Consider the following 57,671-nt stretch of genomic DNA (forward strand, 5'->3'; position numbering starts at 1 on the left):
TCCAGCAATTTGCTGATCAGGTGCGCCGACATGTCTTCGGCGCGGGTGTTGCGGTGCATGCCGCCCTTGGAGCGGCCCATCGGAGTACGACCGAAGTCGACAATCACGACGTCTCTAGGATTCAAGCTCATATATTCACTCTCACTCTAGTTGGGGGCGCTTAACCGAAGAACCGCTGGCCGTTTTTGGCCATTTCACGCAGTTTCGCGGTCGGGTGGTACAGCGCGCCCAAATCAGCGTATTGGTCAGCCAGCGCAACGAACTCTGCAACACCGAGCGAATCGATGTAGCGCAGCGCACCGCCACGGAATGGAGGGAAACCAATACCGTAGACCAGACCCATGTCGGCTTCGGCAGCGGTTTCGACAATGCCGTCTTCCAGGCAACGCACGGTTTCCAGGCACAGCGGGATCATCATCCAGTTGATGATGTCTTCGTCAGTGACTTCGCGCTGTTCGTAAACGATCGGCTTGAGCACTTCCAGCACCGACGGGTCGGCGACTTTCTTCTGCTTGCCTTTCTTGTCGGTCTCGTAGGCGTAGAAGCCCTTGCCGTTCTTCTGGCCCAGGCGCTTGGCTTCGTAAAGCACGTCGATGGCCGAACGACGGTCGTCCTTCATGCGGTCCGGGAAACCTTCAGCCATTACGTCACGACCGTGGTGGCCGGTGTCGATGCCGACCACGTCCATCAGGTACGCCGGGCCCATTGGCCAGCCGAATTTTTCCATGACCTTGTCGATACGGACGAAGTCCACACCGGCGCTGACCAGCTTGGCGAAACCACCGAAGTACGGGAACAGTACGCGGTTGACCAGGAAGCCCGGGCAGTCGTTGACGACGATCGGGTTCTTGCCCATTTTCTTGGCGTAGGCAACGGTGGTGGCAACTGCCAGCTCACTGGACTTCTCGCCACGAATCACTTCCACCAGCGGCATCATGTGCACCGGGTTGAAGAAGTGCATGCCGACGAAGTTTTCCGGACGCTTGAGGGCTTTGGCCAGCAAGGTGATGGAAATGGTCGAGGTGTTGGACGCGAGGATGGTGTCCTCTTTGACCTTGTCTTCGACTTCGGCCAGAACGGCTTGCTTGACCTTAGGGTTCTCGACGACCGCTTCGACGACCAGATCAACGTGACCAAAATCACCGTAGGACAGGGTCGGACGAATGCCGTTGAGCACTTCAGCCATTTTCGCCGGAGTCATGCGACCTTTATCAACGCGGCTCACCAGCAGCTTGGCGGCTTCAGCCAGACCTTGCTCGATACCGTGCTCGTTGATGTCTTTCATCAGGATCGGCGTGCCTTTGGAGGCCGACTGATAAGCGATACCGCCACCCATGATGCCGGCGCCCAATACGGCTGCCTGCTTCACGTCCTTGGCGATTTCGTCGTAGGCCTTGGCCTTTTTCTTCAGCTCCTGATCGTTCAGGAACAGACCGATCAAGCTCTGCGCGGCAGAGGTCTTGGCCAGTTTGACGAACCCGTTGGCTTCGACTTCCAGCGCCTTGTCGCGACCGAAGTTCGCGGCTTTCTGGATGGTCTTGATCGCTTCGACCGGCGCCGGGTAGTTCGGGCCAGCTTGACCGGCCACGAAACCTTTGGCGGTTTCGAAAGCCATCATTTGTTCGATGGCGTTCAACTTCAGCTTCTCAAGCTTCGGCTGACGCTTGGCCTTGTAATCGAACTCGCCGCAGATGGCGCGCTTGATCAGCTCCAGGGCGGCTTCCTGCAGTTTCTCAGGGGCAACCACTGCATCGACTGCGCCGACTTTCAGCGCGTCTTCAGGACGGTTTTCCTTACCGGCGGCAATCCATTCGATGGCGTTGTCGGCACCGATAATGCGCGGCAGGCGCACGGTACCGCCGAAGCCCGGGTAGATGCCCAGCTTGACTTCCGGCAGGCCGATCTTGGCCTTGGTGGACATGACGCGGTAGTCCGCCGCCAGGCACATTTCCAGACCACCACCCAGAGCGATGCCGTTGATCGCGGCGACAGTCGGGACGTTGAGGTCTTCGAAATCGCTGAAAATCTTGTTGGCTTCCAGGTTGCCTGCAACAAGCTCTGCATCAGGCAGCTTGAAGTTCTCGACAAATTCGGTGATGTCGGCGCCGACAATGAACACGTCCTTGCCACTGCTGACGATCACACCCTTGATCGAAGCATCTGCCTTGATGGTGTCTACGGCCTGACGCAGTTCGTTCAGGGTTAGACGGTTGAACTTGTTGACGGACTCACCCTTGAGGTCGAATTTTAATTCGACGATGCCACTTTCAAGAGCCTTAACCGTGATGGCTTTACCTTCGTAAATCATCAACTGATCTCCACGATATGGAAGCTGAACAGTACACGTCGGACCCAGGCGAATGGCTTGGCAGGGACGTTAATCGTCAATGCTACGCCAATCCACCCGGCACACCCGCCAACGCGATAGTCGGGATTCTGTAGGAGCGATCTGTAATACAAACGCTCAATTCATACGCCCGTTTGATTTGGGTGCGTCACCTTCACGGAATTCCCGGCAATTGTCAATCGCCCAAAATGCTGGTTGAAACGCGACTTTCCGGTCATTTCCGTACCGCGAAGATCTTCAACATGCAGATGCATGTGCGGTCATTCATAAGATCAATAGTTAGAAAAGTCGCCCTAACTTACTGCGAACCGCGTTGAAGCGGCTACGCTGGCGAGGACCTTAGAAAAAAATATGAACGCTTTTGGCGAACGCCCAGCGTAAGATCAGCCCACACCGAATTACCGGCCTGCCTGGCCAACCCCAGCCCGATGATGATGTCGGGCTTTTTATTGCCTGTCTGTCAGGCATTTCGCGCCATTGCAGCGCGAAATTTCAGCGTGTCATGCCAGCGCTTTCAGCAGCGCATCAATATCCTGTAGAACAGTCGCGTCGCCCTTCTCGCCCCAGTACAACGTGATCATCTGCTTGTCCGCTTCGATCTTGTAAACGTTGGCCGGCAATTTTTCGAAATGATTGAGCAGCGCTCGATCCTCGCAGATCTCTTGCCATCGATTCACCCACACACCCGGCGCTTTTTGCCAGTAACTCCAGCATGCCGGCTGATTGCCGCGCCGTGGTCGATGGTACTGGGCACACGGGCTCGGCGGCTCCGGATTCAGCCAGTGCGGCCACTCCTGAGGCGCCAGCTGCATGGCCAGCCCGATGCGTCGCGCCTCCATGCGCAAAGCCATGCGCCCGCTCTGCCCACGAGACGGTCGCAACCATGCCAGCGGACTCAGTACCACCAGCAGGATTGACACCACTATCCAGACCGTCATATCTGTACTCCCGATTCTTGATGAGCGCTTTGAGTCACTTTGGAACCAATGCGCTTGAAACCAGCCATACTTACCAATATTGCAATCCTCAGGAGGAGCACCTCATGCCCTACAACCACATTCTGGTCGCTGTAGATCTAACCGAAGAGTGCGATCCTGTAATCCACCGCGCTCGCGAGCTGTCGATGAGCAACGGCGCGAAGTTGTCCCTGGTGCACATTGTCGAGCCGATGGCCATGGCATTTGGCGGTGACGTGCCGATGGACCTGTCGCAGTTGCAGCAACAGCAGTTCGATCAGGCCCGAGAGCGCCTGGACCGACTGATCGTGAAGTACCCGGAACTCTCCAAGGAATACAGCCACCTGACCTACGGCCAGCCACGCCAGGAGATTCATCATCTGGCCAAGGAGCAAGGGTGCGACATGATCGTGGTGGGCAGTCATGGGCGGCATGGCCTGGCGCTCCTGCTGGGTTCCACCGCCAATGACGTACTGCACGGAGCGCCTTGCGATGTGCTCGCGGTGCGTCTGCAAAACAAAAGCTGATAATACGGAACCTCTGTGGGAGTGAGCCTGCTCGCTCCCACAGAGGTTGTGCATCAATCTGTAGATCACTTTCCATACCAAAAACCCGGCGCTCATCACTGAACGCCGGGCTTTTTTATTGCAGGATCAGTCAGGCATCCAGCTCGGCCCAACGCTCGACCATGATGTCGAGCTCCGCCTGCAATTGCTCCAGCTGAGCGATCACCGCAGCCGTCTCGGCAGCAGGACGCTGATAGAAGCTCGCATCAGCCATTTGGGCCTCAACGGTAGCGATCTGCTGCTCCATGGCTTCGATCTGACCCGGCAACATTTCCAGCTCACGCTGCAACTTGTAGCTGAGCTTCTTCTTCGCCACTGGCGCGTCTACCGCAGCGCCCGGCGCAGGTTCGGCCGTCACGACCGCAGAGGTCAGGTCGGCTTTGCCGGATTTGCTCTCGGTCACGCCCAGCAGGCGCGGCGAGCCGCCCTGGCGCAGCCAGTCCTGATAGCCACCCACATATTCGCGAACCTTGCCTTCACCTTCGAAGACCAGGGTGCTGGTGACCACGTTGTCGAGGAATGCCCGGTCGTGGCTGACCATCAGCACGGTGCCGTTGAAGGTCAGCAAGACCTCTTCCAGCAACTCGAGGGTTTCGACGTCGAGGTCGTTGGTCGGTTCGTCGAGGACCAGCAGGTTCGCTGGTTTGCTGAACAGTTTCGCCAGCAACAAGCGCGCACGCTCACCACCGGACAGCGCCTTGACCGGCGTGCGGGCACGCTGCGGGCTGAACAGGAAGTCGCCGAGGTAGCTCAGCACGTGACGGCTCTGACCATCGATATCGATGAAGTCGCGACCTTCTGCAACGTTGTCGATCACAGTCTTTTCCAGGTCCAGCTGATGGCGCAACTGGTCGAAGTAGGCCACGTCGATCCGCGTCCCCTCTTCCACTGTGCCGCTGGTTGGTTGCAGACCGTTGAGCATCAGTTTCAGCAAGGTGGTCTTGCCGGTACCGTTTGCGCCCAGCAGACCGATACGGTCGCCGCGCGTCAGGACCATCGAGAAATCCTTGATCAGGAACGGGCCGCCTGGGTGAGCAAAGCTCACGTTGTCGAGGACCATCACCTGCTTGCCGGACTTGTCGGCGGTATCCAGTTGAATATTGGCCTTGCCGGTGCGCTCACGACGCTCGCTACGCTCATTGCGCAGGGCTTTGAGGGCGCGGACGCGGCCTTCGTTACGGGTGCGGCGAGCCTTGATGCCCTGGCGGATCCAGACTTCTTCCTGGGCCAGTTTTTTGTCGAACAGCGCGTTGGCGGTGTCTTCAGCGGCCAAGGAGGCCTCTTTGTGCACGAGGAAGCTGGCGTAGTCGCCGTTCCAGTCGATCAGGCCACCGCGATCCAGTTCGAGAATACGGGTTGCGAGGTTCTGCAGGAATGAACGGTCGTGCGTGATAAACAGCACGGCGCCCTGGAAATCCTTCAACGCTTCTTCGAGCCAGGCGATCGCACCGATGTCCAGGTGGTTGGTCGGTTCGTCGAGCAGCAGCAGATCGGGCTCGGAAACCAGGGCCTGGGCCAGCAGGACGCGGCGACGCCAGCCACCGGACAACTCGGCGAGGGTCTTGTCGGCCGGCAACTGCAGACGGCTCAAGGTGCTGTCGACCAGCTGCTGTAAACGCCAGCCATCGCGGGCTTCGAGGTCGTGCTGGACGTGCATCAGTTTGTCCAGATCGGCGTCGGTGACGATGTTCTGGCTCAGGTGGTGATACTGCGCGAGCAGCTCGCCGACACCGTCCAGGCCTTCGGCCACCACGTCGAACACGGTCCGCTCGTCGGCTACCGGCAATTCTTGCGGCAATTCGCCAATCTTGAGGCCGGGCGCGCGCCAAACGGAGCCTTCGTCAGGCTTCTGGTCGCCCTTGACGAGCTTCATCATGCTGGACTTGCCAGTGCCGTTGCGGCCGATGATGCACACCCGCTCACCACGGGCGATCTGCCAGGACACCTTGTCCAACAACGGCATAGCGCCGAAAGCAAGGGACACATCGCTGAATTTGAGCAGGGTCATGAGCTTCTCCAAAAACCGGGCGCGCATTCTACCTGACTTGAGGCTTCAGAAGGCCGGCAATTTCACCTTCGTGGCACTCTGCATGACAATTGTTGCGAACTTATGCCGACAGGCCGGCAAAGCTTTCGCCCGCTGCTGGCAAAAGGCTAAGCTACAGATAATTCAGCGCGGGCATTGCCCGCGCTTGTCATGATTTCTCTGCCCGGACGTCTCATGCGCAGTCGCCTTTTCAGTCTTTTATCCTGTTTTCTTCTTTCTGCCACTGCCGTTCAAACCGCCCAGGCGGTGGACCTGCCCACCCAACGCCAGTATTACGATGAAGCCAAGCGTGCCCTCGCCAAGGGTGACACCGGCCCTTATTTCCGATACAGCCAAGCCCTCAGCGATTATCCGCTGGAGCCGTACCTGGCGTATGACGAACTGACCGCTCGCCTTAAAACCGCGAGCAATGCCGAAATCGAGAAATTCCTCGCCGAACACGGTGACCTGCCCCAGGCCAACTGGATGAAACTTCGCTGGTTGCGCTGGCTGGCCGAGCGCGGCGACTGGGCGACCTTCGTCAAGTATTACGACCCAAAGCTCAACTTCACCGAACTGGACTGCCTGAACGCGCAGTATCAGATCGGGCATAACCAGAAAGCCGAAGGTTACGCCAACGCCAATAAACTCTGGCTGACGGGCAAATCCCAACCCGCCGCCTGTGATGCGCTGTTCGGACAATGGGCCGCGGAAGGCCAACTGACCGAACAAAAACGCTGGGAGCGCGCCAAGCTTGCCGCTCACGCGCGCAACTATCCGCTGGCCAACAGCCTGGTCAATGGCCTGACCACTCTCGCCCCTCGCGGTCGTTTGTTGATTGACGTGGCGCAGAAGCCTGAACTGCTCAACCAGCCGTCGCGCTTTACCCCGGCCGATGAGCCTATGTCCGATGTGGTCAGCCTTGGCCTGCGCCGCCTGGCGCGCCAGGACCCGGACAAGGCGATGAACCTGCTCGACGGTTATGCCAGCAGCATGCACTTCTCCCGTGACGAAAAAGTGGCGATCGCCCGGGAAATCGGCCTGTCCCTGGCTAAACGGTTCGACAGCCGCGCGCTGGACATGATGACTAAATACGACCCGGAACTGCGCGACAACACCGTGTCCGAATGGCGCTTGCGTCTGCTGCTACGCCTGGCCCGCTGGGACGATGCCTATCAGTTGACTCGCCGCCTGCCGCCGGACTTGGCGACCACCAACCGCTGGCGTTATTGGCAGGCCCGCAGCCTGGAACTGGCGCAGCCGCAGAACCCGGAAGCGCAGACGCTGTATAAGGGCCTCGCCCGCGAACGTGATTTTTATGGGTTCCTCGCGGCGGATCGCTCGCAGCAGCCCTACTCGCTGAACAACAAACCGCTGGTGCTCAGTCAGGCGCTGATCAACAAGGTGCGCAATACCCCCGGCATACGACGCGCCCTGGAATTCCATGCTCGCGGGCAGATCGTCGACGGACGTCGCGAGTGGTACTACGTCAGCCGCCACTTCAACCGCGACGAAATGGTCGCCCAAGCGAAACTGGCCTACGACCTGAAATGGTATTTCCCGGCAATTCGCACCATTAGTCAGGCGAAATACTGGGACGATCTGGACATCCGCTTCCCGATGGCCCACCGCGAAACCCTGGTGCGAGAAGCCAAGGTCCGTGGCCTGCATTCAAGCTGGGTGTTCGCAATCACTCGCCAGGAAAGTGCCTTCATGGACGACGCCCGTTCCGGCGTCGGCGCCAGCGGCCTGATGCAACTCATGCCCGGCACCGCCAAGGAGACCTCGCGCAAGTTCAGCATCCCGCTGGCCTCGCCGAAGCAAGTGTTCGACCCGGACAAAAACATCCAGCTCGGCGCCGCTTACCTGAGCCAGGTCCACAGTCAGTTCAACGGCAACCGCGTCCTCGCGTCCGCCGCCTACAACGCCGGCCCCGGCCGCGTGCGCCAGTGGCTGCGCGGTGCGGACCACCTGAGCTTCGACGTCTGGGTGGAAAGCATCCCGTTCGACGAAACCCGTCAGTACGTGCAAAACGTGCTGTCGTACTCGGTGATCTACGGCCAGAAGCTCAACTCACCACAGCCGTTGGTGGATTGGCATGAGCGCTACTTTGACGATCAATGAGCCTGCCTTGAAGCGCTGACAAAAATGCCCGCATCGGTTGATGCGGGCATTTTTTTTGGTGCTCTACTGGCTCGGTTTCTTAGTCGGTTACCGGGTCTGTGATCACGTCATGCCCATCACTAAACTGCAACGCCGCCAACCGCGCATACAGTGCGTTGCTGGCGATCAACTCCTGATGCGTCCCCACCGCCACCAGTTTCCCTTGGTCCATCACTGCGATCCGGTCGGCATTTTTCACCGTGGCCAAGCGATGAGCGATGACCAGCGTGGTGCGGTTTCTCATCAGACTTGGCAGGGCTTGCTGGATCAGGTGTTCGCTCTGGGCATCGAGGGCGCTGGTGGCTTCGTCCAGCAGCAGGATCGGCGCGTCCACCAGCAGCGCCCGGGCGATGGCCAAGCGTTGGCGCTGGCCGCCAGACAAACCGAGGCCACCGTCGCCCAGATGAGTCTGGTAGCCGTTGGGCATCGCCTCGATAAAGTCATGGGCGTAAGCGACTTTCGCCGCTTCCTGAACCTGGGCCAGGGTTGCCGCCGGGTTGCCGTAACGGATGTTCTCTTCGATGCTGCCGAAGAACAGCGCCGGGTTTTGCGAAACCAGGGCGAAGCAACGGCGCAGATCCAGCGGGTCGAGTTGAGTCAGCGGCACGCCATCGAGCAAGATGCGCCCTTGGGCAGGATCGTAAAAACGCAGCAGCAGGTCATACACCGTCGACTTGCCGGCACCGGATGGCCCAACCAACGCGAGGGTTTCGCCGGCATTGATGGTCAGACTCAAGCCATCGACAGCAAAGCTTTCGGGACGTGACGGGTAGGAAAAACGCAGATCTTGCAGCACCAGATCGCCCTTCACCCGCTCGGGCAAAGTCACCAGATCTGTGGTCGGTGGCTGGATGATGTTTTCCGAACGGAGCAACTCGGCAATCCGTTCGGCCGCGCCTGCCGCTCGCTGCAGTTCGCCGATCACTTCGCTCAACGTGCCGAAGGCGCTACCGACGATCAAGCTGTAAAAAACAAACGCTGCCAGTTCACCGGCAGAAATTCGCCCGGCGATCACATCCATTCCGCCGACCCAGAGCATCACGCCAACCGCGCCCAGCACCAGCACGATCACCAGGGTAATCAGCCAGGCCCGCTGGAAGATACGTTTGCGGGCGATGTCGAAGGCTTCTTCCACGGTCACGGCAAAGCGTTGCTCGTCCTGAACCTGATGGTTGTAGGCCTGCACGGTTTTGATCTGGCCGAGGGTTTCGGAGACATAACTGCCGATATCGGCAATTCGATCCTGGCTCAAGCGTGACAGGCTGCGTACTCGGCGGCCGAAGATCAGGATCGGCGCGATCACCAATGGCAACGCGACCACCACAATGCTGGTGAGCTTTGGGTTGGTGATAAACAGCAAGACGATCCCGCCGATCACCATCAGCAAATTGCGCAAGAACAGCGACAACGAAGAGCCGATCACCGATTGCAGCAACGTGGTGTCGGCGGTCAGCCGCGACTGGATCTCGGAGCTGCGGTTGTCTTCGTAGAAACCCGGATGTAGATAAATAAGATGGTTGAACACCTGACGGCGGATGTCCGCGACAACGCGCTCGCCGATCCATGACACCAGGTAATAACGCGCAAAGGTGCCGATTGCCAGGCCGACCACCAGCACCATAAACAGGCCGATGGACTGGTTGAGCAAGTGCGGCGATTGGGTCATGAAGCCCTGGTCCACCAACAATCGAATGCCCTGCCCCATGGATAAGGTGATGCCCGCGGTGACAATCAATGCGAGCAAGGCACCGAGGGCCGGCCAGCGATAAGGTGCGATGAAACGCAGAGCCAGGCGCACGGCGCGCCGCTGACGGGAAGAAAACATGAAGATCATCCGAAGGCACAACCAGTAGGGATTAACCCGTCCAAGCCTACACTGGTCGATGGGCATGAACTCTGTAAATCACAATGAGTCAGTTTAATTATGTCCGCCAATACTAGCGTCTAGACGCTATTGGTCTAAAGTCCGGGTGGCACCGTTTAACAATTTCTGGTGGACTGGTGTTGCCGCTCAGGAAAGATCGCAGGGAGTTGTCACAACCCGGTCACCCGGCGGTTTTACAGTAAGCACACAACCTGATGAGGAGACAGGCAATGTCCTTGCAAAACAGCAGCGAAGACAAGATTGAAGTGATCCGCACACAGCCAGACCAGTCTCTGGGTTGCTCAATTATTGATAAGGATGGGCGCGAAGTACCGATCACTGAAGGCATGATCCAGGACGCTTGCCGCGAACTGGAAAAGCGATTGGTCAAACCTGCCGAACAAGATTGATATAGCCACCGTCTTCTTGACCCGGCCTCTGATGGCCGGGTTTTTTATGGGTGCCTTTTGAGGGGGCTGCGCACCCTATCGCGGGCAAGCCCGCTCCTACAGGTCATGCGTCAATTTTGAAATCGCATTAATCCTGTGGGAGCGGGCTTGCCCGCGAGAGGGCCAGCACCATTTACGAAATTATTTGCGCACCCAATGCCGCCACAATCTTCTGCAACCCAGGCGAATCCCCGTCAATCCGCACCTTCAACCCATCAATCTCACGCCGCTGCGGATAATGCTTGCGCAGCGCATCGAACGCCGCACGCTGCTCGCTCACGTTGCCTACAAGGCTACGGCGGAAATCTGCATCATCACGGCGCGGGTCGTACACACCTCGGCACAACATCGCCAGCGTCCAGGCCGGATCGCTGTCAGCGTTCAAAGACACTTGCGACAACCATGGCGCGGGCAGCAAATCGCTCAAACTGACCAGAGCCGGTTGCCCGAGGAACTCGCAATACGCCTGATAAATCTGCGCCGTCCCACGCTGTTTGCCATCCAGGCTGTAACCGGCAATGTGCGGCGTGGCCAGCACGCAGAGTTCGGCCAGTGCCACATCAACTTCGGGCTCGCCTTCCCAAACGTCCAGCACGGCTTGCAGGTCTTCGCGTTGCAGCAGCACCTGGCGCAGGGCGGCATTGTCCACCACCGGGCCACGACTGGCGTTGATCAGCCAGGTGCCGGATTTAAGTTGGTTCAAGCGGTTTTTATCGAACAGATGCCAGGTCGACTGCGCGCCGTGTTTTTTCAACGGCGTGTGCAGACTGATGACATCGCACTGTTCGATGATCTGCTCGAGGCTGACGTATTCGCCACCTTCAGCGGCTTGCCGAGGCGGATCACACACCAGAACATTCCAGCCCAGACCTTGCAGGACCTTGACCAGCCGGCCGCCCACTTCGCCGGCACCGACCACGCCGTAGGTGCGCTGAGTCAGGTCGGCGCCTTCGATTTCAGCCAGTGTCAGCAGGCTGCCGAGCACGTAGTCGACCACGCCTCGGGCGTTGCAACCGGGTGCGCTGGACCAGGAGATGCCAGCCTGCTGAAAGTAATCCAGATCCAGATGATCAGTGCCGATGGTGCAGGTGCCGACAAAGCGTACCTTGCTGCCTTCGAGCAACGCGCGGTTGACGTTGGTCACCGAGCGCACCAGCAGCACATCGGCCTGTTCGAGGGTGGCGCGGTCAATGGAACGTCCCGGCACCCGGCGGATTTCACCGAAACCTTCGAAGAAGGCATCGAGCAGCGGGATATTTTCGTCGGCAACAATCAGCATGGCAGGCTCCTTTGGCGGATCGGCAGTGTAGGCGGAGATGGCACGTCACGCCTAGCACGCATCCCCTACAAGGGACCATGCGCGGGGGGGAAAGAATTACAAATCCCTAACACAGGATTTTTCCTGACCACTGCGTCAACGCGTAGAATGCGCCGCCTCGCGCATCAAAACCTTTTGGACGTTTCGCCCTTGAATTCCGTGACTGACCGCCCCGCCGCTACTTCCCTCACCCGTCCGGCCCGGGTTCGCCTGGAGCTGAAAAACCTGCTCGGCCTGGCCCTGCCGATCATGATCGCGCAACTGGCGACCACCGCGATGGGCTTCGTCGATGCGGTGATGGCGGGTCGAGTCGGACCAAGGGATCTGGCGGCCGTGGCGCTGGGCAACTCGATCTGGGTGCCCGTATTCCTGTTAATCACCGGCACTTTGCTGGCGACTACCCCGAAAGTCGCCCAGCGTTTCGGCGCCGGCACCCACAGCGAGATTGGCCCGATCGTGCGTCAGGCACTGTGGCTGGCGTTGGTGGTGGGTTTGATGGCGACCGGCATGCTGCTCAGCGCCGAACCGATCCTGCACATGATGAAAGTCGATCCCGAGCTGATCGGCCCGTGCATGCAATATCTGCATGGCATCGCCAGTGGCTTGCCCGCCGTCGCCTTCTACCATGTGTTGCGCTGCTTCAGTGACGGCCTGGGGCGCACCCGGCCGGCGATGGTGCTGGGTCTGTGCGGGCTGGCGCTGAATATTCCGCTGAACTACGTCTTCATCTATGGCCACTTCGGTGTGCCGGCCATGGGCGGCGTCGGTTGCGGTTGGGCCACGGCGATTGTGATGTGGGTGATGGCCTTGGGCATGGCCGGGTGGGAGCGCTGGGCGCCGGCCTATCAGTCGAGTCAGTTATTCAGCCGTTTCGACTGGCCACAGTGGTCGGTGATCAAACGCCTGCTGGGCATCGGCTTGCCCATCGGCATCGCCGTGTTCGCCGAATCGAGCATCTTCGCTGTGATTGCCCTGCTGATCGGCAGCCTCGGCGCCACCGTCGTAGCCGGGCATCAGATCGCGCTGAACTTCAGCTCGCTGGTATTTATGATTCCCTACTCCCTGGGCATGGCCGTCACTGTGCGGGTCGGTCAGGCGCTCGGCCGCGAGGAGCCCCGTGAAGCGCGCTTCGCCGCCGGTGTCGGCATGGGCACGGCGTTGGCGTATGCGTGTATCTCCGCGAGCATGATGCTGTTGCTGCGTGAACACATCGCAACCATCTACACGGCGGATCCGACAGTGATTCACGTCGCGGCGATGCTGATCGTGTATTCGGCGCTGTTCCAGTTTTCCGATGCGATCCAGGTCACCGCCGCCGGCGCCTTGCGCGGTTATCAGGACACGCGGGTGACGATGATCCTGACGCTGTTTGCGTACTGGGGGATTGGTTTGCCGGTGGGTTACGCGCTGGGCCTGACCGATTGGTTGGGCACGCCGAGCGGCCCGAGCGGGCTGTGGCAGGGTTTGATCGTGGGCTTGAGTTGCGCGGCGCTGATGCTGTCGATCCGCCTGACGCGCAGTGCACGCAAGCGGATCCGCATCAGTCGGTCGGCGGGTTAAGCGAGTTTCTTGCGGATCCAGTAGAGGTAGGTGCCTGCCTCTTCATGCTGCCCCACCAGTTCGTGGTCGAGAAACACGCAGAACTTGGGAATGTCGCGACGGGTCGACGGGTCGGTGGCGATCACCTTCAGCAGCCCCCCGGGCGCCAGGTCACGGATGTGCTGGTGCAGCATCATCACCGGTTCCGGGCAGTTGAGGCCGGTGGCGTCGAGGGTGCCGTCTACCGGCGTATCAATCATTTCACTCATGATTCACTCCTGAAACTTGCCGGCATTGTCGCGCATTGCCGGGTTCAACGTCATCTGTGGCGTAACACGGTCCTTGTGGGAGCTGGCTTGCCTGCGATGGCATCAACTCGGTTCGACGTCAAACCGAGTCGCCTATATCGCGGGCAAGCCCGACTCCCACCGGGATATCAGCGTTTCAGCGGGATTTGGGTTTCTTTACGTCGAGTCGGCGCAAGTGGCAGGTCACTTCTTCGCGGTCGTGGTACAGCTGCTTGCAGCCGATCTCGACCCGAATCCCGCGTTCCTTGAAGCCGTCGGCGATACGCTCCAGCAAACGCTTCACTTCGGCGTAACGCTGTTTCATTGGCAACTTGAGGTTGACCACCGCCTCGCGGCAATGCCCCTCGCCAATCCACTCTTCCAGCATCGCAGCGTTGCGCGCCGGTTTCTCGACGATGTCGCAGACCATCCAGTCCACTGGTTGACGAGGCTTGAAGGTGAAACCGTCGGCCATCAAGTGTTGCACCAGACCGGTGTCCATCAGGCTTTCGGCCATCGGGCCGTTGTCGATCGCGGTCACCAACATGCCGCGGTTGACCAGTTGCCAGGTCCAGCCGCCGGGCGCAGCGCCGAGGTCGACACCGGTCATGTCACTGTGCAGACGCTCATCCCATTGATCACGCGGGATAAAGTGGTGCCAGGCCTCTTCCAGTTTCAGCGTCGAACGACTCGGTGCTTCACGCGGAAACTTCAGCCGCGGAATGCCCATCGGCCACATCGCCGAGTTGTTCGACTCGGCCAACCCCATGAACACTTCGCGGCCACTTTTGAAAGTCAGCAGCAGGCGCGGCTTGTGCGCATCCTCAACCAGTTTTCCGGCTGCCATCAGCGCCTTGCGCAGGTGGCCTTCGAACTTTTTACAGAAGTTCGACAGTTCCTTGCCATCGTTGGTGTCGACCATTTCCAGCCACAGGCTGCCGCACAGCGGGAAGTCCGCCATGTGCGCGAGGATCACGCTGATGCGGTCTGTTTCCGGCAGATCGATAAAAATTCCGCGAGCCCATTGGCGCGGGAAGATCAGCTCGGCGAAACGCTGGCCACGCATCAGGCGCTCGGCGCCGTCTTCTTCGGTGCAGATGAATTCGGCGCAGGCGCTGGCGGTCTTGGCCTTGGCATAACCGGCTACGTTCAGCCGCGCGGCGTGTTCGGAAATCTCGGAACAGACTTCGCTTTCAAAGCCCGGCCGGCAATGCATAAAGAGGGTGTTCATTCTTACTCCTGGGCAGATGGCGAGAAATTCAACCACTGCGCGATGCCCAGACTTGCGTTGAAGCAAAGCCTGTCACGAAAACCGGCGCATGATAGCCGAGTTCGGAACCCAGGGTCTGTTGACGTTTGCTGGCGAACCGCGTTGCTGTGCCAACGTGCGCGAGGCAAGGCGCGGGATGCCGCCAATGGTTGTTCCCTTGGCAAATCCCGCAACGCAGCCTCGCACACGTTGGCGCGCAACCCGAAGGGACGCGACCCATTTGGCGCTGGGCGGCGTTGCTCGGAACTTATTTGGAACAACCAAACCGCGTTCCTCGCGCCTTGCCCAGCGCCAAATGGGTCTGCGTCGCGGTCGCCAGCAAACGTCAACAGACCCTGGACTCGGCCATAGAGTCCAGTTATTAGCTTTAAGCACCAAACAGGACTAGGTTTAAGCCTCTGTTCGTTCCCTCAGTCCGTAGCCGTGCGGACCCAAAGGAGTCATTTCAATGCCGTCCCTCGATAGCCTGAAAACCCTTAAAACCTTACAAGTCGACGACAAGACCTATCACTATTTCAGCTTGCCGGATGCCGCCAAAAGCCTGGGCGACCTGGACAAGCTGCCAATGTCATTGAAAGTGCTGCTGGAAAACCTGCTGCGCTGGGAAGATGAAAAAACCGTCACCGGCGCTGACCTCAGGGCGATTGCCGCCTGGCTCAAGGAGCGGCGCTCCGATCGCGAAATCCAGTACCGCCCGGCGCGGGTGTTGATGCAAGACTTCACCGGTGTTCCCGCCGTGGTCGATCTGGCCGCCATGCGCGCAGCCATGGCCAAGGCCGGCGGCGACCCGCAGCGCATCAATCCGCTGTCGCCGGTGGACCTGGTGATTGACCACTCGGTGATGGTCGACAAGTTCGGCAGCGCCAGCGCCTTCGAACAGAACGTCGACATTGAAATGCAGCGCAATGGTGAGCGTTACGCGTTCCTGCGCTGGGGCCAGAGTGCCTTCGACAACTTCAGCGTGGTACCGCCGGGCACTGGCATCTGCCACCAGGTCAATCTGGAATACCTGGGTCGCACGGTCTGGACCAAAGATGAGGACGGTCGTACCTACGCGTTCCCCGACACGCTGGTCGGCACCGATTCCCACACCACCATGATCAACGGCCTCGGCGTGCTTGGCTGGGGCGTTGGCGGGATCGAAGCGGAGGCGGCGATGCTCGGCCAACCGGTGTCGATGCTGATTCCGGAAGTGATCGGCTTCAAACTCACCGGCAAGCTCAAGGAAGGCATCACCGCCACCGACCTGGTGCTGACTGTCACCCAGATGCTGCGCAAGAAAGGCGTGGTCGGCAAATTCGTCGAGTTCTACGGCGATGGCCTCGCCGACCTGCCACTGGCCGACCGTGCAACCATCGCCAATATGGCTCCGGAATACGGTGCGACCTGCGGCTTCTTCCCGGTGGATGACATCACCCTGGAGTATCTGCGTTTATCCGGTCGCCCCAGCGCAGTCGTGAAACTGGTCGAGGCTTACAGCAAAGCCCAGGGCCTGTGGCGCCTGCCGGGCCAGGAACCGGTGTTTACCGACAGCCTGGCGCTGGACATGGGCAGTGTCGAAGCCAGTCTCGCCGGGCCAAAACGTCCACAGGACCGGGTTTCGCTGCCGAATGTCGCGCAAGCGTTCAGTGACTTCATCGACCTGCAATTCAAACCCACCAGCAAGGAAGTCGGTCGTCTCGAAAGTGAAGGCGGCGGAGGCGTCGCGGTGGGCAACGCGGACCTGGCCGGTGAAGCAGCTTACGAATACGACGGTCAGACCTATCGTTTGAAAAACGGCGCGGTGGTAATCGCTGCGATCACCTCCTGCACCAACACCTCCAACCCGAGCGTGATGATGGCCGCCGGCCTGGTGGCGAAGAAAGCCGTGGAAAAAGGCCTCAAGCGCAAACCGTGGGTCAAGAGTTCGCTGGCGCCAGGCTCGAAAGTGGTCACTGACTACTACAAGGCTGCCGGCCTGACCCAATACCTGGATGAACTCGGTTTTGCCTTGGTCGGTTATGGCTGCACCACCTGCATCGGCAACTCCGGGCCGTTACCGGAGCCGATCGAAAAAGCCATTCAGGCTGCCGACCTGACCGTCGCTTCGGTGCTGTCGGGCAACCGTAACTTCGAAGGTCGCGTGCATCCGTTGGTCAAAACCAACTGGCTGGCCTCCCCGCCTCTGGTTGTGGCCTATGCATTGGCGGGCACGGTGCGAACCGACATCAGCAGCGAGCCATTGGGTAATGACAAGGATGGCAATCCCGTGTATTTGCGGGACATCTGGCCGAGCACTAAAGAGATCGCCGACGCGGTGAGTCAGGTCAACACCGCGATGTTCCACAAGGAATACGCCGAAGTGTTTGCCGGCGACGAGCAGTGGCAAGCCATCGAAGTGCCGCAAGCGGCGACCTATGTATGGAAGGAGGATTCGACTTACATCCAGCATCCGCCGTTCTTCGATGACATCGGCGGGCCACCGCCCGTGGTCAAGGACGTTGCGGGGGCCCGAGTGCTCGCGCTGCTCGGCGATTCGGTGACCACCGACCACATCTCCCCGGCCGGCAACATCAAGGCTGACAGCCCGGCGGGCCATTACCTGCGCGAGAAAGGCGTCGAGCCGCGGGACTTCAACTCCTACGGTTCCCGTCGCGGCAACCACGAAGTGATGATGCGCGGCACCTTTGCCAACATCCGGATTCGCAACGAGATGCTCAGCGGCGAAGAAGGCGGCAATACGATCTACATTCCTACGGGCGAAAAACTGCCGATCTACGATGCCGCGATGCGTTATCAAGCCTCGGGCACGCCGCTGGTGGTGATCGCGGGGCAAGAATACGGTACCGGTTCGAGCCGTGACTGGGCGGCCAAGGGCACTAATCTGCTAGGGGTCAAAGCGGTCATCGCCGAAAGCTTCGAACGGATTCACCGCTCCAACCTGGTGGGCATGGGCGTGTTGCCGTTGCAGTTCAAGCTGGATCAGAACCGCAAGAGCCTGAACCTGACCGGCAAGGAAACCCTCGACATTCTTGGCTTGACCGGCGTTGAACTGACACCGCGGATGAACCTGACGCTGATCATCACCCGTGAAAACGGCAGCCGCGAGAAGGTCGACGTGTTGTGCCGGATCGATACCCTGAACGAAGTGGAGTACTTCAAGTCGGGGGGGATTTTGCATTACGTGCTGCGGCAGTTGATTGCCTCTTAATCGCTTGCTGACAAAAACACCGCCTTCGGGCGGTGTTTTTGTTTGGGCGGACATCTCTATAATCACGCCCTTCTGGCGAAAGCGAACGCCCACTCAAGATCGTCGCTGTCGCACACATTGATGAGCAACACAAAATCCTGTGGGAGCGGGCTTGCCTGCGATGGCGGTGTAACAGGCGACATTTATGTTGGATGTGACTGCCTCATCGCGGGCAAGCCCGCTCCCACAGGGGACTGGGGCGCACCGATCCCGACACAAGGACTTTCAATGATTGCCCTGCCATGGACTTACCTGGCCTTCCTCTCCCTCGGCTACGGCCTGGCCCTGACCTACGGCCATCTCGGCTGGCTCGCCGGGATTTCTGTCGCGTTGCTGTTGTTCGCCGGTTTCGCTGTTCGCCAACAACAGGTCCAGATCGGCCGCTACCTCGGCCACGGACTGTTCATCTTCATGGCCCTTGCACTGGCGATGCACTGGCTGCCCGGTTTCTACAACGGTCGCGTCATCAATCCGCAACGCTTTACCGACGACGCCGTGCCGTTTTCCATGTACCTGAATCTGGACAAACCCCTGATTGGCTTTTGGCTGTTGCTGGTTTGCCCATGGATTATCGGCCGGCGCTCGCTGCGACTTTCCCTTTATGCCACCGTGATGGCGCTGCCCCTGAGCGTCGTGCTGGCCTTGGGTGGTGCGCTGTTGCTGGGCGTCATCGGTTGGGCGCCGAAATGGCCGGACCATGCCTGGCTGTGGCTGCTGAACAATTTGCTGTTGGTGACGCTGGTGGAGGAAGCACTGTTTCGCGGTTACCTCCAGGGCGGGTTGAGTCGGATCTTCAAAAACCAGCCTTACGGCGACAATCTTGCCTTGCTGCTGGCGTCGCTGCTGTTCGGCCTGGCTCATCTTGGCGCTGGTTGGCAATGGGTGCTGCTGGCGAGCCTGGCCGGTGTCGGTTACGGCGTGGCTTACCGTTTCGGCGGGTTGGGTGCGGCCATTGCCACTCATTTTGGCCTGAACCTGCTGCATTTCGCGCTGTTCACCTATCCGATGCTCGCCGGCTGACGCAAGGGGCGTTTTGCGACGCACCTCTTATTGCTGAAAATTAATCTCAATAAATGGCTGGCAATGCCGACAACCCGACAAAGCCTTGCGGATTGATAAAGCCATGCGTAACAACCAGCCCACCACACAACGCGAACGGACCTTCCCGGCTCAGCAACGGTTGATTTCCACCACCGATGCCAAAGGCGTGATCACCTACTGCAATGACGCTTTCGTCGAGATCAGCGGGTTTTCTCGTGAAGAGCTGATCCGTGCGCCGCATAACCTGGTCCGTCACCCTGACGTCCCGGCCGCGGTGTTCGCGCACATGTGGGGCACATTGAAACAAGGCTTGCCATGGATGGGCATTGTCAAGAATCGCTGCAAGACCGGTGACCACTACTGGGTTAACGCCTATGTCACACCGGTGTTCGAAGGCAATCAGGTGGCCGGTTACGAGTCAGTACGAGTCAAACCCACCGCCGAACAGATCCGCCGAGCCGAAGCGCTCTACCAACGCATCAACCAGGGCAAGTCAGCGATTCCTTCAACAGACAAATGGCTGCCGGTGCTACAGGACTGGCTGCCGTTCATTCTGGTCAGCCAGCTGAGTTTCATGATTGGCGCCACCCTGACCTCCCAATGGGGCTTTGCCCTGGCTGCCGGCCTTTCGGTGCCGTTGGGTTTGATGGGGTTGAGCTGGCAACAACGCGGTCTCAAGCGTCTGTTGGTCCTGGCCGGGCAGACTACCTCCGACCCGCTGATCGCGCAGATGTACACCGACAGCCGTGGCGCGCAGGCGCGTCTGGAAATGTCGATCCTGAGTCAGGAAGCCCGCCTGAAAACCTGCCTGACCCGTCTGCAGGACACCGCCGAACACCTGAGCGACCAAGCGAAACAGTCCGACACCCTGGCCCACAAGAGCTCCACCGGCCTGGAACGCCAACGCGTCGAGACCGAGCAAGTGGCCACCGCCGTCAACCAGATGGCTGCCACCACTCAGGAAGTCGCCAGCCACGTGCAGCGCACGGCCGACGCCACTCAGGAAGCCAATCGCCTGACCGGTCGCGGTCGAGATATTGCCGGGGAAACCCGCGACGCCATCCAGCGCCTGTCGGTAGTGGTCGGCGAAACCGGTCTGACCGTGACCCAGCTGGCCAAGGACAGCGACGAAATCGGTGGCGTGGTCGATGTGATCAAAGGCATTGCCGACCAGACCAACCTGCTGGCCTTGAACGCTGCCATCGAAGCGGCCCGTGCCGGTGAGATGGGGCGCGGGTTTGCGGTGGTAGCTGACGAGGTCCGTCAACTGGCGCAACGCACCAGCGAGTCCACGGGGCAGATTCATGCCCTGATCGCCAAGCTGCAACAGACCGCCAGTACCGCCGTGCAAACCATGGAAGCCGGGCATCGTCAGGCTGAGGAAGGTGTGGCACGGGTACTGGAAGCGGACCAGGCGTTGGTGGGGATCAGCGAAGCGGTGGCCAACATCACCGACATGACCACCCAGATCGCTGCGGCGACCGAAGAGCAAAGCGCAGTGGCCGAAGAAATCAGCCGCAACATCAGCAACATCTCGCACTTGGCGGATCAGACCTCGGAACAGGCTCAACACTCGGCGTTGTTGAGTGAAGAACTGACCAAGACGGCCAATACCCAGTATTCGTTGGTGGAGCGGTTTAACCGCTGATCGTCCTGATCGTCCTGATCATTCCCACGCTCCGCGTGGGAATGATCACCTAGCGAAGGAAATCAGCAACCTTGCTCGCCGCAGTTCCCAGATGCTGCTCATGGGTAAACCCCGACGCCTTCAACGGCTTCAAGTCATGATCCCCCGCCACCAGCCAGAACACCTCGATGCTCGGGGCCAATTCATAAGCCTCGACGGCCTCGCGATTGCCCAATGCATCCCGCTCGCCTTGCACAATCAACGTCCGCGTCTTCAGCGCAGCCAAATGCCCGACCCGAGGTTTCTCCGGTTTGCCGGCGGCATAAAACGGATACCCCAGGCACACCAACGCATCCGTTTCCAATTCATCGGCCAATAGGCTGGCCATCCGCCCGCCCATGGACTTGCCGCCAATGGCCAGACGTCCAGCGACATGGCGTCGCACCACGGCATGCACCTCGCGCCAGCATTCCAGCAGTTTCGGCGCCGGGTTCGGTGGTCGTTTGCCCCCATCCACCCGCCGCTGCGCCATGTACGGGAACTCGAAGCGCACCACGTTGACGCCATGCGCAGCAAGGCGTCCAGTCATGTCGTCCATCCAGCCGCTGTCCATCGGCGCGCCGGCCCCGTGAGCGAGGATCAACGTCGCCGATGCCGGTACTGGGGCGGCATTCCACAACCATCCATGATCCTGCACACACCGCGCCCATTGATCCCCGTCAATACTGGCCTTGTGCTCTTTGCCCATGCTTGCCTCGCTTTTAGTCTGCCTATAACTCCAGGCGAAGGGAGCGTCTGCCGTGCGGCTTACTCGCAAAGACAGGCCTTCACTTCGGCTGAACCGTGGATGGGGAACCATGAACACTTCTATCAGTACCGCCTACAACTACAAGGTGGTCCGCCAATTCGCCATTATGACGGTGGTGTGGGGCATCGTCGGCATGGGGCTCGGGGTTTTTCTCGCGGCTCAATTGGTCTGGCCCGAACTCAACTTCAATCTGCCGTGGACCAGCTTCGGGCGCCTGCGCCCCTTGCACACCAACGCAGTGATCTTCGCTTTTGGCGGTTGCGCCCTGTTCGCCAGTTCGTTCTATTCGGTGCAACGCACCTGTCAGGCGCAACTGTTCGCGCCGAAAATCGCCGCGTTCTGCTTCTGGGGCTGGCAAGTGGTGATCCTGCTGGCGGCCATCAGCCTCCCGCTGGGTTACACCAGCTCCAAGGAGTACGCCGAGCTGGAATGGCCGATCGACATCCTGATCACCATCGTCTGGGTCGCTTACGCCGTGGTGTTCTTCGGCACGATCATGCAGCGCAAGACCAAACACATCTACGTCGGCAACTGGTTCTTCGGTGCGTTCATCATCACCGTGGCGATTCTGCACATCGTCAACAACATTGAACTGCCGGTGAGTTTCACCAAGTCCTACTCGGTGTACGCCGGTGCGACCGATGCCATGGTTCAGTGGTGGTATGGCCACAACGCCGTAGGCTTTTTCCTCACCGCCGGTTTCCTCGGGATGATGTACTACTTCGTGCCGAAGCAGGCCGAGCGTCCGGTGTATTCCTATCGCCTGTCGATCGTGCACTTCTGGGCGCTGATCACCCTGTACATCTGGGCCGGTCCGCACCACTTGCACTACACCGCGCTGCCGGACTGGGCACAGTCGCTGGGCATGGTGATGTCGCTGATCCTGCTGGCGCCAAGCTGGGGCGGGATGATCAACGGGATGATGACGTTGTCTGGCGCCTGGCATAAGTTGCGCAGCGACCCGATCCTGCGCTTCCTTGTGGTTTCGCTGGCGTTCTACGGCATGTCGACCTTCGAAGGGCCGATGATGGCCATCAAGACGGTCAACGCGCTGTCGCACTACACCGACTGGACCATTGGCCACGTTCACGCCGGCGCGCTCGGCTGGGTGGCGATGATTTCCATCGGCGCGCTGTACCACATGATCCCGAAAATCTTCGGCCGCCAGCAGATGCACAGCCTCGGCCTGATTAACGCGCACTTCTGGCTCGCGACCATCGGCACCGTGCTGTACATCGCCTCGATGTGGGTCAACGGTATCGCCCAGGGCCTCATGTGGCGCGCGGTGAACGAAGACGGCACGCTGACCTACTCCTTCGTCGAAACCCTGGTGGCCAGCCACCCAGGCTTCGTCGTGCGCCTGGTGGGCGGTGCGATCTTCCTCAGCGGCATGTTCCTGATGGCTTACAACACCTGGCGCACCGTGCGGGCCTCGCAGCCTGCCGAAGTCGCCACTGCCGCGCAGATCGCCTGAGGAGTCCGCCATGAAACACGAAACCATCGAGAAAAACGTCGGCCTGCTGCTCTTGCTGATGGTCCTGGCCGTGAGCATCGGCGGTCTGACCCAGATCGTCCCGCTGTTCTTCCAGGACGTGACCAACAAACCGGTGGAAGGCATGAAGCCCTACACCGCGCTGCAACTGGAAGGTCGCGACATCTACATCCGCGAAGGCTGCGTGGGTTGTCACTCGCAGATGATCCGGCCGTTCCGCGCCGAGACCGAACGCTACGGTCACTACTCGGTAGCCGGTGAAAGTGTCTGGGATCACCCGTTCCTGTGGGGCTCGAAACGAACCGGTCCGGACCTGGCGCGGGTCGGCGGTCGCTACTCCGAAGACTGGCACCGCGCGCACTTGTACAACCCGCGCAACGTCGTGCCGGAATCGAAAATGCCTGGCTATCCGTGGCTGGTGGCCAATCAGCTCGACAGCAGCAATACCGAGACCAAGATCCGCGCCATGCGCACCCTCGGTGTGCCGTACACCGACGACGACATCGCCGGCGCAACGGAATCGCTCAAGGGCAAGACCGAAATGGATGCCCTGGTCGCCTACCTCCAGGTGCTCGGCACTGCCATCAAGAGCAAGAGGTGAGCCATGACCATGCCCTTTGAAATCGTAAGCGAAATGAGCAGTGGAATCATCCGCGGCCTGGGCACGGTCGTGGTGTTCGTAGCCTTTGTCGGCTTGACGCTGTGGGTGTTCAACAGCAAGCGCAATCGGGAATTCGCCGAAGCACGTTTGCTGCCGTTCGCCGATGAACCGCTACCCGATGACGCCACCCAAGAACCTGAAACAAGGAGTACCCGGCCATGACCACCTTCTGGAGTACGTGGATCTGCGTACTGACCATCGGCAGCCTGATCGGCCTGACCTGGCTGCTAATCGGCACCCGCAAGGGCGAAACCAAGGGCAGCGTCGACCAGACCATGGGCCACAGCTTCGACGGCATCGAGGAGTACGACAACCCGCTGCCGCAGTGGTGGTTCATGCTGTTCGCCGGCACGCTGGTATTTGCCGTGGGTTACCTGGTGCTTTATCCGGGCCTGGGCAACTGGAAAGGCATCCTGCCAGGCTATGAAGACGGCTGGACCGGTGTCCACGAATGGGAAAAGGAGATGAACAAGGCTGACGCCAAGTTCGGACCGATCTTCGCCAAATTCGCCGCCATGCCCCTGGAAGAAGTGGCCAAGGACCCGCTAGCGCTAAAAATGGGCGGTCGCCTGTTTGCCTCCAATTGCGCGGTGTGCCATGGCTCGGATGCCAAAGGCGCCTTTGGCTTTCCTAATCTGGCCGACAGTAACTGGCGCTGGGGCGGCGATGCCGAGATGATCAAAACCACGATCATGGGCGGTCGCATGGCCGCGATGCCAGCCTGGGGTGAAATCCTCGGTGACGCCGGCGTGAAGAATGTCGCGGCTTTTGTGCGTCACGACCTGGCCGGTCTGCCGCTGCCGGCCGACAATAGCGCCGATCTGAAAGCCGGACAGCAAGCGTTCAGCACCCTGTGCGTAGCCTGTCATGGGGCAAACGGCCAGGGCACTGAAGCCATGGGCGCGCCGAACCTGACGCATCCGGTCGGTTTCATCTACGGTACAAGCCTGGCGCAACTGCAACAGACCCTTCGTCATGGCCGCCAGGGTCACATGCCGGCGCAGACCGAGTTGCTCGGCAACGATAAAGTGCAATTGCTGGCCGCTTATGTGTACAGCCTGTCGCACGACCTGAATACAGAGAACTTGCAGGCTGAAGGCAAAAACGAATAATTCTCGACCGCTCTGCTGCCGCATTCTCCCGGATGCGGCAGTTCCCTGCCCCTTTGCGACCCATTGTCGCACCCTCCGTTAGTCCTCCTTTCGGTTCCCCGGATTCGGGTCTAAGCTTCCCCCGATGCGGACTGGCATGAGCCGGTTCCAGGTCGACCCAACCCGATGTGTTCGACGAATCTGCTCGATGACAGGCCGCAAAGGCTGATAGATACCGGCTGTCGTGCCAATTGCCATCGGTCACGCGCTCGTTGTGTTTGAACACACCCCGTTACATCCGACCTGACCCCCCTCACCATTTTCGTCTGCTGCGACATTTTGTCATTGGGCAATTTTGTCCTTACTCAGCGCATGGAAAGGCCGCAGAATAAGCTTTTGAAAGCCTTGACCCAGGTCATGGCGCGTTGCAATGACCCCCCGCTTTCTCCATACTTGCGGCCGATTTTTACTCCTAATAAAACACCCAAACCGTGGAACCTTAGAATGAGCACAGCAATCAGTCCGACTGCTTATAACTATAAGGTAGTCCGCCAGTTCGCCATCATGACGGTGGTCTGGGGGATCCTTGGCATGGGGCTTGGTGTCTTCATCGCCTCACAGCTTGTATGGCCGGAATTGAACTTCGGTCTACCGTGGACGACTTTTGGACGCTTACGCCCGTTGCACACCAACCTGGTGATTTTCGCCTTCGGTGGTTGTGCTCTGTTTGCCACTTCTTATTACGTCGTGCAGCGAACCTGCCAAACGCGACTGATTTCCGACAGCCTCGCGGCCTTCACCTTCTGGGGTTGGCAAGCGGTGATCGTCGGCGCGATCATTACCTTGCCGCTGGGTTACACCACCACCAAGGAATACGCGGAACTGGAATGGCCCCTGGCTATTCTGCTGGCCATCGTCTGGGTGTCCTACGGTCTGGTGTTCTTCGGCACCATCACCAAGCGCAACACCAAGCATATCTATGTCGGTAACTGGTTCTACGGTGCCTTCATCGTCGTGACGGCGATGCTGCACATCGTCAACCACGCGTCCCTGCCGGTCAGCTTCTTCAAGTCCTACTCGGCCTACGCCGGGGCGACTGACGCGATGATCCAGTGGTGGTACGGCCACAACGCGGTGGGTTTCTTCCTGACCACGGGCTTCCTGGGGATGATGTACTACTTCGTTCCCAAGCAGGCCGAGCGTCCGATCTACTCCTATCGCCTGTCGATCGTGCACTTCTGGGCGCTGATCACCCTGTACATCTGGGCCGGTCCGCACCACCTGCACTACACCGCTCTGCCGGACTGGGCTCAGTCGCTGGGCATGGCGATGTCGATCATCCTGCTGGCACCCAGCTGGGGCGGCATGATCAACGGCATGATGACCCTGTCGGGCGCCTGGCATAAGCTGCGCACCGACCCGATCCTGCGCTTCCTGGTCGTATCGCTGGCGTTCTACGGCATGTCGACGTTCGAAGGCCCGATGATGGCCATCAAGACCGTCAACTCGCTGTCTCACTACACCGACTGGACCATCGGCCACGTACACGCCGGTGCTTTGGGCTGGGTTGCGATGATCTCGATCGGCGCCATCTACCACATGATTCCGAAACTGTTCGGTCGTGCGCAGATGCACAGCATCGGCCTGATCAACACGCACTTCTGGCTCGCGACCATCGGTACCGTTCTGTACATCGCTTCGATGTGGGTCAACGGCATTACCCAGGGTCTGATGTGGCGTGCAATCAACGACGACGGCACCCTCACCTACTCGTTCGTCGAAGCGCTGCAAGCCAGCCATCCTGGTTTCATCGTTCGCGCCCTGGGCGGTGCGTTCTTTGCCAGCGGCATGCTGTTCATGGCCTACAACGTATGGCGTACCGTACGTGCCTCGAACCCGGCTGAAGCCAAAGCTGCTGAACAGATTGCTGTAGTTGGAGCTCACTGATGAAGCATGAAGCAGTCGAGAAGAACATTGGCCTGCTGGCCTTCTTCATGGTTATCGCCGTCAGCATCGGCGGCCTGACCCAGATCGTTCCGCTGTTTTTCCAGGACGTCACCAACAAGCCGGTCGAAGGCATGAAGCCTCGCACCGCCCTTGAACTGGAAGGCCGCGACATCTACATCGCCAACGGTTGTGTCGGCTGCCACTCGCAGATGATCCGCCCGTTCCGTGCTGAAACCGAACGGTACGGCCATTACTCGGTTGCCGGTGAAAGCGTCTGGGACCACCCGTTCCTGTGGGGCTCCAAGCGTACCGGTCCGGACCTGGCCCGTGTCGGCGGTCGTTACTCCGATGACTGGCAGCGTGCGCACTTGTACAACCCGCGCAACGTGGTGCCTGAGTCGAAAATGCCGGCCTACCCGTTCCTCGTGGAAAACAAGCTCGACGGCAAAGACACCGCCAAGAAAATGGAAGTCTTGCGCACGCTCGGCGTCCCTTACACCGACGAAGACATCGCCGGTGCCAAGGATGCTGTGAAGGGCAAAACCGAAATGGACGCGCTGGTGGCCTATCTGCAAGGCCTGGGCACCATCATCAAAAGCAAACGGTGATTTAGATGGATATCGGGATGATTCGTGGCCTGGGCACCGTTGTTGTGATGGTGGCCTTCATCGGTCTGGCGTTGTGGGTGTTCAGTCCCAAGCGCAAGTCGGAGTTTGAAGACGCGACCTTGCTGCCTTTCGCGGATGATCCCGAAGCCATCAAGCACGTCGAGCAAGCTTCTAGGAGTAACAAAGAATGACTACGTTCTGGAGTCTGTACGTCACAGTCCTCAGTCTCGGCACGATCTTCGCCCTGACCTGGCTGCTGCTGTCCACCCGCAAGGGCCAGCGCAGCGAAGCCACCGAAGAGACGGTTGGCCACTCCTTCGACGGGATCGAGGAGTACGACAACCCACTGCCGAAATGGTGGTTCATGCTGTTCGTGGGCACCATCATCTTCGCCCTGGGCTATCTGGTGCTGTACCCGGGCCTGGGCAACTGGAAAGGCCTGTTGCCGGGTTACAACTACCTGGATAACGAGAAGCAGACTGCGTTCGCCAACGGCCAGACCGGCTGGACCGGCGTTCACGAGTGGGAAAAGGAAATGGCCAAGTCGGACGCCAAGTTCGGTCCGATCTTCGCCAAGTTCGCTTCCATGCCGATTGAAGAAGTCGCCAAGGACCCGCAAGCCCTGAAGATGGGTGGCCGCCTGTTCGCCTCCAACTGCTCGGTCTGCCACGGCTCCGACGCGAAAGGCGCTTATGGCTTCCCTAACCTGACCGACGCCGACTGGCGCTGGGGCGGCGAAGCGGAAACCATCAAGACCACCATCATGGGTGGCCGTCACGCGGTCATGCCGGCGTGGGCTGAAGTGATCGGCGAACAAGGCGTTGCCGATGTTGCCGGCTTCGTGCTGACCAACCTCGATGGCCGCAAGCTGCCGGAAGGCACCAAGGCCGACCCGGTTGCCGGGCAGAAGCTGTTCGCTGCCAACTGTGCTGTGTGCCACGGCCCGCAAGGCAAAGGCACACCAGCAATGGGCGCGCCTGACCTGACCCATCCGGCGGCGTTCATCTACGGTTCGAGCTTCGCTCAACTGCAGCAGACCATCCGTTACGGCCGTCAGGGCCAGATGCCTGCGCAAGAACTGCTGCAAGGCAACGACAAGGTTCACCTGCTGGCCGCTTACGTCTACAGCCTGTCTCACGGTGAGAAGGCTCCTGCTGAAGACGCCCAGTAAGGCAAACGCTTGATGCAACAAAAAACGGCCCCGTCATCTGACGGGGCCGTTTTTTTTGGTCACGAAACAAGTGCTATCGAACAGGGACAGTGGCAATTTCCTTACGACTCGGCCAGTCGTTGCCGCTGACCTGGTGTACCTTCATCGTCTGGCGATCCCGGGCGATATCGGCAATCAGGTAAGTCTGGCTGGAAGCACCACCACTGAGAAACACCGGAACCTCACCAAAGTAATCGCGGCGATTCCAGCCGGTAAAGGTGCCAGGCTCCGTGTGCAGATGCCCGGCGAACACTGCGGTCACCTTGTACCGTTCAATCATGGTTTTGAACCGGGCTATCTGCTCGCTGCTGCCCTTCCATCGCTCAGGCTTGTGCATGTTGAGAATAATGATCTTGCCGTTTCTTCGTGCGGCTTTTAAATCTTCTTCCAGCCAGCCCAGCGCATCGGAAATATGGTAACCCGTCGGGGTTCCCCAATCGTAAGCAGTAAATGTGGTCGAGTACGTGGGTTCATTATGCAACTGTACAAGATGCACATCCCCGAACCCCTTGGAATAGGCCAGGCTTCCAAACACACCTTTCTTGATTGTCCCTTCGTCAGACTTGCGCACATCCAGCGTACTTAACTTTCCAAAATAGCGCTCATTAAAGTCAACGATACTACCGGCGGCACAGTTATTCAGAAAACAGTCATCGACATTATTCTCATAGTCATGATTACCCAGACCATAGTCATAATCTCTGCCCAGCTGTTTATCCAGAATCGACCGTGTCATGGAGCGCTGGCCGCCGTGCCCGAAAGCGGTCATGTCACCGTTAATCATGACCGGGATGAGCGTCTGCTCAGAGGAGTAATGACGCCTGAAGCTGGCGACATCGGCATATTGGGTCTCAATCAACCACTGCGAACGCTTTTCTTTTTCCGAACCTGACTCATCCCACCCATAATCAGAACTTTCAGTCCAGGGATACTGGGGGTCCGAGGTAAATATCAAATGCCGGGGAAGATGATCATTTTGTGCGGAATAGGCGGCACCGGCAACAACACATAATAAAGCAGCTAAAAGCGCTTTAACTTTTTTATCAAGAAACATAGAAATCCATATCTATTAAAGTTAAACATTCAAACGTGAGCCATTAACTTACGACAAGAGCAAAACCAAAACAAAGGTTTGTTTACTCCCTATCAATAGTTGATGTTTCTCAGAGGTTCTAACACGCGAAAGGAACAGTGGGCGGCGTGAGCAAGCAATCCTGTTGCGCGACGGGGCGGTCTTCCAACCCGGCGGCGTGCGATTGACCAACCCGTGGGCCGATTGACTTCCGCCCCCTGTAAAACCGTCCATAATTCACAAGTCAATTGATTCAAGTCATTACACCATCAGTTGATTTCTCCCAACGCGACCAAAGGTCGCACCCTTGGGCTAGAGCGACAGGCGTATCATTGCGCCACTGCAACACCTCTTATTGACCGCGGTCGGCATGTACTGACCGAGGCATTTTTTCCACTGCCGTGGGATGCAATGATGAGCAACCAGATTCCGATACACGACGTCACCCCGCCTGCCAAGAATGCGAGTAACACCGTCGACCTCTACGCCTCCAGGGAGAAGATCTACACCCGCGCCTTCACCGGTCTGTTCCGCAACCTGCGGATGATTGGCGGTGCCGGGTTGTTCCTGCTGTATTTCGGTACTGTCTGGCTGAGCTGGGCAGGCCATCAGGCCGTCTGGTGGAACCTGCCGGAGCGTAAATTCTTCATCTTTGGCGCCACCTTCTGGCCTCAGGACTTCATCCTGCTGTCGGGCATTTTGATTGTCAGTGCCTTCGGCCTGTTCTTCATTACCGTGTACGCCGGTCGGGTCTGGTGCGGCTATACCTGCCCGCAAAGCGTCTGGACCTGGATATTCATGTGGTGCGAGAAGGTCACCGAAGGCGACCGTAACCAGCGCATCAAGCTCGACAAGGCGCCGATGAGCGCCAATAAATTCCTGCGCAAATTCAGCAAGCACGTGATGTGGCTACTGATCGGCTTCGTGACCGGCATGACCTTCGTCGGTTACTTCTCGCCGATCCGTGAGCTGACCATCGACTTCTTTACCGGCCAGGCTGATGGCTGGTCGTATTTCTGGGTCGGCTTCTTCACCCTCGCCACCTATGGCAATGCCGGCTGGTTGCGTGAGCAAGTGTGCATTTACATGTGCCCGTACGCGCGGTTCCAGAGCGTGATGTTCGACAAGGACACCCTGATCGTCTCCTACGACCCGCGTCGTGGCGAGTCCCGCGGCCCGCGTAAAAAAGGTGTCGACTATAAGGCTCAGGGCCTGGGTGATTGCATCGACTGCACCATGTGTGTCCAGGTTTGCCCGACCGGCATCGACATCCGCGATGGTTTGCAGGTCGAGTGCATCGGCTGTGCCGCGTGTATCGATGCCTGCGACAGCATCATGGACAAGATGGATTACCCGCGCGGCCTGATCAGCTACACCACCGAACACAACCTGTCCGGGCAAAAAACCAATAAACTGCGCCCTCGCCTGATCGGCTATGCCACGGTGCTGCTGGCGATGATTGCTTTGCTGGCGACCGCGTTCTTCATGCGTTCGCTGGTCGGGTTCGACGTCAGCAAAGACCGCGTGCTGTACCGCGAAAACGCCGAAGGCCGGATCGAAAACGTCTACAGCCTGAAAATCATGAACAAGGATCAGCGCGACCACACCTACGTGCTGGAAGCCACTGGCCTGCCGGACCTCAAGCTCCAGGGCAAGCGCGAAATCAAAGTCGCCGCCGGGGAGATTTTCAGCCAGCCGGTCGAGTTGTCCAGTGCACCGGAACAATTGCCATCGAGTACCAACGAGGTGAAATTCATCCTCAAGGATGCCGATGACGCCAGCATTCACGTTGAAGCCAAGAGTCGATTCATCGGCCCACAAATTCGTTGAGAGAAGTGACCATGCCCGCAGCAAACGCCGCAAGTCCCTGGTACAAGCACCTTTGGCCGTGGATCATCATCGCCATCCTGGCCTGCTCGGTGACCCTGACCTTGTCCATGGTGACCATCGCGGTGAACAATCCGGACAACCTGGTCAACGACAACTATTACGAGGCCGGCAAAGGCATCAACCGTTCGCTCGACCGCGAGCTGCTGGCTCAGACCCTGCTGTTGCGTGCCAGCGTTCATCTGGACGACGTGACCGGTGAAGTCGACCTGCGCCTGAGCGGCAACAGCCAGCCCAAAACCCTGGAGCTGAACCTGATCTCGCCGACCCAACCGGAGAAGGATCGCAAGATCACCCTGGCGCGCAGCGAAACCGAACAGGGCCGCTACATTGGCCAGTTGAGTGACAAGGTCGACGGTCGCCGCTTTGTAGAACTGCTGGGCGTGCAGGATGACAAGACCTGGCGCATGTTCGAGGAAGAACAGGTCAGCCATGACAAGGATCTGCTGCTGGGTGATGAGCCGCTGCAAGGCGCGGAAGACCTGAAAAAATAAAGTCGCGCTTCGCGCATCGCGAGCAGGCTCGCTCCCACAGTGGATCTGCGGTGCACATGAATTTTGTGCACGGCATCGATCAAATGTGGGAGCGAGCCTGCTCGCGATGAGGCCCTCCCGGACGATATAGATTCCAGCTCATGAGTACTCCAACCCCCTGCTACCACTGTGCCCTGCCCGTCCCGGCCGGCAGCCGCTTCACCGCTGTCGTCCTCGGTGAAACCCGCGAGTTCTGCTGCCCGGGTTGTCAGGCCGTGGCCGAAGCCATTGTGGCCGGCGGACTGGAAACCTATTACCAGCATCGCAGCGAGTCATCGGCCAACCCCGAAGCGCTGCCGGTGCAGTTGGTGGACGAACTGGCGCTGTACGACCGCGCGGACGTGCAAGCCCCTTTCGTGCGCCACGAAGGCGAACTCGCCGAAACCACCCTGTTGATGGAAGGCATCAGTTGCGCCGCCTGCGGCTGGCTGATCGAGAAACACCTGCGCGGCCTGCCCGCGGTGGTCGAAGCGCGCCTGAATTTGTCCAACCATCGCCTGCACGTGCGCTGGGCTGATGCGCAACTGCCGCTGAGCCAGGTACTCAGCGAATTGCGCCACATCGGTTACGCCGCCCATCCTTATCAAGCCGACCGCGCCAGTGAACAACTGGCCAGCGAAAACCGCCTGGCCCTGCGCCAGCTCGGCGTGGCCGGGTTGCTGTGGTTCCAGGCAATGATGGCGACCATGGCCACGTGGCCGGAATTCAATATCGACCTCAGCCCCGAGCTGCACACCATCCTGCGCTGGGTCGCGCTGTTCCTCACCACCCCGATCGTGTTCTACAGCTGCGCGCCATTCTTCAAAGGCGCGATGCGTGACCTGCGCACCCGCCACCTGACCATGGACGTTTCAGTATCGCTGGCGATCGGCAGCGCTTATATCGCCGGCATCTGGACTTCGATCACCGGTGTCGGTGAACTGTATTTCGATGCCGTCGGCATGTTTGCCCTGTTCCTGCTGGCCGGCCGTTACCTGGAACGTCGCGCCCGCGAGCGAACCGCCGCGGCCACGGCACAACTCGTCAACCTGCTGCCTGCCTCGTGCCTGCGCTTGAGTGCGGACGGCCAGAGCGAGCGGATTCTGTTGAGCGAGCTGCGCGTGGGCGATCAAGTGCTGGTGCATCCCGGCGCAATTCTCCCGGCCGACGGCAAGATTCTCGACGGTCAGTCGAGCATCGATGAGTCCCTGCTGACCGGCGAATACTTGCCCCAACCGCGCACTCAGGGCGATGCGGTCACCGCCGGCACGCTGAACGTCGAAGGCGCGCTGACCGTGGAAGTCCTGGCCCTCGGCCAAGACACGCGGCTGTCCGCCATCGTCCGTCTGCTGGACCGGGCGCAGGCCGAGAAGCCGCGCCTGGCAGAAATCGCCGACCGCGCCGCGCAATGGTTCTTGGTGCTGTCGCTGATTGCCGCGGCGTGCATGGGCCTGCTCTGGTGGGAGCTGGATTCGTCGCGAGCCTTCTGGATTGTCTTGGCGATGCTCGTTGCGACCTGCCCATGCGCGCTGTCGCTAGCCACGCCGACCGCTCTGACTGCCGCGACCGGCACGCTGCACAAGCTGGGCCTTTTGTTGACTCGCGGCCATGTGCTGGAAGGTCTTAATCAAATCGATACGGTGATTTTCGACAAAACCGGCACGTTGACAGAAGGTCGCCTGGCTTTGCGTTCAATCCGGCCCCTTGGCGCGCTCGATAGCGATCAATGCCTGGGGCTCGCCGCCGCACTGGAAAACCGCTCCGAACACCCGATCGCCCGCGCATTTGGCCGGGCGCCACTGGCTGCCGAAGAAGTCCACAGCACGCCGGGCCTTGGCCTTGAAGGGTTGGTCGGCGCGCAACGCTTGCGTATCGGCCAAGCGGGTTTTGTCTGCGAACTCAGCGGCGCTGCCGTACCGTTGATGCCGGATGAAGCCGGCCAATGGCTGCTGCTTGGCGACAACCAGGGGCCGTTGGCGTGGTTTGTCCTTGACGACCGCTTGCGCGCCGATGCTCCCGCCCTGCTCGCGGCGTGCAAGGCTCGCGGCTGGCGGACGCTGCTGCTGTCCGGCGACACCTCACCGATGGTCGCCAGCGTCGCCGCCGAACTGGGCATAGATGAAGCCCGTGGCGGCTTGCGCCCGGACGACAAATTGCAGGTCCTGCAACAGCTGCACAAGGAAGGTCGCAAAGTGTTGATGCTCGGTGACGGCGTCAACGACGTGCCGGTGCTGGCCGCTGCCGATATCAGCGTCGCCATGGGTTCGGCAACCGATCTGGCTAAAACCAGCGCCGACGCGGTGTTGCTGTCCAATCGTCTCGATGCGCTGGTACAAGCCTTCAGCCTGGCTCGACGCACCCGTCGGGTAATCATCGAGAACCTGCTGTGGGCCGGGCTGTACAATGGCCTCATGTTGCCGTTCGCCGCCCTCGGCTGGATCACCCCGGTATGGGCCGCGGTCGGCATGTCCATCAGTTCGTTGACCGTGGTGCTGAATGCCCTGCGCCTGACTCGCATGCCGAGCGCGCCTGCCGTCAGCGCCACGCCAGTAACCCGCCCGCTGCCGGCCTGAGCCGCGCGGGCATGGAGTCCAGATGCCAGCTCTCTACGTGATGATCCCGGCCGCGCTGCTGATCGTGGCCATCGCTATTTACATCTTCTTCTGGGCGGTCGACAGCGGTCAGTACGACGACCTCGACGGCCCGGCCCACAGCATTCTGTTCGACGACCAGGACCCGAACCACAAGGCCGCGGTCGACGAAGCCAGTGGTCATCCGGCCAAACCGGACGACAAGGCGCCGCCTCATGCTTGAATTGGCGCCACTGTTGGTGTCTGCAGTGATCCTCGGCCTGCTCGGCGGTGGTCATTGCCTGGGCATGTGCGGCGGACTGATGGGCGCTTTGACCCTGGCGATTCCCAAGGAGCAACGCAGCCGGCGCTTTCGGCTACTGCTGGCGTACAACCTGGGGCGAATTCTCAGCTATGCCGCTGCCGGTCTTCTGATTGGCCTGGCGGGCTGGGCGGTGGCCAACAGCCCGGCGGCGATGTTCATGCGCATCCTTGCAGGTTTGCTGCTGGTCGCCATGGGCCTCTACCTGGCCGGTTGGTGGAGCGGCCTGACCCGCATCGAAAGCCTCGGTCGAGGCCTGTGGCGGCATATCCAGCCGGTTGCGAACAAACTGTTGCCGGTGTCGAGCGTACCCCGCGCGTTGCTGCTGGGCGGGCTCTGGGGCTGGCTGCCGTGCGGGTTGGTTTACAGCACGTTGCTGTGGTCGGCGAGTCAGGGCAATGCGCTGGACAGTGCGCTGCTGATGCTCGCGTTCGGGCTGGGTACATGGCCGGTGCTGCTGGCCACTGGTCTGGCGGCTGAGCGGGTCACGGCGTTGTTGCGCAAACGTAGCGTGCGGATGACGGGCGGATTACTGGTCATTGTGTTCGGGATCTGGACTTTGCCGGGGCCGCATCAGCATTGGTTGATGGGGCACTAGATCGGCGGTGGCCCTATCGCGGGCTTGCTCGCGATAGGGGCCGCGCCAACAACACACATCCTGACCGTTGATGCAAATCAAGATGCCCCACCGCACCTCCCCCTAGACTCGCTGACACTGCCAGCCTATCCGGGGGAATGCCCGCATGATGCTCGACGCCATTCGTTGGGACACCGACCTGATCCGCCGTTATGACCTGACGGGACCACGCTACACCTCGTATCCGACCGCCGTGCAATTTGACGGGCATATCGGCACCTTCGACCTGTTCCATGCGTTGCGCGAAAGCCGCAAAGCCCTGCGCCCGTTGTCGCTGTATGTGCACGTGCCGTTCTGCGCGAACATTTGCTACTACTGCACCTGCAACAAAGTCATCACCAAGGATCGCGGCCGGGCCCTGCCCTACTTGCAGCGTCTGGAGCAGGAGATCCAGCTGATCGCCTGCCACCTCGACCCCGCGCAGAAAGTCGAGCAACTGCACTTCGGCGGCGGCACGCCGACTTTTCTCAGTCACGACGAACTGCGTCAGTTGATGGCCCAGTTGCGCAAACACTTCAATTTGCTGGACGACGATTCCGGCGACTACGGCATCGAAATCGATCCTCGCGAAGCCGACTGGTCGACCATGGGCCTGCTCCGTGAGCTGGGTTTCAACCGGGTCAGCATCGGCCTGCAAGACCTCGACCCGGCGGTGCAACGGGCGGTCAATCGCCTGCAAAGCCTGGAAGAGACCCGCGCGGTGATCGACGCCGCCCGGACCTTGCAGTTTCGCTCGATCAACATTGACCTGATTTATGGGTTGCCGAGACAGACTCCCGAGAACTTCTCCCGCACCATCGACGAAGTCATCGCCCTGCAACCGGACCGCTTGTCGGTATTCAACTATTCGCACCTGCCGGAACGCTTCATGCCGCAACGGCGAATCAACAGCGAAGAGCTGCCAACGCCGGCGCAGAAACTGGAAATGCTCCAGCGCACCATCGAGCAACTGACCGCGGCCGGTTACCGCTACATCGGCATGGACCACTTCGCATTGCCCGACGATGAACTGGCCATTGCCCAGGAAGAATCGACCCTGCAACGCAACTTCCAGGGCTACACCACCCACGGTCATTGCGACTTGATAGGCCTGGGGGTGTCGGCCATCAGCCAGATCGGCGACCTGTACTGCCAAAACAGCAGCGATCTGAATCTGTACCAGAACACTCTGGCCTGCGCTCAACTGGCCACCAGCCGTGGTTTGTTGTGCAATGCCGACGACCGCCTGCGCCGCGCGGTCATCCAGCAACTGGTCTGCCATTTCAGCGTGGAATTCGCCCGGATCGAACACACCTTCAACATCGACTTTCAGGGCTACTTCAGCGATTTGTGGCCACAATTGCAGAGCATGGCCGAAGACGGATTGATCGAAGTCGATAACGAACGAATCACCGTATTGCCCGCCGGAAGATTGTTGGTGCGTTCGGTGTGCATGGTTTTCGACGCGTATCTGGAACAGCAAAATCGCCAGCGACTTTCTCGGGTGATTTAAGCCCCTGCGGCAAATTCGCCATCCGCTGGCCTGATTGTCCTTCCGTGGGTTACCCTTACGTCTTATGTGTGTTTTTCCCACAAGGATTGAAGAAATGTCCGAGCCAGTAAAACTGCGCGCTCACAGCCAGGCCCATTGCAAGGATTGCAGCCTGGCCCCCCTCTGCTTGCCACTTTCTTTGAATCTGGAAGACATGGATGCGCTGGACGAAATCGTGAAACGTGGCCGCCCGCTAAGAAAAGGCGAGTTCCTGTTTCGCCAGGGCGACACCTTCGATTCCGTTTATGCCGTACGCTCGGGCGCCCTCAAGACTTTCAGCCTGAGCGATGGCGGCGAAGAACAGCTCACCGGTTTCCATCTGCCGAGTGAACTGGTCGGCCTGTCGGGTATGGACACCGAAAAACATCCTGTCTCGGCGCAAGCGCTGGAAACCACCTCGGTGTGTGAAATCCCGTTCGACCATCTCGACGAACTTGCGCTGCAACTGCCACAACTGCGCCGTCAGTTGATGCGCGTGATGAGCCGCGAGATTCGCGACGACCAGCAAATGATGTTGCTGCTGTCAAAGAAATCCGCCGACGAGCGCATCGCGACCTTCCTGGTCAACCTCTCGGCCCGTTTCCGCGCCCGAGGTTTCTCGGCCAATCAGTTTCGTCTGAGCATGTCGCGCAACGAAATCGGCAACTATCTGGGCCTGGCGGTGGAAACCGTGTCCCGGGTGTTCACCCGATTCCAGCAGAACGAGCTAATCGCCGCCGAGGGCAAGGAAATCCATATCCTCGACCCGATCCAGCTCTGCGCCCTGGCTGGCGGTTCAATCGAAAGCTGATGATATCGGTTGCGGCTGAGCGAAACGGTTCAGCCGCCGTTATACTGCGACGTTTGCAGCCTGCCAGGACACCTCCACGATGGTCTTCGACTCCTTCGACATCAAATCCCTCATCCGCCCTGTGCTCGACTTCCCCAAGCGAGGCGTGATCTTTCGCGACATCACTCCGTTGTTCCAGTCGCCGACGGCCCTGCGCCTGGTGATGGACAGCTTCGCTCATCGTTATGTCGAGGCAGACTTCACGCATATCGGCGCAATGGATGCTCGTGGTTTTCTGATCGGTTCGGTGCTGGCCTATCAACTGAACAAGCCACTGGTTCTGTTCCGCAAGCAAGGCAAACTGCCGGCCGACGTGCTGGCCGAGGGTTATGCAACCGAGTACGGCGAAGCCTTCCTCGAAGTCCATGCCGACAGCCTGTGTGAAGGCGATTCAGTGGTGATGTTCGATGATTTGATCGCCACCGGCGGTACGCTGATTGCCGCGGCGAACCTGATTCGGCGCATGGGCGCGCGGGTTCATGAAGCGGCGGCGATCATCGATCTGCCGGAGCTGGGTGGGTCACAGCGTCTGGAAGATATGGGGATACCGACGTTTTGCCTGACGCAGTTTGCGTTGAGCGATAAGTAACCCCCTCATAGATCGTTCCCACGTCGAGGCGTCGAACCGTCCGCGTGGGAACGATCAAGTGGTCACAGTCCCATCTGTTTACTGATGATCTCGTTCATCACTTCCCGCGTCCCCCCACCGATCGACAAAATCCGGTTATCGCGGTACAGCCGCTCCACCAGGCTCTCGCGCATATAACCGAGGCCACCCAGAATCTGCACAGCATCGGAGGTGATACGGTCAGCCGTGTCCGTGGCAAAATTCTTCGCCATGGAAATCTCCTTGATCACACTCTGCCCGGCCGCCATTTTCGCCGCCTGGCGGTAGGTGAATTCCCGTGACACCTCCAGTGCCGTCGCCATTTCGGCAAGGCGATGCTTTAGCACCTGAAACTTGCCGATGGGTTTACCGAATGCTTCACGCTGGCGAGCCCATTTCAGGCTCTCTTCCAGCGCCAATTGTGCGGTCATGTTAGCCATCAACGCCAACGCCAGACGTTCGCTCTGAAAGTTGCCCATGATGCAGGCAAAGCCCATGTTCTCGGCGCCGATCAGATTTCCTACAGGCACCCGGCAATCATCGAAGAACAGTTCGGCGGTGTCCGACGCCCACCAGCCCATTTTCTTCAAGCGACGACCCACAGTGAAACCAGGCGTACCTTTCTCGATCAACAGCAAGCTGATGCCGCCGAAACCCGGCTCGCCAGTGCGCACCGCGACGGTGTAGAAATCCGCACGGACGCCGCTGGTGATAAATGTTTTGCTGCCGCTGACCCGGTAGACATCGCCGTCACGCACGGCGCGGGTCTGCAGGTTGGCGACGTCGGAGCCGCCGCTGGGCTCGGTGATGGCCAGGGCGCTGATCTTCTCGCCGGCCAGCACCTGAGGCACGACACGATCGCGGACGTCAGGCCTGGCCCACTGGAGGATCGGCGGCAGACCGATGTCCAGCGAACCGAGCCCCGCCACCAAGCCGCCGGAGCCGCAGCGCATCAGCTCTTCGCTGGCGGCGACCTTGGCGAACAGATCACCTTCGTGGCTACCGCCCAAGGCCTCGGGGTAACCGATGCCCAGAATCCCTGCTGCACCGGCCTTGAGATACAACTCACGGGGAAAGCTTTCGGCTTCTTCCCACTCGTCGATGTCCGGCAAGATCTCGCGCTCGACGAAACGTCTGACACTGTCGCGGACCAATTGGTGGCTGGGATCGAAGTATTCCTGAAAGGCAGGCATCGGCGAGCTCCACTGAAGGTTCAGCGAAGTTAACCGAGCGCTTGCTTGGTTTTCAACAGGATTGTGTGAATCAGATGGACCGAGGTGCGCCCATCGCGAGCAGGCTCGCTCCCACAGGGGATCTGCGGTGTACACAAATCAAATGTGGGAGCGAGCCTGCTCGCGATAGCGACAGTCCAGACACTACAAAACGATCGGTTTACGCCCGGCAAACGAATGCGCCAACGTCCCACCATCCACCAATTCCAGCTCGCCACCCAATGGCACGCCATGGGCGATGCGCGAGGCGATCAGGCCTTTGTTGCTGAGCAACTGGGCAATGTAATGCGCTGTCGCTTCACCTTCCACGGTCGGGTTGGTCGCCAGAATGACTTCAGTGAACGTGCCCGCCTCTTCGATCCGCGCCAGCAGTTGCGGAATACCGATGGCCTCAGGCCCGAGTCCGTCGAGTGGCGACAGATGGCCCTTGAGCACAAAGTAACGACCACGGAAACCGGTCTGCTCCACCGCGTAGACGTCCATCGGACCTTCCACCACGCAGAGCAAGGTGTCGTCGCGACGGGTATCGGCGCATTGCGGGCACAGGTCATCTTCCGTCAGCGTGCGGCACAACCGGCAGTGACCTACCCCTTCCATGGCCTGACTCAATGCCAGGGCCAGGCGCGAGCCCCCGCTGCGATCACGCTCGAGCAACTGCAACGCCATGCGCTGGGCGGTTTTCTGACCCACACCTGGCAAAGTTCGCAGGGCGTCGATCAGTTGGCGAATCAAAGGGCTGAAGCTCATGGGGAAAAGTCCGACAAAACAACGAGACGCGGTTTATACCCGCGCCTCGAATGAGCGTCAATTATTCAGTCTTGTGCGACCCGCACCACCAGTTTGCCGAAGTTGCGTCCTTCCAGCAGACCGATGAACGCCTCGGGCGCCTGCTCCAGGCCATCGACCACGTCTTCGCGGAACTTCACCTTGCCGTCACGCACCCACGGCGCCATGGCACTGAGGAATTCCGGCTGACGATCACCGTAGTCATCGAACACGATAAAGCCCTGGATTCGCACACGCTTGGTCAAAATCGTCCGCTGCAATTGCGGCAGGCTATCCGGGCCGGTCGGCGCTTCGTGGGCGTTGTAGGAGGCGATCAGACCGCAGAGAGGAATCCGCGCCTTGGCATTGAGCAGCGGCAGCACCGCGTCGAAAACCTTGCCACCGACGTTCTCGTAGTAGATATCAACGCCCGTGGAGCACGCTTGAGCCAGTTCATCGGCGAAGTTCGGGCTCTTGTGGTCAATACAGGCGTCGAATCCTAGTACTTCAACTACGTATCTGCATTTTTCCGCGCCCCCGGCCACGCCGACCACGCGCAGGCCTTTTATCTTCGCCACCTGACCAACCACCGAGCCGACCGCACCAGAGGCGGCAGCGACCACCAGGGTCTCGCCGGCCTTGGGTTGGCCGATGTCCATCAAGCCCATGTAGGCGGTCATGCCTGGCATGCCCAGGACGCCCAGCGCCATCGACGGACTCGGCAACCCGGACGGCACCGGAATGATGTTGCGACCGTCACTGATGCTGTGGCTTTGCCAGCCGGTCGAACCGACCACCAGGTCACCTTCGTGGAATTTCGGATTCAGCGAGCGCTCAACCCGACTGACAGCACCACCGGTCATCACCTCGCCGATTTCTACCGGATCAGCGTAGGACGGCGCGTCACTCATGCGCCCGCGCATGTACGGGTCCAACGACAGGTAAAGGGTCTTGAGCAGCACCTGACCATCGGCCAGGTCTGGCAACGCCTCCCGCTCCAGGCGGAAGTTCTCCGGCGTCGGCGCGCCTACCGGGCGGGACGCCAGGACGATACGTTGGTTGAGGGTCAATGCTTGTGGCATGTGAGCGTCTCCTTTGATCGATGAATTCGGCGGTATAGGGGAGCAGACCTTTGAGACGGTGGCGCGTTCGATGTTTCTGACTCACCAGCACTGATCGTTCCCACGCTCTGCGTGGGAATGCCTCAATGGACGCTCTGCGTCCGCTTCTGGATGCCAGAAACAAAAATGCCAGGCGCGACGCCTGGCATTTTTTTGTAGCCCATCCGACGCGTTTTAGCGAATCAGAATGGCAGTTTCATGCCCGGTGGCAGTTGCATGCCAGCGGTCATGCCGGACATTTTGTCCTGGCTGTTGGCTTCGATCTTGCGCACGGCATCGTTGACGGCAGCAGCGAACACCGCTTCCAGCATCTCTTTGTCGTCTTCGCTCAGGCCTTCAACCAGGCTTGGGTCGATGGTCACGCGCTTGACGTCGTGACGACCGGTCATCACCACGGTGACCATATCGCCACCGGCTTTACCGGTGACTTCGGCGTTGGCCAGCTCTTCCTGCATCTTGGCCATTTTTTCCTGCATCTGCTGCGCCTGCTTCATCAGGCCGGCCATGCCACCTTTCATCATGGTAATCACCTCAAAAGTACTTGGATAAAAACAGTGCCCGGCCCTTTTGGCCGAACACCTTCAGTTATTAGCCCTGACTGACCAGAGCGTCGACAGGTTCAATAGTATCGTTACGGATCACCGCACCGAACTGCTGCATCATTTGCTGGATGAACGGATCACCGTGGATCGACTCCTCGGCCTCGCGCTGACGGTTGACACGACGCCGGGACGCGGCCTGGGCCGGGGTTTCCTGTTCGGGCTTGATCAACTCCATGGTCAGGCTCAGGGTGCGCCCGTGAAACTGGTTCAACGCATCATTGAGACGGCGCTGTTGAGTTGCGTTGAACAAGGCGCTGTGGGCCGGGTCCAGGTGCAACAGCCAGTTGTCGCCATCGACGGCGATCAGTGTGCAGTTGGCGGCGATGCTGCCGGTCATGCCGGAGATCGGCAGTTTCGGGAACAGCTCCAGCCATTGCAGCGCCAGACCGGTGGCCGGCATGGCGGCCGGTTCGGGCTCGGGTTCCGCGACCGGTTCAGCCGTGTGTTCACTGGCCAGTTCGTCGAGGTAGCTGTAAGTCGAATCCACGTCCGGCTCGATGTAATCCTCGTCCAGCGGCGGCTCATCGTCCAGATCGATGCCCGGCGTGGCGGCGTCGACTTCGTTCACGGACGGCTCAGGAATCGGCGCAGCGGCCCACTCCGGTGCGTCCGGCACCACGCTGTCCGGCGTCGGCAAAGGCATCGGTGGCAATTCGGGTTGTTCGCTGGCGGTTTCCAGCACCGGCTCGGCCGCTGGCTGCTGGACGACTTCGGGCTCTACCGGATCGTTCCAGGGCAGGTCGACGACCGCTTCGACCGCTACAGGCGCAACGACCGGCTCAGGCACGGCGACGGGCACAACCGGCTCAGGCTCAGGCTCAGGCTCGGGTGCTGGAACAACCGCCGCGACGGGCGCAGGCGCGACTGTTGCAACGGCCGGTGCAACTGCCGCAGCGACTACCGGCGCAACAACCGGCGCGGCAGCCACTGAATTTGCGGAATCAACTGTGGCCTGGCTGATCCCCACTGTCTTTAGCGGTTGCCTCGGCGCGTCCGCCGTGTCCGCCGGGCGGAATGCGAGCATCCGCAGCAGGACCATTTCGAAGCCACCGCGCGGGTCTGGCGCCAGCGGCAAGTCGCGGCGGCCAATCAGGCCCATCTGGTAATAGAACTGCACGTCTTCAGCCGGCAATGCCTGAGCCAGAGCGAGTACTCGATCACGGTCACCGTGGCCGTTATCGACGCCTTCGGGCAAGGCTTGGGCGATGGCGACACGGTGCAGCACGTTAAGAATTTCCGAGAGGACGCCGTTCCAGTCCGGGCCTTGTTCGGCCAGATGGCGGACGGCTTCGAGCAACGCCTTCGCATCGCCTTCGATCAGCGAATGCAGAACGTCGTAGACCTGGCCGTGATCGAGCGTGCCGAGCATCGCCCGTACGTCGGCAGCCATGACCTTGCCTTCACCGAAGGCGATGGCCTGGTCGGTCAGGCTCATGGCGTCGCGCATCGAACCGTCGGCAGCGCGGCCCAGCAGCCACAGCGCGTCGTCTTCGAACGGTACGTTCTCGACACCCAGCACATGGGTCAAATGCTCGACCACACGCTCCGGTGTCATGTTCTTCAGAGAGAACTGCAGGCACCGCGAAAGAATGGTTGCAGGAAGTTTCTGCGGATCGGTCGTCGCCAGGATGAACTTGACGTAGGGCGGCGGCTCTTCAAGGGTTTTCAACAGCGCATTGAAGGAATGGCTGGAAAGCATGTGCACTTCGTCGATCAAGTAGACCTTGAAGCGCCCGCGGCTCGGCGCGTACTGCACGTTGTCGAGAAGCTCGCGGGTGTCCTCGACCTTGGTCCGGCTCGCGGCGTCGATCTCGATCAGGTCGACGAAGCGGCCTTCATCGATCTCGCGGCACACCGAGCACTCGCCGCAAGGCGTCGAAGTGATACCTGTTTCACAGTTCAGGCATTTGGCGATGATCCGCGCGATAGTGGTCTTGCCGACCCCGCGGGTGCCGGTAAACAGATAGGCGTGGTGCAGCCGCTGGCTGTCCAAGGCATTGATCAGAGCCTTGAGCACATGGGTCTGGCCGACCATTTCGCGGAACGAGCGCGGGCGCCATTTACGTGCAAGAACCTGATAACTCATGGAAAACCGTCGCAACGAAGGAACAGAAGCGGCTAATGCTAGCGGAGCAAGGCCAAAATTGCATCCGGTGTGCTCGTCTAATCTGGCTAAGATGCACTTTGGGGGGCTTTTATCGGCTCGGGTTTTATCATTACCGGAGCATTTATGCGGCTGGCCTTGGGGGCACTGCTGTTGATCAGCCTGAACGTCGCTGCCGCCGGGGCGCCGCTGCGCTTCGTGGTGCCTGACAGTTGGGCGATGCCGATGGTGCAACTCGAACGCGGCCGCCCGACCCAGGGCATTCTGCACGACGTGATGGTCAGCCTCGCGACGCAGGTGGGTGTGCCGGCCGAATTTCACGTACTGCCTCGGGGGCGAGTGCAAAGCGCCATGGAGCACGGCGAGGTGGATATCCGCTGCTATGCCGCGCAGTCCTGGCACCCCAATCAGTCCGGCGACTACATCTGGAGCATTCCGCTATGGACTCAGCCAGACGTGTTGATCAGGCGGCAAACCCCGCTGACCACCGTTGATCCGGCGACCTTGCCACGACAATCCATCGGCACGGTACTCGGCTACAGCTACCCGACCCTGCAACCGCTGTTTGACGCCGACCGATTGCATCGCGAAGACGCGCGCAATCAAGAACAAGTGCTGGAGAAACTTCTGGCCGGGCGCTATCGCTACGCGGTGAGCAATCAATGGACACTGGACTGGTTCAATCAGCGCCTGTTGCCCGACCGGCAACTGCAAGGCGTGACGGTATTGCAGGAACAGAGTGTCGGTTGCTACGTGCGCAACGATCCCAAGGTGCCGGTGCAGCGCATTTTGCGCACCTTGCTGCGAATGAAAATGTCCGGGGAGATCGATGACATCATTCGCCTCTATGTCGGTGACGGGCCCACAACTGACGAAGCGAACAAGCGATAACCTGTGGGAGCGGGCTTGCCCGCGATAGCCTCGCCGTGGCTGAACTGAAAAATCGTATTGCCTGCATCGCGGGCAAGCCCGCCCCCACAAAGATCTTCAAGTACTAGCCCGCCCCCTCCAGCACCTGCCACTGCGGCGGCACAACAAAACCTTCGACCCAACCCGGCACATCGGCGGGCGGCATCGGTCGAGCGATGAAATAGCCTTGAGCAACGTCGCAGCCCAGCCGCAGCAGCAATTCACCGTGCTCGATACTTTCCAGCCCCTCGGCGACCACCTGCCGGCCAAACGCCCGAGCCAGGCCAATCACCGCCGTGGTCAGGGCCAGATCATCACGACCATTAAGGATGTCACGCACAAAAGACTTATCGATCTTGATGGTCTGTGTCCGCAAGCGCTTGAGATAGCTCAGGGATGAATAACCAGTGCCGAAATCCCCCAATGAAAATTGCACCCCCAACGCCTGACAAGCCTGTAGACAGGCGCTGACATGTTGAATGTTCTCGATCGCCACCGACTCGACGATTTCCAGGTCGAGCATCTGCGGGGCGACCTGGGCATGCCGGGCGAGTACTTGTTTGAGCCGATCGACGAAATCCGCACGCTGGAAATGTCGCGCCGCAATATTGATGCTGACTGGCCAGCCCTGCCCCGCTTGTTGCCAATGGTGCAGCTGTGACAAAACCTGATCCATCACCCATTCACCGATATCGATGATCAGGTCTGTCTCTTCTACCGGCGGTAAAAAATCCCGAGCAGGCACCATGCCTTTTTGCGGATGCTCCCAGCGCAACAGCGCCTCGAAACCGACAACTTCGCCAAGGCGCATGTTCACCTTGGGCTGGAAATGCAGGCGCAGCTCACCGGCAGCCAGTGCCTGACGCACTCGCTCGACAGTCTGGTGTGTGGCTTTGACCTCCTGGTCCAGGGACACGTCGAACAAATGAAAGCGATTGCGACCTCTCTGCTTGGCCACGTACATGGCCTGATCGGCGTGACGCAGCAGGGTTTCGGCATCTTCGTTATCGTCGGGGAACAAGGTAACGCCGATGCTGGCGAACACATTGACGTCTTTGCCATGCAGCGCGTACGGCGCCGAGATGGCACCAAGCACCCGGCTCAAGGCCGCACGCAATTCCGGCAGATCGCGCACGTAACGCAGGACCAGCACGAACTCGTCACCGGCCAGCCGCGCCACCACGTCTTCGCCGCGCACGATGTTGCGTAAACGCTTGGCCACTTCCACCAGCAACTGATCGCCACTGGCATGCCCGTAGCCATCGTTGACCGCTTTAAAGCCATCAAGGTCGAGCATGCACACCGCGAGCGGGATATTTTCGTGCCGAGAAAACTCCAGCGCCTGATTCAGCAAATCGGAGAGGAACGCACGATTGGGCAGCCCGGTGAGCACGTCATGACCAACCCGCCACTGCAATGAATGCAGCAATTGGCGTTTCTCGCTGATGTCGAAACGCAGCGACAGGTAACGGTCAATTCGCCCGGTGGCGTCAAGCACTGGCACCATGGTGCTTTCGACCCAATACAGGCTGCCATCCTTGGCCCGATTACAAATCTCGCCTTTCCAGACATTGCCCAGCGCGATGGTGCGCCACATGGCAGCAAAGAAATCGGCGGTGTGCAGGCCAGAGTTGAGCAGGCGATAATTCTGGCCGATCAGTTCTTCGCGGCTATACCCGGAGACAGCACAGAGCTGATCGTTGACGTAGGTAATCCGGCCGCTCAGGTCGGTCTCGGAAAATATGGCGGCGGCGTCCACAGCCCTGCGGTATTTCTCATCCATGAGTCAGGCTCGCTGTCGCTAGCGGTGGTACCGCTCGACCAGCGCAGAATGCCTGGAAGAGATGTTTGGAGAAGTACTGCGCGCAGACACGTTATCACTCCATGAACCGCGTTTGTTGGTCCCGCAAAACACAAGATCAACTAGCCTTAAAGGCTCCAAATACGCTTTTGGAACGGCGATTCTACGAAACGCATCACATTTTGCAAAGCAAGGTGATGGATCATGCAGTTGTCTAATGCAAAAATCTATCGTTAAGTTCTTGATTATAAATGGGAATTGAGCGATGCGAATTTCAAGTTTGGGTCCAGCCATCCGGCGCTACCGCAGGGTCGCGGGGCTAACTCAGGCTGAACTAGGCGAAAAAACCGGTTTTGACCCCAAAACCATCAGTCGCTTCGAAACCGGCACCTATACCCCCAGCGTGGACGCATTGTTCCTGCTTGCCGATGTGCTGGGCGTGAAGCTGAAAGCCTTTTTCGCCGATTCAGGCGATGAAGAGGAACAGCGGGCGTATCTGTTCGGTGTCATACATAAAGCCACCCCGAAGGAGCTGGGAAAGCTGATTGCAGCGGTTGACCAGGCCTTGTCCAAGCCTTAGTGTCAGAAATGAAAAAGGAGGCCGACTTGTCGCATTCGACAGGTCGGCCTCCTTTTTTATGTGCGACTTTTTAAAAATCGGAAACGAAAACACCGCCCCTGGACAAAATCCATGGCAGAGCAACAAGAATATTTTCAGACAGAAAACGCGAGAGAAGCCTCGCGGTGCGTTATGGAGGCAACCCCACCAGCCACACCCCGGCACACAATGTTCCCGCTGTGGCTGCTTCCTTCCGGATCTGACCAGGTTCACGGGTAATCGTTGCGGGCCATGTAGTACGGGGGTTTCAGGCTGTTCAGGTCGCTTCAAATCACTCAGTACGGACTGTTAGCACTCGGGGTGTAGCCAGCATTGTCACACTTTGCTGTCACACATGGGTGTCACACACATGGCCTACCTGATCCGACGCGGAGCCTTCTATTACCTGAACCTCCGGCTACCCAAGCACCTCTTCCCACGCTGCCACACTTTGCGTTTGAGCTTGAACATTCGCCACCGTCAGAACGCCCTATTTCTCGCGACTTCCCTCGCCCAGCAGGTGCATGGATACCTATCCGAACACCCTCTGGTCGACCTACAGACGCTCCGTACCCTGTGTTCAGGATGGCGAGACTCTAGCCCTACGCCAACGATCCAACCTGTTACACGAAAGGCCCCAACCCATGCTCCGATGCGAAATAGCGACGGCCCTACCCTAGCCACCCTGTCCAAGCTCTATATAGAAGAAGGCAAACGCGGTGGTACATGGCGGACGGTAAGCACGTTCGAGGTTGAACGTTCCCTACGCGATTTATTCGAGCTGATGGGGGACATGCCTGTCGAACGCTTCGATGCTCAGCAAGCCCGCCTACTGAAAGACCGGTTAAGCCGCTGTCCTCAGTACTTCGGCATACGCCCTGAGTTCGTAGGAAAGACTCTGAGACAGGTTGTCGAGTCGGCTGGCACGTACAAAACGATCACGGCGGTTACGGTGAACAATCGGCTACGTAAACTCTCTGCCTTCCTTAACTGGTGCAAGGCCAACGGCTACATCACGGAGAATCCACTGGTCGGACTTAAGGTAATGACTGGAGCGGCCAAGGAAGCACGCCTGTCCTTCGACCAACACGACCTGACTATCCTCCTCGACCTTAATGTGCTCCAAGTCGAAGCTCGTAATCATCCTTGGCGATACTGGCTACCGCTCATGGGGCGAGCCACCGGAGCTCGACTGGAAGAGTTATGCCAACTGCGTGTTGACGACTTCATCCAGCAACAGGTCATTCAATGCATCCGTATCGATGACAACAGTGAATGCCAGAATCTGAAGAACTCCAGTAGCCGACGCGTACTACCCATTCACCCCACTCTGGTCGAGCTGGGTCTACTGCGGCATGTTGAGTCAGTCAGGGCCACCGGGGCAGATCGCCTGTTCCCTGAACTTGAACCCGTACGAGGAAAGCTGGGCCATGCACCATCCAAATGGTTCGGACGTTACAAGGTGAAACGCGGAATCACCGACTCCAAGAAAACATTCCACAGCTTTCGACATACTCTGATCGATGATCTTCGGGACTCAGGAGTCCAGGACTCTCTAATCAAGCGAATAGCAGGACACGAGGACGGTGCCGTGACGTTCAGCATTTACGGCAGTCGCAGCCCATTGAAGGCAATGGTGGACGCACTGCGACACATTGAGCTGATACCCGCCAAATAAAAAAGGGGTGCCTCTCAAAGCAGTATTCTTCGACAAGGCACCCCAAACAATTAAATCAAAATAAAAACAAATAACTAACACCACAGCACACCAGCAACAAGACAGCACCAATAACAATTTGATCAAATCCTTACTCAATGAAAGCAAACAAGCCCTCAGTAACATTGTTACACTCCCTAATTAAAGTTTTTGATTCTGTTTAGAATCAAAGGAATCCGTTGTAAGATCGGCTCAACAAAAACGAAATCCCCGCTGACACCGACGATCCCCGTCATTATCAGCTAGGATTAATTCATCCATAAAAAGGTACATTAGTAATGCCCACTAAATCTATTTACGTCGCCATTGCGGCACCAGGCGCAGGGAAGACTCAAGCCGTAATCAACAAGATTCCAGGTTATATTAAGCACGGATGCAAAATTGTAATGGCACTTCCTACATTAAAATTAAATAATGATATTTCTAGCTCCATGAGCAAAGCGAAGCTAACCCCTCGGATCATCAACAGTGAACAGGACGAAGTTAAACACAATCAAACATCAGTAACCAAAGTGCTGACCGAAGCTCTGATAAGTGGAAATGATTCTTTGATTATCATCACGCATGATTCACTGAGACGCGTAGATCCCAACCTTCTAAAACCCTACATTTTGATCATTGACGAAGTGCCGTCGGTCATTGACATCAATCACTTTACTGTAAAGGCTTGGGATGCAATAACAATTTTTGCTGCAACTGATACGTTTAACAACCAACTGAAAATCAAGGATGAGCAGCTTGTTGCAATCAAGGAAAAGGTTAAGACCTATAAAGCATCTTTGACAAATAATGGATATGCTTCAACGTTATCCGGATTGGAACATAAAATTTATGATGCCATTCTGACCGGTAATATTGTTCATTATGATGTGGAAGATGGGGGAAAGATAACCTTCCACATCATTGTTGAACGGTCTATCTTCCCCCAAATTGACCGAGCTCGGCGAACACACATTTTGGCAGCCAATATCGACGGAGGTATCTTCGACCTTTTTGCTAAGAAATTAGGGTACCGCTACAAAAAGTCCGAGTTTACTCCTGAGTCACCCGGTTACATGTGCGATACTTATATTTACCCGATGCTGAATGGTCACTGGTCAAAACGTAAAGTATTAGGAAATGAACAAGGCGACCAAAGTCATATCCACACCGGAACAAATGATCAGATTATTGATAAAATTTTTGAAACCGCACTACAGCACACTCCTAGCAGCAAACTGTTGATCGTACAAAATAAATGGGGGAAATTCAGCGAGCGTTATGCCCCGTCAAATTTGAAGGCAATGAAAAAAATTGATTTTCTTCAACTGGACTGCCGTGGCCTCAACTGCTATCAAGACAGTAATGCTGCACTTTTGTTATTTGGCGGAAATCCAAGTCCCAATGACAAGAGAAGCTTTAAAATGATCAGTGACAAGCACAATATCAGCGTAGCGAGCCTTAATGATGCGTGGATCGTACAAAATAAATACGAGGCTAGCTTACAAGCTTTAACTCGAACTGCAATTCGGACTCGAGGCAATACGAGTTCCGTTTATTTTTACGTGCAAGATATGGCAGTCGCAAATTATCTAAAATCAACCTATATGACAAATGCAATCATTGACGATTGCCTTGCTTTAACCATCGAAAAACCAGATGGCAGGTCTAAAGTCTCACCCGACGAAAAAGCTAAAGCCGTAAACTTTATCAAACAAGCTTTAAACAAAGGCACCAAACAAGCCGATATCAATAACGCCTTGGTGGAGCTTTGGAGCGTAGCAAAGAGAACTGCCCGTACATGGACAAAGAATGTACGCGAAAGCTTACCAGCCGAGCCTGTCGAAGGTCTTGAACGGTTCTTCGTATAATACTGATTCCGCCCTGTGAAAGCTGGGCGGCTAGTCTGCATAAAACGGCCGCAATCCTAAGAATACTTCTTAGAGATATAGCCGCTTATAAAATCTTCAAAGCCTTTAAGCTTCTAAAAATCTAAAAGCTTTAAGTTTTTCTAGAGCTCTATTAGCCATAACAATCGAAGACCAAATTAGAAGGCACGAAGTGCGTTCTCCGTGCGAAGCGCGGCTATCCAAACCCATGAACACTATGATAGCTCTAGACCTAGAAACAACTAGAACTGGATAATCTCAGCCTTCGGCTTCGAACCTTAAATATTATCAACGACACTAGTCGCTATTGAATCATTTAAAAATCAAAGATACGCATCAGTTCATGTTTATTCTCTGAGCCCGTACCGGGCACACTCGCGAGCTCGTGTAATCAAACCTAATAGAACATAACCCTAGAGATTTTATATGATGCTTTAAAAGCATAGATCTTTAATAAACACATCCGTTTCCATCGCCCCTGGCGCTTCATCGGGTATGAATCAGGAGTTCCGCATCAAACGCTATGCAATTTGAGTAAAATTACAACCAGTATAAAATAACAGGAAATATTAATGTAAAATGTTTTCTTGTTATTTTTAATGTCACGACATTCGCTGGCCACAGCCTATGAACCTAAGGACAAGTAACAGAACCGTCAAACCAATGCGCCAAAACACGCCATTTAGAGGCATTTCTTTAAACAACAGTATGATAGAGCGACCAGACCACATAGCACTGGCCTTATGTGCCTTTTTATATTTCGAGCTGAGTAATTCCATCCTATGACCTAATAAATTGGGGGCATCCTAGAGGACGCAATACAACAGACCAAATAACCTTCACAAATAAATTCGCATGAAAAGCCCCTGAAAACGGGGCTTACAACATTAATTTTTATCCTACCTTAAAACTTAACCAAACTTAACCAAACTTATAAAGAATGTGAAGCGACGATATCAAGGCACTGTTGAAGCACCTCGAGCCTCAGAACGGTTTAGGCCTGCATAAGTTCGCTCGATCTGCGTCGATCGGCTGCGACGCCCACACCCAAAGTACAGGAATTAAAATCCAAGGGGTTCGTCCAATCAGCCACAGCATCTGACCTAGGAGTCAGTCTAAGCAATGTCAAAAGGTTGTGTAACAAGGCTGGATAAAACCTAATCTAACCTACCTTACCTACCTAAAATTTGATATCCCCCAATTTTAGGGGCTGAAGCCCTATTTGGATCCCCGTGGCCTGATTGGAACTAGGCTCTAAGTTAGAAGCTTAAAAAAAGCGCCACCATTTAGCCATAATTCAGTTTTTTCCATTAGACTCGTTTTTTTGGATACCGTGAGAATATGGAAGTGGGCCAATCATTCGTAGACAAGAGTTGGAATTGCTATGCACGTTCGTTGCTTCTGGGGCTTTGCCTCATGCAGACGGCGCTCTATACGCATGCTTCGCAGGATCTAATCGAAAACAAGAGTATGGGCGAAAACGGCGATACCTCTGCCCAAACGCTGTTCGATTCCAGAGAAAGTGCCGAGGCGGAAGCTAAGGCAAAGGCCGCAGAATATGCCAAGGCTCGGATGGTAGAAGATGTTAAAACTATCAAACAGCTAAAGGCTATAGAAAATGCCAATAACTTGAAGTATTCAGGGGGGCTATCAGAAGCACTACAAAACAACAAAGATAAGGGGTTAGACTGGTTCAAGAACAAGCTGTTCAAGCTAGACAAAGCCTCTGTTATCACCATGTGCGATCCAGGCATATGCTACGTTGTCGCATTTAGTGGGTTATCGGGTCTTGGAATAACCTCAGAAAACGGAGACTTCAACGGTCGACAGCTGCAAGGGCAGCTCGTACGTGTTATTGGCACGGACCGGTTCGGAAATATTGTGGTAACTAGATTAACCACAAATGATAAACCCTCGCAAAATTCACGCCCAGCGAAACATGTGGAGGAAGTGCGACAACTACCTATAGCTACAAACAAACCTGAGCGTCAGCCTATAGACGAAACTTTACGTCAGGTTTTAGCCGAACCTGAACGTCAGCAGGCATCGGACGATGGTGGTGAAGAAGTTACGGGCACTTTCGAAGATCTGATTCTTGCTCGGGCATCAGAAGGCTGGGCTCGCCCACCGTCAGCAAAGAAAGGCATGAAGGTCGTACTACAGATCAATATGTTACCGGATGGCTCAATGAAGTCAGTCAGTGTAGCCAGGTCCAGTGGAGATACTCCATACGATAACTCGGCGGTGGCTGCTGTCAAAAACGTCGGTCGATTGCCAGAAATGCAGGGGCTTAGGCCTAGTGATTTCCAACAGTACAGTTCATTCAGGATGACGGTAACGCCTGATGATCTAGCCTTGTAATCAATGGGGCCCAGCATGCACGTGAGGTGCGTTGAGGATGCGTGATATGCGCGTCTTCGATGCTGGGGTCACCATAGCCAAATATTCACTACTCAGCCCCGAGCGTCATTCCGCAGTGGGCTTGGACTATTAAAACTCTTCTTGCTCGATCCCGGCAGCCCACATTCGATCACCACCCATTCAAGGATGACCACCATGCCAGACAACACAGATGCCGACATCGCCACAGCGGACGTACTGACCTTGCTACTGCACAACCAGCACGCACTAGCCGCAGCAATTGAAGAAGTCGCCTTGTGGGCAAGGTCAACTGGTTCGCCCGAAGCACATAACAACGCCATCACGGCGCTGGATACACTCGACACAAATGCCTCGGCCATCACCGCTGGGATTCTCAAGTTGAGGCAATAACCGCTATCAAAGACGCCTAGGATCAAGGAAATAGCCATTGTGGTGTTCGAATAAAGCTCCCGTCTCCCTCACCTCCAAGCCCTGATTAAGCTGGGGTAATATGCTCACCAGGAAGCCAGGAGTAATTTATGGATAGCAAGCAGGCGATAGAACTTGGCGCTAAGGTCATAGCAATACAGACATTAATGATCGCGTTTGCCACCGATGGCCGGACCGCTACTCAATCTGCCGAATACCGGGAGCTCTATGCGGAGGTGACGATTGATCTGGAAGAAGCGAAATATGCGAATCCCAACCCGCACAAATCTCTCGAAGTCTTCATGGCATTTTGCAAGCTCCAGGTAATGAGCACATATGCTAGTCGGCGTGTCTACGTGCAGGAACTCTATGCAGATGTCTTGCTCGACCTAAAACGGATACAACGACACGCGCCATCATCTAGGAATTGGGCCAAGGCAAATGAAGCGTTGGCCAACGAACTGACGCCAATCCGTGCGCAATGGCTAAAGGCGAAGAACTTCATCTACTCAGCAACGCCTGACTTCGAAAACTCCATAAAGGAGTCAATCAGCTCCGTTGAATCAAGCCTCATGGTGCTTCTGAATGAGCCGAACGGAACGCTCGGCAAGATTATCAGACAAGCAAAGCTCGACGCTGATATTGAACGCTTGATTACCCAAGCCTACGGCTATGCGAGTAACAAAGATTTCGTTAGGCACGGTGGCACAATCGAGTCAGGGCTTTCAAAGGCTGAAGCAGAATTTTTCCTTGAGTTCGCAGCAACATCCATCGTCTACATCACTAATCGGCTAAAAAAGGAGTGACACGGGGGGGACCGACTACGTGCTCTCAGAAAGGGCTAAAGGGGCTAAATCGATCCACCTTATTGGTATTGTCGGATCAAAAAAATCGCCGTGCATATTTTTTGCGTCCCGAGGTTTTCGGGCTGCGAAATTTAAGTACAACACCTACGTACAATGCAGAAACGAAAAAACAAAGTGTCCACGTACCTATGCAAGTAGAGCATCATTAAACGACCGTTAAACGATACGCTCCAGACAGGCGCCATTAGGTATCATTTAAATATCGTTTACGATTTTATGATACCGCGTTACAGTGATACCACCTTAAGCGATACCAAGGAGTCACCGTAATGTCCCGCACCTTCCTGTACTGCCGTGTCAGCACCTCGACTCAGTTCACAGAGAATCAAGTACAAGAAGTGAAAGCGGCAGGCTTCGAAGTGCAAGCGAGCCGGGTAGTAGAAGAAACCATCTCAGGCAGTATCGCCGCCAACGAGCGCCCCGGCTTTCGGAAACTGGTGGAACGCATGGAGTCGTCAGACGTGCTGATCGTTACCAAACTGGACCGATTGGGCCGTAACGCGATGGATGTCCGTCAAACTGTTGAGCATCTTGCAACCACAGGTATCCGTGTCCACTGCCTCGCCCTTGGCGGCGTAGACCTAACCAGTGCAGCAGGCAAGATGACAATGCAGGTGCTGGGGGCTGTCGCTGAGTTCGAACGTGACCTCCTGATCGAACGTACTCAACAAGGTTTGATGCGTGCCAAGGCTGAAGGCAAAAAGCTAGGGCGTCCAGAAGCCAATGGCACCACTGCATCAGTACAGCGCCTGAAAGCACAGGAGAAGACACAAGCGCAGGTTGCGGCTGAACTCACGCTCGGTATCGCCACCGTCAAACGCCATTGGAATAAAACATGATCGACTCTATTTCGGGCCGTTTAGCGGGTATTCTCCGCGCTAAAGCTTGAATAAGATCGTGGCTGATCGCACAAACTACGTTGTAGTTCAAATCAGCCAAGACATCCAACATAAAAAATTTGCCTATTCCTATCTGCTCCATAATTTGGCGCATTTCGCCAGCTATAAAAATCATCCAGTTTACGTAAAGTAATACCAAATTGACGCTAGACCTGCGGAAATTATCACCAAGGGCAAACAGGTTCCGACAAAAGCAAATGTTTTCTCGAAAAACATATGAACAATATTAGATTCTCCCCGCTCATCGTGCGACTTCACTGGGTCTTCAGAGAACAGGGGGAGCCAGTTACTTTCCATAAAGTCGTCCCCTCTAAAATATAAATCATGCCCTCCTTTGAAAAATCTATTTATAAATCGATCGGTATGAAAACCATAAAAACCTGTTTTACCCGCCATCCCGGTTTTAGGTATAAATGCTTCACTAAGCCAAAGCACATAATCATGTGTCCCGCAATCATTTATAACTTTCATTCCCGGAAAAGCTTTAATAAACCCCCAGTCGAAGTTTGACTTTAGAACGCTGCCACTTAGCACGAGTTTATCAATAACAGGTAGATTGCTCTCCTTTGACAACTCCCTCAATGCATGTGCTGCTAAATAGGTGCCAAAGCTATGAGAAAAAATAACCAATTTTTTCTCGCCGCTTTCGGAAAACAATACCTTTAATTTTTCCTTCAGCCGAAATACCTCTCGTCGCTGAAAAAAAGGAACCATAAAAAAGAAGACCGGAAAATACCCATACTTATAACTCTGAAACTCGATGAACCCGGCATTAGCCTGCGTCAAGGCCTTTAGCCTAGACTGCCAATGACCAAAAGTCCGGATACCATGTACGGTAATGGCGAAGACGTTTACGCCCTCAGACCCACGAGCATATTTTGAAGAACGAGTATAATTAATGGCATGCGAAAGTTTTTCCTGCCAATCCGTATAACCTGTTTGCACCTCAATAACGACTAAGCAAAGCTTTTCAAACTCCGCCTTAAAAGAGCTTATATCATCAATATAAGCTGTGATGCCTATTATTTTTTCTGGTTTTCTTACCCTTGCTGAACTATTGATATAGTTGAGTAACCAAATACCATTTTTCCACATTGGCTGATCGTGTTGGCGCCGTGGAAGTACAACATCTAGAAGAAGCACATCAAAATATGAATCTGTCATCTTGACTCTAGCATCATTGACGCTAGACACACTTACAACATCCTCTTCTACGAACCCAAGCTCACAAAGCCATTCAGTAAGGCGTTGCGATCTAACAGCATCATCATCAACCAATAATATTTTCATGTTTTTTTCTTTTCGGCTTTTTTTAGTGCTGATGTAAGCTGATCTTTCCAAATTGTTTTTGAGCCATCGTAATAAATCAGATCAACAAAATTATCACCACACTCAGACATTAATAACGCTCTCAACTCAGATAGAGATAGAGAAAGCCCCCCTTCACTAAAAGCATCATACTGCGTTATAAAAAGAATATCTGAATCACTTTGACGGCGTAAAAGTTTACGGGCAATTTCGCGTCCACCAAACATTCGATTTCGACCACCAGATTCAGCCCCCACCCGATCGTAAGTAGGAAGGCCAATATCTAATACAACTAGACCATAGTTATTTTCAAGTACTTTCTTAGATCCAGAAGTAAAAGAATGAGCCTCTTCAATCACGATGCTCGACGAGAATAAAATAATATGATCCATGATTTTTTGACGTTTGTAGTTGTTATCCTCAACCAACAAGATCGACAGACTCATAAGTCACCTCACACGAAAAAAACTCATCTTGTTTTTGAACCTTTAAATTAAAACCAGGACTTGCAGACTTTAAGTGATGAAAAGCCTTTGCTAATCCCGTTCCGCCTTCGGATCGTAGTAGTTCGAGTGTATCATCAGAAGAGAAGGAAGCATTTTTCTGCTCTACAAAATCCTGAGTT

The 57,671-nt window shown here is 57.3% G+C and carries 49 protein-coding genes, 1 other RNA gene and 1 pseudogene (2 of these 51 cut by a window edge); 31 read left to right on the forward strand and 20 right to left on the reverse strand.

Translation table 11 applies throughout. The annotated features are described in order from the left end of the window. The 3 genes from fadA to FQ185_RS09225 all read right to left on the reverse strand — a co-directional run. On the reverse strand, nt 1-131 hold the beginning of the coding sequence (fadA, locus tag FQ185_RS09215) for an acetyl-CoA C-acyltransferase FadA (protein WP_010456360.1). The gene continues 1,045 nt to the left of window position 1, outside the view; 131 of the gene's 1,176 nt are visible here — the first part of the coding sequence; the start codon lies at nt 129-131; the stop codon falls past the left edge of the window. Between the two features lie 29 nt (nt 132-160). Next, nucleotides 161-2,308 (reverse strand): fatty acid oxidation complex subunit alpha FadB, encoded by a 2,148-nt coding sequence (gene fadB / locus FQ185_RS09220; RefSeq protein ID WP_149417153.1) that lies wholly within the window; start codon nt 2,306-2,308, stop codon nt 161-163. Nucleotides 2,309-2,847: 539 nt separating this feature from the next. Further along, nucleotides 2,848-3,285, reverse strand: coding sequence for a hypothetical protein (locus tag FQ185_RS09225; RefSeq protein WP_149417154.1), 438 nt, complete (start codon nt 3,283-3,285; stop codon nt 2,848-2,850). Between the two features lie 104 nt (nt 3,286-3,389). On the opposite strand from FQ185_RS09225, the gene FQ185_RS09230 reads away from it, so the two are divergent. Further along, entirely contained in the window at nt 3,390-3,830 is a 441-nt protein-coding gene (locus FQ185_RS09230) for a universal stress protein (RefSeq protein WP_149417155.1), read from the forward strand. Nucleotides 3,831-3,960: 130 nt separating this feature from the next. Here FQ185_RS09230 and FQ185_RS09235 read toward each other — a convergent pair whose 3' ends face one another. After that, nucleotides 3,961-5,877, reverse strand: coding sequence for an ATP-binding cassette domain-containing protein (locus FQ185_RS09235; RefSeq protein WP_149417156.1), 1,917 nt, complete (start codon nt 5,875-5,877; stop codon nt 3,961-3,963). Between the two features lie 213 nt (nt 5,878-6,090). On the opposite strand from FQ185_RS09235, the gene FQ185_RS09245 reads away from it, so the two are divergent. Next, entirely contained in the window at nt 6,091-8,019 is a 1,929-nt protein-coding gene (locus tag FQ185_RS09245) for a transglycosylase SLT domain-containing protein (protein ID WP_149417158.1), read from the forward strand. Nucleotides 8,020-8,098: 79 nt separating this feature from the next. On the opposite strand, the gene FQ185_RS09250 is transcribed toward FQ185_RS09245, so the two are convergent. After that, a complete protein-coding gene (locus FQ185_RS09250) occupies nt 8,099-9,892 on the reverse strand; it encodes an ABC transporter transmembrane domain-containing protein (protein WP_178113514.1) in 1,794 nt (597 codons plus the stop codon). 260 nt (nt 9,893-10,152) lie between these two features. On the opposite strand from FQ185_RS09250, the gene FQ185_RS09255 reads away from it, so the two are divergent. Next, entirely contained in the window at nt 10,153-10,332 is a 180-nt protein-coding gene (locus tag FQ185_RS09255) for a PA1571 family protein (protein WP_149417160.1), read from the forward strand. Nucleotides 10,333-10,504: 172 nt separating this feature from the next. Here the strand turns inward: FQ185_RS09255 and pdxB are convergent, their stop codons facing one another. After that, nucleotides 10,505-11,650, reverse strand: a complete 1,146-nt coding sequence (gene pdxB / locus FQ185_RS09260) for a 4-phosphoerythronate dehydrogenase PdxB (RefSeq protein ID WP_149417161.1) — start codon at nt 11,648-11,650, stop codon at nt 10,505-10,507. 189 nt (nt 11,651-11,839) lie between these two features. Here pdxB and FQ185_RS09265 point away from each other — a divergent pair, with 189 nt between their 5' ends. After that, nucleotides 11,840-13,249 (forward strand): MATE family efflux transporter, encoded by a 1,410-nt coding sequence (locus FQ185_RS09265; protein WP_149417162.1) that lies wholly within the window; start codon nt 11,840-11,842, stop codon nt 13,247-13,249. Here FQ185_RS09265 and tusA read toward each other — a convergent pair. Both tusA and rlmM read right to left on the reverse strand, forming a co-directional pair. After that, a complete protein-coding gene (tusA, locus tag FQ185_RS09270; RefSeq protein WP_123403368.1) occupies nt 13,246-13,497 on the reverse strand; it encodes a sulfurtransferase TusA in 252 nt (83 codons plus the stop codon). The genes FQ185_RS09265 and tusA overlap by 4 nt on opposite strands. 175 nt (nt 13,498-13,672) lie before the next feature. After that, nucleotides 13,673-14,746 (reverse strand): 23S rRNA (cytidine(2498)-2'-O)-methyltransferase RlmM, encoded by a 1,074-nt coding sequence (rlmM, locus tag FQ185_RS09275; protein WP_149417163.1) that lies wholly within the window; start codon nt 14,744-14,746, stop codon nt 13,673-13,675. Between the two features lie 487 nt (nt 14,747-15,233). On the opposite strand from rlmM, the gene acnA reads away from it, so the two are divergent. The 3 genes from acnA (at nt 15,234) to FQ185_RS09295 (ending at nt 20,703) form a co-directional block, all read left to right on the forward strand. Next, entirely contained in the window at nt 15,234-17,975 is a 2,742-nt protein-coding gene (gene acnA / locus FQ185_RS09285) for an aconitate hydratase AcnA (protein WP_149417165.1), read from the forward strand. A 267-nt stretch (nt 17,976-18,242) separates the two neighbouring features. Further along, nucleotides 18,243-19,034: a CPBP family intramembrane glutamic endopeptidase gene (locus tag FQ185_RS09290; RefSeq protein ID WP_149417166.1), complete on the forward strand. Its 792-nt coding sequence runs from the start codon at nt 18,243-18,245 to the stop codon at nt 19,032-19,034. A gap of 103 nt (nt 19,035-19,137) precedes the next feature. After that, complete coding sequence (locus FQ185_RS09295; RefSeq protein WP_149417167.1) at nt 19,138-20,703, forward strand: PAS domain-containing methyl-accepting chemotaxis protein; 1,566 nt, start codon at nt 19,138-19,140, stop codon at nt 20,701-20,703. 49 nt (nt 20,704-20,752) lie between these two features. Here FQ185_RS09295 and FQ185_RS09300 read toward each other — a convergent pair whose 3' ends face one another. Beyond that, the gene (locus FQ185_RS09300; protein ID WP_149417168.1) at nt 20,753-21,430 is read right to left on the reverse strand and encodes an alpha/beta family hydrolase; all 678 of its coding nucleotides are present in this window, start codon (nt 21,428-21,430) and stop codon (nt 20,753-20,755) included. A 109-nt stretch (nt 21,431-21,539) separates the two neighbouring features. Between FQ185_RS09300 and ccoN (FQ185_RS09305) the strand changes: the two genes are divergently transcribed. The 8 genes from ccoN (FQ185_RS09305) to ccoP (FQ185_RS09340) all read left to right on the forward strand — a co-directional run bounded on the left by ccoN (FQ185_RS09305) (nt 21,540) and on the right by ccoP (FQ185_RS09340) (nt 28,460). Further along, nucleotides 21,540-22,964, forward strand: a complete 1,425-nt coding sequence (gene ccoN / locus FQ185_RS09305) for a cytochrome-c oxidase, cbb3-type subunit I (protein ID WP_149417169.1) — start codon at nt 21,540-21,542, stop codon at nt 22,962-22,964. 10 nt (nt 22,965-22,974) lie between these two features. Next, on the forward strand, nt 22,975-23,583 hold the full coding sequence (gene ccoO / locus FQ185_RS09310) for a cytochrome-c oxidase, cbb3-type subunit II (protein ID WP_149417170.1): 609 nt from the start codon (nt 22,975-22,977) through the stop codon (nt 23,581-23,583). A 21-nt stretch (nt 23,584-23,604) separates the two neighbouring features. Further along, nucleotides 23,605-23,805, forward strand: a complete 201-nt coding sequence (locus FQ185_RS09315) for a CcoQ/FixQ family Cbb3-type cytochrome c oxidase assembly chaperone (protein ID WP_306108876.1) — start codon at nt 23,605-23,607, stop codon at nt 23,803-23,805. Then, a complete protein-coding gene (ccoP, locus tag FQ185_RS09320) occupies nt 23,802-24,755 on the forward strand; it encodes a cytochrome-c oxidase, cbb3-type subunit III (protein WP_149417172.1) in 954 nt (317 codons plus the stop codon). Before FQ185_RS09315 ends, ccoP (FQ185_RS09320) begins: the two co-directional genes overlap by 4 nt. A gap of 483 nt (nt 24,756-25,238) precedes the next feature. Continuing rightward, nucleotides 25,239-26,681 carry a cytochrome-c oxidase, cbb3-type subunit I gene (gene ccoN, locus FQ185_RS09325; RefSeq protein WP_010456410.1) on the forward strand — a complete coding sequence of 481 codons (1,443 nt, stop codon included), beginning with the start codon at nt 25,239-25,241 and terminating at the stop codon, nt 26,679-26,681. Next, nucleotides 26,681-27,289: a cytochrome-c oxidase, cbb3-type subunit II gene (gene ccoO / locus FQ185_RS09330; protein ID WP_018925301.1), complete on the forward strand. Its 609-nt coding sequence runs from the start codon at nt 26,681-26,683 to the stop codon at nt 27,287-27,289. Before ccoN (FQ185_RS09325) ends, ccoO (FQ185_RS09330) begins: the two co-directional genes overlap by 1 nt. Before the next feature lie 5 nt (nt 27,290-27,294). Further along, nucleotides 27,295-27,480, forward strand: a complete 186-nt coding sequence (locus FQ185_RS09335) for a CcoQ/FixQ family Cbb3-type cytochrome c oxidase assembly chaperone (protein ID WP_003175465.1) — start codon at nt 27,295-27,297, stop codon at nt 27,478-27,480. Then, complete coding sequence (ccoP, locus tag FQ185_RS09340; RefSeq protein WP_149417173.1) at nt 27,477-28,460, forward strand: cytochrome-c oxidase, cbb3-type subunit III; 984 nt, start codon at nt 27,477-27,479, stop codon at nt 28,458-28,460. Before FQ185_RS09335 ends, ccoP (FQ185_RS09340) begins: the two co-directional genes overlap by 4 nt. 73 nt (nt 28,461-28,533) lie before the next feature. Here the strand turns inward: ccoP (FQ185_RS09340) and FQ185_RS09345 are convergent, their stop codons facing one another. Next, nucleotides 28,534-29,553, reverse strand: coding sequence for a metallophosphoesterase (locus FQ185_RS09345; protein WP_149417174.1), 1,020 nt, complete (start codon nt 29,551-29,553; stop codon nt 28,534-28,536). A 432-nt stretch (nt 29,554-29,985) separates the two neighbouring features. On the opposite strand from FQ185_RS09345, the gene ccoG reads away from it, so the two are divergent. From ccoG to FQ185_RS09385, 8 genes are all read left to right on the forward strand, one after another. Continuing rightward, nucleotides 29,986-31,401 (forward strand): cytochrome c oxidase accessory protein CcoG, encoded by a 1,416-nt coding sequence (gene ccoG, locus FQ185_RS09350; protein WP_149417175.1) that lies wholly within the window; start codon nt 29,986-29,988, stop codon nt 31,399-31,401. 11 nt (nt 31,402-31,412) lie between these two features. Continuing rightward, entirely contained in the window at nt 31,413-31,952 is a 540-nt protein-coding gene (locus FQ185_RS09355) for a FixH family protein (RefSeq protein WP_149417176.1), read from the forward strand. A 140-nt stretch (nt 31,953-32,092) separates the two neighbouring features. Continuing rightward, the gene (locus FQ185_RS09360) at nt 32,093-34,543 is read left to right on the forward strand and encodes a heavy metal translocating P-type ATPase (protein ID WP_149417177.1); all 2,451 of its coding nucleotides are present in this window, start codon (nt 32,093-32,095) and stop codon (nt 34,541-34,543) included. Nucleotides 34,544-34,565: 22 nt separating this feature from the next. Next, nucleotides 34,566-34,784, forward strand: coding sequence for a cbb3-type cytochrome oxidase assembly protein CcoS (gene ccoS / locus FQ185_RS09365; RefSeq protein ID WP_007905420.1), 219 nt, complete (start codon nt 34,566-34,568; stop codon nt 34,782-34,784). Continuing rightward, a complete protein-coding gene (locus tag FQ185_RS09370; protein ID WP_149417178.1) occupies nt 34,777-35,460 on the forward strand; it encodes a sulfite exporter TauE/SafE family protein in 684 nt (227 codons plus the stop codon). Before ccoS ends, FQ185_RS09370 begins: the two co-directional genes overlap by 8 nt. 148 nt (nt 35,461-35,608) lie before the next feature. After that, nucleotides 35,609-36,991: an oxygen-independent coproporphyrinogen III oxidase gene (gene hemN / locus FQ185_RS09375; RefSeq protein ID WP_149417226.1), complete on the forward strand. Its 1,383-nt coding sequence runs from the start codon at nt 35,609-35,611 to the stop codon at nt 36,989-36,991. Between the two features lie 94 nt (nt 36,992-37,085). Beyond that, the gene (gene fnr / locus FQ185_RS09380) at nt 37,086-37,820 is read left to right on the forward strand and encodes a fumarate/nitrate reduction transcriptional regulator Fnr (RefSeq protein ID WP_149417179.1); all 735 of its coding nucleotides are present in this window, start codon (nt 37,086-37,088) and stop codon (nt 37,818-37,820) included. A 79-nt stretch (nt 37,821-37,899) separates the two neighbouring features. After that, the gene (locus FQ185_RS09385; protein ID WP_149417180.1) at nt 37,900-38,448 is read left to right on the forward strand and encodes an adenine phosphoribosyltransferase; all 549 of its coding nucleotides are present in this window, start codon (nt 37,900-37,902) and stop codon (nt 38,446-38,448) included. 62 nt (nt 38,449-38,510) lie between these two features. Here FQ185_RS09385 and FQ185_RS09390 read toward each other — a convergent pair whose 3' ends face one another. From FQ185_RS09390 to dnaX, 5 genes are all read right to left on the reverse strand, one after another. Further along, nucleotides 38,511-39,659 (reverse strand): acyl-CoA dehydrogenase family protein, encoded by a 1,149-nt coding sequence (locus FQ185_RS09390; RefSeq protein ID WP_149417181.1) that lies wholly within the window; start codon nt 39,657-39,659, stop codon nt 38,511-38,513. Nucleotides 39,660-39,842: 183 nt separating this feature from the next. Further along, nucleotides 39,843-40,445 (reverse strand): recombination mediator RecR, encoded by a 603-nt coding sequence (gene recR, locus FQ185_RS09400; protein ID WP_149417183.1) that lies wholly within the window; start codon nt 40,443-40,445, stop codon nt 39,843-39,845. Between the two features lie 65 nt (nt 40,446-40,510). Next, a complete protein-coding gene (locus FQ185_RS09405) occupies nt 40,511-41,545 on the reverse strand; it encodes an NADP-dependent oxidoreductase (RefSeq protein WP_149417184.1) in 1,035 nt (344 codons plus the stop codon). 221 nt (nt 41,546-41,766) lie between these two features. Then, a complete protein-coding gene (locus tag FQ185_RS09410) occupies nt 41,767-42,105 on the reverse strand; it encodes a YbaB/EbfC family nucleoid-associated protein (protein ID WP_008028561.1) in 339 nt (112 codons plus the stop codon). Between the two features lie 67 nt (nt 42,106-42,172). Beyond that, nucleotides 42,173-44,272 carry a DNA polymerase III subunit gamma/tau gene (dnaX, locus tag FQ185_RS09415; RefSeq protein WP_149417185.1) on the reverse strand — a complete coding sequence of 700 codons (2,100 nt, stop codon included), beginning with the start codon at nt 44,270-44,272 and terminating at the stop codon, nt 42,173-42,175. A 144-nt stretch (nt 44,273-44,416) separates the two neighbouring features. Between dnaX and FQ185_RS09420 the strand changes: the two genes are divergently transcribed. After that, nucleotides 44,417-45,181 (forward strand): ABC transporter substrate-binding protein, encoded by a 765-nt coding sequence (locus FQ185_RS09420; RefSeq protein WP_149417186.1) that lies wholly within the window; start codon nt 44,417-44,419, stop codon nt 45,179-45,181. Between the two features lie 103 nt (nt 45,182-45,284). Here the strand turns inward: FQ185_RS09420 and FQ185_RS09425 are convergent, their stop codons facing one another. Next, a complete protein-coding gene (locus FQ185_RS09425) occupies nt 45,285-46,982 on the reverse strand; it encodes a bifunctional diguanylate cyclase/phosphodiesterase (protein WP_149417187.1) in 1,698 nt (565 codons plus the stop codon). A 283-nt stretch (nt 46,983-47,265) separates the two neighbouring features. Here FQ185_RS09425 and FQ185_RS09430 point away from each other — a divergent pair, with 283 nt between their 5' ends. Then, nucleotides 47,266-47,580: a helix-turn-helix domain-containing protein gene (locus FQ185_RS09430; RefSeq protein WP_149417188.1), complete on the forward strand. Its 315-nt coding sequence runs from the start codon at nt 47,266-47,268 to the stop codon at nt 47,578-47,580. A gap of 185 nt (nt 47,581-47,765) precedes the next feature. Here FQ185_RS09430 and ffs read toward each other — a convergent pair. Then, nucleotides 47,766-47,858: signal recognition particle sRNA small type (gene ffs, locus FQ185_RS09435), an RNA gene on the reverse strand. A gap of 110 nt (nt 47,859-47,968) precedes the next feature. Here ffs and FQ185_RS09440 point away from each other — a divergent pair. The 6 genes and pseudogenes from FQ185_RS09440 (at nt 47,969) to FQ185_RS09465 (ending at nt 55,678) form a co-directional block, all read left to right on the forward strand. Beyond that, nucleotides 47,969-49,276, forward strand: a complete 1,308-nt coding sequence (locus FQ185_RS09440) for a site-specific integrase (protein WP_149417189.1) — start codon at nt 47,969-47,971, stop codon at nt 49,274-49,276. 317 nt (nt 49,277-49,593) lie between these two features. Beyond that, complete coding sequence (locus FQ185_RS09445) at nt 49,594-51,165, forward strand: hypothetical protein (RefSeq protein ID WP_149417190.1); 1,572 nt, start codon at nt 49,594-49,596, stop codon at nt 51,163-51,165. A gap of 2,046 nt (nt 51,166-53,211) precedes the next feature. After that, nucleotides 53,212-53,544: pseudogene (locus tag FQ185_RS30520) on the forward strand (energy transducer TonB); the annotation flags it as partial. Nucleotides 53,545-53,739: 195 nt separating this feature from the next. After that, nucleotides 53,740-53,955 (forward strand): hypothetical protein, encoded by a 216-nt coding sequence (locus FQ185_RS09455; RefSeq protein WP_130205842.1) that lies wholly within the window; start codon nt 53,740-53,742, stop codon nt 53,953-53,955. 128 nt (nt 53,956-54,083) lie between these two features. After that, entirely contained in the window at nt 54,084-54,779 is a 696-nt protein-coding gene (locus FQ185_RS09460) for a hypothetical protein (protein ID WP_149417192.1), read from the forward strand. A gap of 329 nt (nt 54,780-55,108) precedes the next feature. Beyond that, complete coding sequence (locus FQ185_RS09465; protein ID WP_149417193.1) at nt 55,109-55,678, forward strand: recombinase family protein; 570 nt, start codon at nt 55,109-55,111, stop codon at nt 55,676-55,678. Nucleotides 55,679-55,858: 180 nt separating this feature from the next. Here FQ185_RS09465 and FQ185_RS09470 read toward each other — a convergent pair whose 3' ends face one another. The 3 genes in view from FQ185_RS09470 to FQ185_RS09480 are tightly spaced (each overlapping or abutting the next) and all read right to left on the reverse strand, a layout consistent with a single transcriptional unit that may run on beyond the window. Continuing rightward, entirely contained in the window at nt 55,859-57,028 is a 1,170-nt protein-coding gene (locus FQ185_RS09470; protein WP_149417194.1) for an alpha/beta hydrolase, read from the reverse strand. Beyond that, complete coding sequence (locus tag FQ185_RS09475) at nt 57,025-57,492, reverse strand: response regulator (protein ID WP_149417195.1); 468 nt, start codon at nt 57,490-57,492, stop codon at nt 57,025-57,027. Before FQ185_RS09475 ends, FQ185_RS09470 begins: the two co-directional genes overlap by 4 nt. Next, nucleotides 57,467-57,671: the final stretch of a hypothetical protein gene (locus tag FQ185_RS09480; protein WP_149417196.1), read on the reverse strand. It continues 1,724 nt past the right edge of the window; the window shows 205 of its 1,929 coding nt (coding positions 1,725-1,929); its start codon lies beyond the right edge, outside the window; the stop codon is at nt 57,467-57,469. Before FQ185_RS09480 ends, FQ185_RS09475 begins: the two co-directional genes overlap by 26 nt.

Origin of the sequence: Pseudomonas sp. ANT_H12B (genome assembly GCF_008369325.1) — a bacterium.
Taxonomy (GTDB): domain Bacteria; phylum Pseudomonadota; class Gammaproteobacteria; order Pseudomonadales; family Pseudomonadaceae; genus Aquipseudomonas.

What these genes read in the sequence shown, in the direction of transcription:
- fadB (WP_149417153.1), bottom strand. Translation starts at nt 2,308, where the DNA reads ATGATTTACGAAGGTAAAGCCATCACGGTTAAGGCTCTTGAAAGTGGC.
- FQ185_RS09225 (WP_149417154.1), bottom strand. Translation starts at nt 3,285, where the DNA reads ATGACGGTCTGGATAGTGGTGTCAATCCTGCTGGTGGTACTGAGTCCG.
- FQ185_RS09230 (WP_149417155.1), top strand. Translation starts at nt 3,390, where the DNA reads ATGCCCTACAACCACATTCTGGTCGCTGTAGATCTAACCGAAGAGTGC.
- FQ185_RS09235 (WP_149417156.1), bottom strand. Translation starts at nt 5,877, where the DNA reads ATGACCCTGCTCAAATTCAGCGATGTGTCCCTTGCTTTCGGCGCTATG.
- FQ185_RS09245 (WP_149417158.1), top strand. Translation starts at nt 6,091, where the DNA reads ATGCGCAGTCGCCTTTTCAGTCTTTTATCCTGTTTTCTTCTTTCTGCC.
- FQ185_RS09250 (WP_178113514.1), bottom strand. Translation starts at nt 9,892, where the DNA reads ATGATCTTCATGTTTTCTTCCCGTCAGCGGCGCGCCGTGCGCCTGGCT.
- FQ185_RS09255 (WP_149417160.1), top strand. Translation starts at nt 10,153, where the DNA reads ATGTCCTTGCAAAACAGCAGCGAAGACAAGATTGAAGTGATCCGCACA.
- pdxB (WP_149417161.1), bottom strand. Translation starts at nt 11,650, where the DNA reads ATGCTGATTGTTGCCGACGAAAATATCCCGCTGCTCGATGCCTTCTTC.
- tusA (WP_123403368.1), bottom strand. Translation starts at nt 13,497, where the DNA reads ATGAGTGAAATGATTGATACGCCGGTAGACGGCACCCTCGACGCCACC.
- rlmM (WP_149417163.1), bottom strand. Translation starts at nt 14,746, where the DNA reads ATGAACACCCTCTTTATGCATTGCCGGCCGGGCTTTGAAAGCGAAGTC.
- acnA (WP_149417165.1), top strand. Translation starts at nt 15,234, where the DNA reads ATGCCGTCCCTCGATAGCCTGAAAACCCTTAAAACCTTACAAGTCGAC.
- FQ185_RS09290 (WP_149417166.1), top strand. Translation starts at nt 18,243, where the DNA reads ATGATTGCCCTGCCATGGACTTACCTGGCCTTCCTCTCCCTCGGCTAC.
- FQ185_RS09295 (WP_149417167.1), top strand. Translation starts at nt 19,138, where the DNA reads ATGCGTAACAACCAGCCCACCACACAACGCGAACGGACCTTCCCGGCT.
- FQ185_RS09300 (WP_149417168.1), bottom strand. Translation starts at nt 21,430, where the DNA reads ATGGGCAAAGAGCACAAGGCCAGTATTGACGGGGATCAATGGGCGCGG.
- ccoN (WP_149417169.1), top strand. Translation starts at nt 21,540, where the DNA reads ATGAACACTTCTATCAGTACCGCCTACAACTACAAGGTGGTCCGCCAA.
- ccoO (WP_149417170.1), top strand. Translation starts at nt 22,975, where the DNA reads ATGAAACACGAAACCATCGAGAAAAACGTCGGCCTGCTGCTCTTGCTG.
- ccoP (WP_149417172.1), top strand. Translation starts at nt 23,802, where the DNA reads ATGACCACCTTCTGGAGTACGTGGATCTGCGTACTGACCATCGGCAGC.
- ccoN (WP_010456410.1), top strand. Translation starts at nt 25,239, where the DNA reads ATGAGCACAGCAATCAGTCCGACTGCTTATAACTATAAGGTAGTCCGC.
- ccoO (WP_018925301.1), top strand. Translation starts at nt 26,681, where the DNA reads ATGAAGCATGAAGCAGTCGAGAAGAACATTGGCCTGCTGGCCTTCTTC.
- FQ185_RS09335 (WP_003175465.1), top strand. Translation starts at nt 27,295, where the DNA reads ATGGATATCGGGATGATTCGTGGCCTGGGCACCGTTGTTGTGATGGTG.
- ccoP (WP_149417173.1), top strand. Translation starts at nt 27,477, where the DNA reads ATGACTACGTTCTGGAGTCTGTACGTCACAGTCCTCAGTCTCGGCACG.
- FQ185_RS09345 (WP_149417174.1), bottom strand. Translation starts at nt 29,553, where the DNA reads ATGTTTCTTGATAAAAAAGTTAAAGCGCTTTTAGCTGCTTTATTATGT.
- ccoG (WP_149417175.1), top strand. Translation starts at nt 29,986, where the DNA reads ATGAGCAACCAGATTCCGATACACGACGTCACCCCGCCTGCCAAGAAT.
- FQ185_RS09355 (WP_149417176.1), top strand. Translation starts at nt 31,413, where the DNA reads ATGCCCGCAGCAAACGCCGCAAGTCCCTGGTACAAGCACCTTTGGCCG.
- FQ185_RS09360 (WP_149417177.1), top strand. Translation starts at nt 32,093, where the DNA reads ATGAGTACTCCAACCCCCTGCTACCACTGTGCCCTGCCCGTCCCGGCC.
- ccoS (WP_007905420.1), top strand. Translation starts at nt 34,566, where the DNA reads ATGCCAGCTCTCTACGTGATGATCCCGGCCGCGCTGCTGATCGTGGCC.
- FQ185_RS09370 (WP_149417178.1), top strand. Translation starts at nt 34,777, where the DNA reads ATGCTTGAATTGGCGCCACTGTTGGTGTCTGCAGTGATCCTCGGCCTG.
- hemN (WP_149417226.1), top strand. Translation starts at nt 35,609, where the DNA reads ATGCTCGACGCCATTCGTTGGGACACCGACCTGATCCGCCGTTATGAC.
- fnr (WP_149417179.1), top strand. Translation starts at nt 37,086, where the DNA reads ATGTCCGAGCCAGTAAAACTGCGCGCTCACAGCCAGGCCCATTGCAAG.
- FQ185_RS09385 (WP_149417180.1), top strand. Translation starts at nt 37,900, where the DNA reads ATGGTCTTCGACTCCTTCGACATCAAATCCCTCATCCGCCCTGTGCTC.
- FQ185_RS09390 (WP_149417181.1), bottom strand. Translation starts at nt 39,659, where the DNA reads ATGCCTGCCTTTCAGGAATACTTCGATCCCAGCCACCAATTGGTCCGC.
- recR (WP_149417183.1), bottom strand. Translation starts at nt 40,445, where the DNA reads ATGAGCTTCAGCCCTTTGATTCGCCAACTGATCGACGCCCTGCGAACT.
- FQ185_RS09405 (WP_149417184.1), bottom strand. Translation starts at nt 41,545, where the DNA reads ATGCCACAAGCATTGACCCTCAACCAACGTATCGTCCTGGCGTCCCGC.
- FQ185_RS09410 (WP_008028561.1), bottom strand. Translation starts at nt 42,105, where the DNA reads ATGATGAAAGGTGGCATGGCCGGCCTGATGAAGCAGGCGCAGCAGATG.
- dnaX (WP_149417185.1), bottom strand. Translation starts at nt 44,272, where the DNA reads ATGAGTTATCAGGTTCTTGCACGTAAATGGCGCCCGCGCTCGTTCCGC.
- FQ185_RS09420 (WP_149417186.1), top strand. Translation starts at nt 44,417, where the DNA reads ATGCGGCTGGCCTTGGGGGCACTGCTGTTGATCAGCCTGAACGTCGCT.
- FQ185_RS09425 (WP_149417187.1), bottom strand. Translation starts at nt 46,982, where the DNA reads ATGGATGAGAAATACCGCAGGGCTGTGGACGCCGCCGCCATATTTTCC.
- FQ185_RS09430 (WP_149417188.1), top strand. Translation starts at nt 47,266, where the DNA reads ATGCGAATTTCAAGTTTGGGTCCAGCCATCCGGCGCTACCGCAGGGTC.
- FQ185_RS09440 (WP_149417189.1), top strand. Translation starts at nt 47,969, where the DNA reads ATGGCCTACCTGATCCGACGCGGAGCCTTCTATTACCTGAACCTCCGG.
- FQ185_RS09445 (WP_149417190.1), top strand. Translation starts at nt 49,594, where the DNA reads ATGCCCACTAAATCTATTTACGTCGCCATTGCGGCACCAGGCGCAGGG.
- FQ185_RS09455 (WP_130205842.1), top strand. Translation starts at nt 53,740, where the DNA reads ATGCCAGACAACACAGATGCCGACATCGCCACAGCGGACGTACTGACC.
- FQ185_RS09460 (WP_149417192.1), top strand. Translation starts at nt 54,084, where the DNA reads ATGGATAGCAAGCAGGCGATAGAACTTGGCGCTAAGGTCATAGCAATA.
- FQ185_RS09465 (WP_149417193.1), top strand. Translation starts at nt 55,109, where the DNA reads ATGTCCCGCACCTTCCTGTACTGCCGTGTCAGCACCTCGACTCAGTTC.
- FQ185_RS09470 (WP_149417194.1), bottom strand. Translation starts at nt 57,028, where the DNA reads ATGAAAATATTATTGGTTGATGATGATGCTGTTAGATCGCAACGCCTT.
- FQ185_RS09475 (WP_149417195.1), bottom strand. Translation starts at nt 57,492, where the DNA reads ATGAGTCTGTCGATCTTGTTGGTTGAGGATAACAACTACAAACGTCAA.